Annotated in this window: 8 protein-coding genes; all 8 read right to left on the reverse strand. The window is 72.0% G+C overall.

The features are described from left to right. Positions 1 to 135 precede the first annotated feature (135 nt). Positions 136 to 1005: a metallophosphoesterase gene (locus tag ABZ441_RS30265; RefSeq protein ID WP_358979987.1), complete on the reverse strand. Its 870-nt coding sequence runs from the start codon at positions 1003 to 1005 to the stop codon at positions 136 to 138. Then, a complete protein-coding gene (locus tag ABZ441_RS30270) occupies positions 998 to 4024 on the reverse strand; it encodes a non-ribosomal peptide synthetase (protein WP_358979989.1) in 3027 nt (1008 codons plus the stop codon). Before ABZ441_RS30270 ends, ABZ441_RS30265 begins: the two co-directional genes overlap by 8 nt. Before the next feature lie 48 nt (positions 4025 to 4072). Then, complete coding sequence (locus tag ABZ441_RS30275) at positions 4073 to 5077, reverse strand: TauD/TfdA family dioxygenase (protein WP_358979991.1); 1005 nt, start codon at positions 5075 to 5077, stop codon at positions 4073 to 4075. A gap of 155 nt (positions 5078 to 5232) precedes the next feature. Continuing rightward, a complete protein-coding gene (locus ABZ441_RS30280; protein ID WP_358979993.1) occupies positions 5233 to 9198 on the reverse strand; it encodes a beta-ketoacyl synthase N-terminal-like domain-containing protein in 3966 nt (1321 codons plus the stop codon). A gap of 22 nt (positions 9199 to 9220) precedes the next feature. Continuing rightward, a complete protein-coding gene (locus ABZ441_RS30285) occupies positions 9221 to 18751 on the reverse strand; it encodes a type I polyketide synthase (RefSeq protein WP_358979995.1) in 9531 nt (3176 codons plus the stop codon). A gap of 60 nt (positions 18752 to 18811) precedes the next feature. After that, on the reverse strand, positions 18812 to 23782 hold the full coding sequence (locus tag ABZ441_RS30290; RefSeq protein ID WP_358979997.1) for a type I polyketide synthase: 4971 nt from the start codon (positions 23780 to 23782) through the stop codon (positions 18812 to 18814). A gap of 47 nt (positions 23783 to 23829) precedes the next feature. After that, positions 23830 to 34704, reverse strand: coding sequence for an SDR family NAD(P)-dependent oxidoreductase (locus ABZ441_RS30295; RefSeq protein WP_358980001.1), 10875 nt, complete (start codon positions 34702 to 34704; stop codon positions 23830 to 23832). A 48-nt stretch (positions 34705 to 34752) separates the two neighbouring features. Beyond that, a partial coding sequence (locus tag ABZ441_RS30300; protein WP_358979999.1) for a type I polyketide synthase occupies positions 34753 to 52008 on the reverse strand: 17256 nt, incomplete at its 5' end.

Below are 52008 nucleotides of genomic sequence, written 5' to 3' on the forward strand. Positions count from 1 at the left end.
TCCCCTTGGCGTGCTGCGCCTCGGTCGCCCGGTCGCTCGGTCCACGCCGGGCCTGCTCACGCAGCGCCAGCAGCTCGGCCACCCGGCCACGCGTGGCCGGGTCGATCACTCCGGCGGAACGTTCGTGCGGAACGGTCATCGCACCGGCTCTCTGTGAGGGGAGGTGACGGCGGGCAGGATCTGGACCAGCCGGCCCGGGGTGCCCTGACGCCGCTGCCATTCGCGGGGGTATCCCAGGGAGACCTCCTGGTGCGGCACGCCGTCACATCGGATCACCCTGGGGATGTGGAGGTGCCCGTAGACCACCGACCGGGCACGGAACCTCGTGTGCCAGTCGGCCGTCGCCGTGGTTCCGCACCACAGCGCGAACTCCCGCCGCCAGAGCACCCGTGTCGGTTCGCGCACGAGCGGCCAGTGGTTGACCAGGACGGTGGGCAGGCCGTCGGGAAGAGCCGAGAGACGCGCCTCGGTCATCCGCACACGGGCGCGGCACCAGGCCTCGCGGCTCGGATAGGGGTCCGGGTGCAGCAGGAACTCGTCGCTGCAGACCACCCCGGCCTCCTCGGCCACCTGGAGTGCCGCCGCCTTCGAGTACGTCCCCGGCGGCCGGAAGGAGTAGTCGTACAGGAGGAAGAGCGGTGCCACGGCGACAGGACCGCCCTCTCCCTCCCAGACCGGGTACGGGTCCTCGGGGCTGGACACGCCGAGCTTGCGGCAGATGTCCACCAGGTGCTGGTAGCGGTACTCACCCCGCAGTTTCACGGGGTCGTCGGGGGCGGTCCACAGTTCGTGGTTGCCCGGCGCCCAGATGACCCGGGCGAACCGGTCGCGCAGCGTACGCAGCGCCCACTCGATGTCCGAGACGATCTCACCGACGTCACCGGCGACGATCAGCCAGTCCTTGTCGCTGTCCGGCCTGATCCGGTCGACGATCTTCCTGTTCTCGTCGTAGCGGACGTGGACGTCGCTGATCGCCACGATGCGTCCCGGCCCCTGGTCAGCCATCCGTGGCCCCCTGCCCGTCACGCGTGTGCTCGGCGATCTCCGAGACCTTCGCGAGCGTGGGCTGCCGGAGGATCGCCGGCAGGGACGCCATGAACTCCCGCTCCCGTCGGGAGCCCACGACCTCGTCGCTGACCGCGGCGAGCATCGCGAGGAGGGTGGCGGAGTCGCCGCCGTGCCGGTGGAAGTCCGCGCCGGCACCGAGCCGGTTGACGTCCACCGCCAGGACGCGGGCCCAGATCTTGGCCACCGCCTCCTCCACCTCGCCACGGGACTTCGCCTCCGCGGCCGCGGCATCGGCCTGCGGCCCGGTGAACGGCACCGGCAGCGCGGCGACGTCGACCTTCTCGTTGACCGTGCGGGGGAGCTCGGCCACGACCGTCGTCGTGGCCGGCACCATGTAGCGGGGCAGACGGCCCGCGACGTGGTCGGTGAGCTGGTCGACGGTGGCCTCCTCGCGCAGGACGACGAAGGCGCACAGCACCTTGCCGGTGGTGCCGGGCCTGACCAGGCCGGTGACGAAGGCCGTCGCCACGGCCGGGTGTTCCTCCAGTGCCTTGGCGACCTCGGCGGGCTCGACACGGTAGCCGAGTACCTTGACCTGCTCGTCGTTACGGCCCACGGACTCCAGTTCGCCCGAGTCCAGCATCCTGGCCAGGTCACCGCTGCGGTAGACGCGGGTGCCGTCGGCGAGTGCGGTGAACCGTTCACGGACGAGATCGGGCCGGCCGCGGTAGCCCCGGGCCAGCTGATCACCGGCAAGGTACATCTCACCCACCTCGCCCGGGGCCACATGGCGGCCGTCACCACCGATCAGATGGATCCGGGTGTTGTCCGTCGGCACGCCGATGGGCACCGAAGGCAGGTCCGCGTCGTGTGCCGGATCGAAGCGCCGCGTCATGCAGCCGATGGTCGTCTCGGTGGGACCGTACTCGTTGAAGATGCCGCACCGGGGTCCGAAGAGCTGCTGGGCCCGGTCGGCGACGGCACCACGCAGGAGTTCCCCGCCGGCGATGACCGCCCGGAAACCGGTCGGTGCGAGCCCCAGCCTGCCGATGAGATCGAGGTGGGTGGGGGTGAGTTTGAGCGCGTTGGCACCCGAACTCTCCAGCATGTCGCGCAGCACCACGTGGTTGGGCTCGTCAGGTACCAGCGCGATCGAACCGCCGGCCAGCAGGGGCAGGAAGATCGCGGTGTTGGAGAGGTCGAAGGCGAGCGAGGTGAACAGCGGGAACCTGGTGGTGGAATCCACCCCGTAGACACGGGTGGCCCAGCTGATGAACGTGGCGAGCTGGCGGTGCTCGATCTCAACACCCTTGGGGCGCCCCGTCGATCCCGAGGTGTAGATGACGTACGCGAGGTCCTCCGGCCGCACCTCGACGCCCTCGGGGCGGCGCTCCGAGGGCTCCAGTGTCTCGAGCACCACCACGTCGCAGCCGGAGTCCGGGGTGAGCCGGCGCTCGGCGTGGACGCGCTCGGCCAGGCACACCGTGGCACCGGCGTCCGCCACCAGTCCGGCGAGCCGGTCGTCGGGCTGCTGCGGGTCGAGCGGCAGGTAGGCGGCACCCGCTTTCAGTACCCCCCAGATGGCGGCCATCGCCGCGACCGTACGGCCTGCCAGCAGACCCACGACGTCGTCGCGTCCGATGCCCCGGTCGAGCAGCGCGACGGCGACGGCGTCCGCCCGCCGGTCCAGCTCACGGAAGGTCACCTCGCCCTCGGGCCCGGTCAGGGCGATCGCGCCGGGCGTGAGGGAGACCTGCCTGCGGAACTGGTCGACAGCCGTTCCCGGACGGGCGAGCGCCCGCTCGGTCCGGTTGCCGTCCCATTCGCGGTGGGCCTTCGGGGAGAGAGCCTCCTCGATGCGGTCGAGCAGCGCCTCCGCGCGGTCCGGGGTCTGCGCGCCGTCGTACCAGCCGATGGTGATCTCGGTGCGGTCGCCGAACTCGACCGCGTTGATCTCCGGCGGTCCCAGGGGCCCGGAGTTGGGCAGCGAGTAGACGGTGGTGGGGTGGAACGAACCCGTGCTGAACGCGGCGGGGGCGACACGGCCCATGTGGGAGAGCGTGGCCAGGCTGCTGTAACAGCCCTTCTGCGCGGAGTAGGCGTCCAGCCCCATGATCTGCTGGTGCAGTTCCGTCAGGTTCTGGCCGGGCAGCGAGGGGTCGACACGGGCAGCCAGGTCCTGGCCGGTGGACAGGATGGACAGCAGTCGTTCCTGGGCCTGCTCCCAGCCGGCGTCCCCTCGCACCTCGTACAGCGGATTGTTCGTGAGGTTGCCGGTCGAGCGGATTCCGGGCAGGTACCTGCGCAGGTCGACCGGGACGAGGAACCTGCCGGTGCGCAGACCGCACGCCTGGGTGACGGCGCAGGCGATCTTGGCGACCAGCGCGGGGTGCGTACCGTCGACGGTGCGCCTGCGCCAGAAGAAGTCGTGCTGGCCCTGCGGGCGGGAGCCGAGCGCGGACGGCCAGTCGAGGTCGGGGGTGACATCCCGCTCCTGCGGGGCACCGGCCTGCTCGATCAGTTCGTTCTCCGTGATGCGTGACGGTGCGCCCACGGGGTCCTCGCCGCGCAGGACCCGGAAGATGTCCTCCGCCCAGGCGCGTACGCCCTGGCCGTCCATGACCCCGTGGAACGCGCGCACGATCAGGGTGTCGGACTCAGCGTCCGTGAGGAGCAGGAGTTCGCAGGTGGGGCCGCCGTCCTTGCCCATGAGCGGGCTGTGCAGTTCGGCCGCGTCGGCGAAGGTGCGCCGGTCGACCCGGTCACCGGGCAGGACCCGCACGACCGGCGCCACGCCGCTGTCCACCCAGGTCATGTCCTGTCGGGTGAGCCGGGCACCGGGGCAGGCCGCGGACGCCCTCTCCACGGCGCGGACCAGCTCGTCGTGACCGATGTGGCCGGTTCCCTCGATGACGATCTGGATCACACCGGGAACCGACTCGGGGTACACCAGGAACCATGTCTCGGTGGGCGACACGGGCCGGCTGTAGACGTTGTCGTCCTCACCCGCGGACATGGGGATACCTCTTTCGATTCGGGTCGGTCGGTGGTGCGTCACGTCCGGTCAGCGAACCGGTTCGCCGGCTCCGAGTACCTGGCCGTCGGCCCTGCGCATGACGCGGGACCTACGGAAGTCCAGGTGGACGAAGACGCGTTGGAGCCAGCGGTCCCGGCCGTCGTAGCGCGGCTGGAAGGAGTTACGGCCGTGCAGGGCCAGCCGGTTGTCGACGAAGGCCAGGTCACCCGGGCCGAGGATCAGCGTGTGGGCCACCCGCTCGATGACGGCTTCCAGCTCGGCCATCGCCTGCGCGGCTTCGTCGTCGGACGGGATGGTGCTGCTGAAGTCCACTTTGAGGTCGGGGTCCTCGAAGCTGCCGGCGAGGATCCCGTGCGGTTCCTCCAAGCCGTCGGCGATCTCGAAGGAGGCCGGCGCCATGGTCACGAATCGCGGCTGGTGGAGTATCTCCCTGGCCCGGGTGGAAAGCAGCGGAACCGCGTTGCGCACGGACGCCACACGCAGACCGGCGACGTTCTCGTGGTCGTTTCGCAAGCACATCAGGCCCACGAGGTCGGGCTTGTGCTCATGGAATGCGTTCTCTGTGTGCATATTGAGTTTGATGGATCCGGCATTTCCCTGGAATTGTTCCATTCCGGGGACAGGGACCACGTCCTGCACAAGCGCGCCGGTCTTCTCCTTCTCGAACGCGATCACCTCGCCCATGGCCATCGCGATGAGCATCAGCGCGGACGCCGGCGTGCTGGTCCCGCGCTGGACGGAGCCGCGGACCGTCGGCGTGTCGGGGACGGTCTCCGTTTCGACCGGCAGGTTGCGCACCAGGAGCATGGCCTCACGGCCGGAGTTCCAGGTGAAGCGGCGCAGCGTCTCGCGCAGCCGAAGGGGCAGCCGACAGGAGAGCTCCCGCGCGGCGGACGTCCAGCGGGGGTCGTCGTTCAGGCGTGGAGCGACGTCACGCAGTTGCTCGGCCAGAAGGGTCAGTTCGCCCTTCTCCTGACCGTCGAGCGATATCTGGGCATCGTCGCCGATCTTCGGCTTCACTTCGGCAGGCATAATTCAACCATTCATGGGCAGAGTTGATGCGAAGGAACGGGCTCGCCAAGTCGACTCCAGTCCGCAGACTATGGATTCGGCCGAATTGACGGCAACCCCTATCTACCGTCCGCCGACCCCTGTACGACGGCGGTGCGGATTCTGTGCGTTTGCTCTCAGCACCCCTGCTCCGTCAGCCATTCACGCATCCGCCGGGCCAGGGGCCCCGCGTGTTCGCCGAGCATGGTGAAGTGGTTCCCCTCGGTCTCGGCGACCGAGTGGGGCAGCGGCCATACGGCGTGCCAGTCGCCTTCTCCCGACCACGCCCGCAGGGGCTCCCCCGCGCGGACGAGGAGTGTGGGGACGTCGACGGGCTGCGCCCGGCACGCGTACAGGAAGGGCAGGTAGGCGGCCCACGCCGTGGCGCGGTAGTCGTCCATGGGCGTGTACGCGTCGTCGCGTTCGACCATGCCGTCGAGCAGTTCGGGCATCCAGGTGGCCATCACGTCGCTGTCGGCGGGATAGCTGTCGAGCAGGATCACGGCGGCCGGCGGACGCCCTTGCCCCTCCAGAGCGTGGGAGAGCGCGTTGGCCAGCAGTGCGCCGCCGGAGTGGCCGGTGACGACGAAGGGCTTGTCCCCCACCGTGCGCAGCACCGACTCGGCGTGCGTGCGCATCAGGACGTCGAAGTTCTCGGGAAGCTCCTCGCCCTCGGCGAAGCCGGGGTGCGGGAGCGCGTACACGTCGCGTTCCCCGCGGAAGCCTGCGGCCAGGCGCGCGTACTCGTGCGCTCCGGAGAGCATCGACATCGTGCAGAGGCAGATGAGCGGTGGGCCGTCGCCCGTCGCCAGGCGGACCACGGGCGCGGCCTGGGCGGGTGGTGTCTCGCTGTTGAAGACGGTGCGGAATTCCGCCAGTTGCATCAGGACCTTCGCGTACTCCACGGCTTGGCCGGTGGAACGGGTGTGCTGGAGGAGGGATCCCAGAATGCCGCCGCCCGGCCCGGCCGCGGGTGCTGCGGCTCCGGTGCCGTCGCCGTCGCCGTCCAGCAGTGCGGAGAGGTGCCGGGCCAGGCGGGTCGGCGTGGGGTGGTCGAAGAGCAGAGTGGCCGACAACTCCTCGGTACCGAGCACCGCCCGCAGACTGTTCCGCAACTCCAGGGCGGTCAGGGAGTCGAAGCCCTGCTCCAGGAAGTCCCGCCCGGTGTCCAGCTCTTCGGCCGAGGGGAGCCCCAGTGCCGCGGCGGCCCACGTGGTGACGACGTCCAGGAGCAGCGTGTGCCGCCCGGCAGGGGTGGCGTCGGCCAGCCGCGCGGCCAGCGCCGTCGACGCCTCGGCCGGCGGGATGTCCTCGGGCACGTCGACGACCGCGGGACCGGGGGCTGTCCGGCCGGGGGCGTACGCGGGAGGTGCCGGCCAGTACCGGCGGCGCTGGAAGGCGTAGGTCGGCAGTTCGGTCAGACGGGCGCCCCGTCCGGCGAAGACCGCCGCCCAGTCGACGGGGAGGCCGTGCACGTGGAGCTCGGCCAGCGCGGTGAACAGGGCGCGCACCGGCGAGCGGTCGCGGTGCTGGGTCGCGACGAGGAGGGGCGGCTCGAGCTCGCCGCCGCCGGCCGCGAGGCAGTCCTGGGCGAGGGCGGTGAGCACCCCGTCGGGGCCGATCTCCAGGAAGGTGCCGACCCGGTCGTCGCGCAGTCGCCGAACGGCGTCGGCGAACCGGACGGGCTCCCGGACGTGTCGCGTCCAGTGGTCGGGGCTCAGCGCCTGGTCCGCGGTGAGGGGCAGGCCGGTCGTGGCGCTGACGAGATCGGTCCGTGCCGGCCGGAAGGCCAGGTTCGAGGCGACCGCGCGGAGGTCGTCGAGCATGGCGTCCATGTGCGCCGAGTGGAAGGCGTGGCTGGTCCGCAGTTCCTTGTGTCTGCGTCCCTGCTTCGTCCAGAGGGTCACGATGTCATGGACCTCGTCCCGGTCTCCGGACAGGACCACGGACCTCGGTCCGTTGACGGCGGCGATCGACAGACCGGTGCCGGCACCCAGGAGGTCCGCCACCTCCTGCTCGGAGGCCTCGACGGCCACCATGAGTCCGCCGTCCGGCATGGCCTGCATCAGGCGGCCGCGGGCCGCGACGAACGTGCAGGCGTCCTCCAGCGACAGGACTCCGGCGACGTGTGCCGCGGTCAGCTCGCCGAGTGAGTGGCCGGCCACCGCGTCGGGACGCACACTCCAGCTCACCAGCAGCCGGTACAGGGCGACTTCGAACGCGAAGAGCGCGGGCTGCGCGAACTCGGTCCGGTCGAGCTTCTCGGGGGCCGCGCCCGACATCGCCGCGCGCAGGGGTGTGTCCAGGTGCGGGTCGAACGCGTCACAGACGGCGTCCAGGGCCGCGGCGAAGACGGGGAACGTCGCGGAGAGCTCGTCCGCCATGCCCGGCCGCTGGCTGCCCTGCCCGGTGAAGAGGAAGGCGGTGCCCTCCCCTGCCCGGCGCACGCTTCGGATCAGGCCGGGGGCCGCCTCCCCGGCGGCCAGGGACGTGAGCCCGCGTACGAGGCCGTCGCGGTCGTCGGCCAGTATCACCGCCCGGCGGTCGAGTGCCGCGCGGGAGACGGCCAGTGAGTGGCCGAGGTCTGTCGCCGACCCACCGGGATCGTCGCGCAGCCGGTCCAGGAGGCGGCCCGCCTGGCCCCTCAAGGCCTCCTCGGTGCGTGCGGACACCAGGATCGGGACGACGGGCAGCTCGGTGGTTGAGCCGCTGGGGGGCTCGCTCGCGGGTGCCTGTTCAAGGATCAGGTGCCCGTTGGTGCCGCTGAGCCCGAAGGCCGAGACGCCCGCGCGGCGGGGCCGTCCTGTGGCCGGCCAGGGTGTGGCACCGGTCAGCAGGGACACCTCGCCGCCCGACCAGTCGACGTGGGGGGTGGGCGCGTCGACGTGGAGGGTCGGGGGCAGCGTCCCGCGGCCGAGCGCCAGGACGGTCTTGATGACGCCGACGGCACCGGCTGCGGCCTGGGTGTGCCCGACGTTCGACTTGACGGTGCCCAGGAGCAGGGGCCGGCCCTCGGGTCGGTCCTGGCCGTATGCGGCGATCAGGGCCCGGGCTTCGATCGGGTCGCCGAGCACTGTGCCGGTGCCGTGCGCCTCCACGGCGTCGACGTCGTGGGGGCTCAGTCCCGCGTCGGCGAGCGCCTGGGCGATGACGCGGCGCTGGGCCGGCCCGCTGGGAGCCGTGAGTCCGTTGCTCGCACCGTCCTGGTTGACGGCGCTGCCGCGCAGCACTGCCAGTACCTTCCGGCCGTTCCGGCGGGCGTCGGACAGCCGCTCCAGGAGGATGACGCCCGCTCCTTCGCCCCAGCCCGTCCCGTCGGCGCCGGCCGCGAACGACTTGCAGCGGCCGTCCCCCGCCAGTCCGCGCTGCTTGCTGAACTCCACGAACGCGCCGGGGGTGGCCATGACGGTCACCCCGCCCGCCAGCGCCAGCGAGCACTCCTTGTCGCGCAACGACCTGGCGGCCAGGTGGATGGCCACCAGGGACGACGAGCAGGCGGTGTCGACCGTGATCGCGGGGCCCTGGAGGCCCAGGAGGTAGGACACCCGGCCTGAGATGACGCTGCCCGCCCCGCCGGTGAGCAGGTAGCTGTCGCTCCCCTGGGCGTCGCCGTACATCCCGGCGCTGTATCCCGAGGAGGAGGCGCCGACGAACACGCCGGTGCCGGTGCCGCGCAGGGACGACGGGTCGATCCCGGCCCGCTCGAACAGCTCCCACGACGACTCGAGCAGCAACCGCTGCTGCGGGTCCATCGCCAGTGCCTCGCGCGGGCCGATGCCGAAGAGGGCCGCGTCGAACGCATCGGCGTCGTCGACGAATCCGCCCTCGGGGGTGATGCCCGTGTCGCCGAGCCCGCGCAGCCAGTCCACGTCCCAGCCACGGCCGTCGGGGACGGCGGACATGGCGTCCCTACCATCCATGACGAGGCGCCACAGGTCCTCCGGCGACCGCACACCGCCGGGCAGGCGGCAGCTCATCGCCACGACCGCGATCGGCTCCGCCCGCTCGTCGACGAGGCTCTGGTGCTGCCGGCGCAGCCGTTCGTTCTCCACGAGAGACGCCCGTAGCGCCTCGACGATCTCTTCGACCTGCGTCCCCATCATGTGCTCCACGCTGCTCGTCGCATCAGGCTTCCTTCGTACGTGTCGCCATGCGGACGAGGGCGCTGACGTCCATGGCGTTGATCTCGTCCACCCGGTCCTCGGACTCGGACGCCTGCCGCTCCTGCGGGGGCCCGGCATCCTCCGTGCGCGGCAGCGCGTCCAGGAGACCCGACTCGAGGATCCGGGCCATGGGGATGGTGGCGAGGAGCGAACGCACCCGCGCCTCGTCGTCGTCCTGGGCGGAGCGTTCCGCGTCCGGCGGCAGCAGTTCGCGCATCAGCCGGTCGCGGAGGCCGGTGGGCGAGGGTTCGTCGAAGACCACGGTGGTCTCCAGGCGCAGCCCCGTGGCGGTGTTCAGGCGGTTGCGCAGCTCGACGGCCATGACCGAGTCGAATCCCAGTTCCCGGAAGGCCCGTTGGGGGTCGACGGCATCGGCCGCGGGATGTCCGAGCACGGCTGCCGCCTCTGCACGTACGAGATCCAGGAGCATCCGCTTCCGCTCGGACTCCGAGGCTCCGGCCAGTCGGTCCGCGAGCGCGGTGGCCCCGGCGTCCGGCGCGTCGTGGTCGTCCCCGGGCGGCTGGAGTGCGGCGGCGGCCTCGGGAACGTCCTCGATCAGCGGGCGGGGCCCGCCCATCGCGAACGCGGGGGCGAACCGGGCCCAGTCGATGTCGGCGACCGTCAGGCAGGTCTCCTGCCGTTCCACCGCCTGGACGAGAGCCCGGACGGCGGCCTCGGGTTCCATGGGGCGCAGTCCGATGCGGGTGAGTGTGGACCCGGCTGCGGTGTCGACCATGCCTCCGCCGGCCCAGCCGCCCCAGGCGACCGAGGTGGCGGCAAGACCACGGGCGCGGCGGCGCTCGGCGAGGGCGTCGAGGTGACAGTTGCTGACGGCGTAGGCGCCCTGCGCCGATCCGCCCCAGACGCCGGCGCCGGAGGCGAACAGCACGAAGGCGTCCAGCGAGTCGGCCGGGAAGAGCGCGTCGAGGGAGGTCGCGCCCGCCGCCTTGGCGGACATGACCCGGGCGAACTCGGCGGGGTCGCTCTCCTCCAGGCCGGAGACCAGGCTCTCCCCCGCGGCGTGCACCACGGTGCGTACGGGCGCCGTGTCGTCCTGTGCCAGTTCCTTCACCAGGGCGGCCAGTGCCTCGGGGTCGGCGACGTCACAGGCAGCGAGCGTCACGCGGGCGCCGAGTGCGCAGAGTTCGTCCTTCAGTGCGAGGGCCCCGGGGGTGGCCTCGCCCCTGCGTCCGGTCAGCACCAGGTGCTCGGCGCCGTGGCTCGCGAGCCAGCGTGCCACGTGGGACCCCAGCGCTCCCATGCCTCCGGTGATCAGGGCCGTACCGCGCGGCTCCCAGCGCGGCTGCGCGGCAGGCCGGGGACCGGCGGGCGCGCGTCCGAGGCGGCGGGCGAAGACGCCCTGTGGCCGGACGGCCAGCTGGTCCTCGTCCCCGGCGCCCGCCAGCAGCCGGCACACCTGGGCGGCGGTCCGTTCGTCCGGTTCCGCGGGCAGGTCGATGAGGCCGCCCCAGCGGTCGGGGTGCTCGAGGCCGATGACGCGGCCCAGTCCCCAGACCTGCGCCTGGGCCGGCCCGGTGAGCGGGCCCGAGCCGTCGACGGAGACGGCTCCCCGGGTCAGGCACCACAGGGGTGCCGTCAGGTCCAGATCGGTCATCGCCTGGATCAGGGAGGTGGTCGCCGCGACGCCGGCCGGTACGACCGGGTGGAACGGGTCGGGGCGGTCGTCCTCGGCGAGGAAGGACAGGACGCCTTCGATCCTGCCTCCGTCGGGCAGGGCCTCCCCGAGCCGCTGGAGCGCCATGGCCCGTCCGGTGTCGTCGGCCTCGAAGAGCACCTGGACGGTGCGGGCCCCGTTGCGTACCAGCTCACGTGTGACGGCCTCGCCCGCCTGGTCCGGCACCCCGGACGGGCTGACGATCAGCCAGGTGCCGGAGGGTGCCGGGGCCGTGGCCGGAGTGACCGGCTTCCAGCTGATCCGGTAGCGCCAGCCGTCCACGACGGTCTGCTCGCGGCGTTCGCGCCTCCAGGACGTCAGGGAGGGCAGGACGCTCTCCCACGAGCGGCGCATGTCGTCGTCGGCGGCTCCCAGCATTCCGGCCAGCGCGGTGGGATCCTCGGTGTCCACGGCGGCCCAGAACGCGTCGTCGACGGGGTCCCGGTGTTCGGCCGGGGCGGGGAGCGCGGCGGGCCTGGGCCAGTACCGGCTGCGCTGGAAGGCGTACGTGGGCAGGTCGGCGTGGCCCGTACGTTCGCCGAGGACGGCGCGCCAGTCGGGGGACACACCGGCGACGTGGGCTTCGGCCAGGGACGTCAGGAAGCGGTGGGGTCCGCCCTCACCACGGCGCAGCGTGCCCAGTGCGGTCGCTTCGGTCTCCGCAGCGTCGAACGTCTCCTGGAGCCCGAGGCCCATCACCGGATGGGGGCCGACCTCGAGGAACGTGCGGTGGCCGTCGGCGAGCGCCGCGCGGGTGGCGGCCTCGAACTCCACGGTGGAACGCAGGTTGCGGAACCAGTATCCGGCGTCCAGCGCCGCGGTGTCGGTCAGTGCGCCCGTGAGGGTCGAGTAGAAGGGCACGGTGGACGAGCGGGGCGTGATCCCGGTGAGCAGCTGCTCCAGTTCCCCGCGGATGGCCTCGACCTGGGCGGAGTGCGAGGCGTAGTCGACCGCGATGCGTCTGCCGCGTACGCCGTCGGCCTCGCAGGAGCTCAGGAGGTCGTCCAGCGCCTCCGGTTCACCCGCGACGACGGCGGACGAAGGACCGTTGACGGCGGCCACCGACAGCCGGTCACCCCATGCGGTGAGCCGCTCGCGCAGCAGCCCGGCCGACTCCCCGACCGAGGCCATACCGCCCTTGCCGGACAGGGAGAGGAGAGCCCGGCTGCGCAGCGCCACGACGCGCGCGGCGTCCTCGATGGACAGTGCGCCGGCCACGGTCGCGGCCGCGATCTCGCCCTGGGAGTGGCCGATCACCGCGGCCGGACGGACGCCGCAGGCACCCCAGAGCCCGGCCAGCGACACCATGACCGCCCACAGCACGGGCTGCACCACGTCGACCCTGTCGAGTCCGGGGGCGCCCGGGGCCTCCCGTACGACGTCCTCCAGCGACCAGTCCGTGTGGGGGGCCAGGGCCTCCGCGCATTCGGCGATGCGCGCGGCGAACACGCCGGAGGTGTCGAGGAGTTCCTTCGCCATGCCGGGCCACTGGGCGCCCTGCCCGGGGAAGACGAGGACCGGGCTCGTGTCGCCGGCGGCGCTCCCCCGCACGATCCCCGCGGCGGAGCCGTCCGCGGCCAGGACCCGCAGGCCCGCCTCGAAGTCGGCGGGCTCCCGGGCGACGAGGGCCGCACGGTGCTCGAAGCGGGACCTGGTCGTCGCCAGGGCGTGGGCGAGGGCGGCGGGGTCCGCGGTGCCGACGGCGGCCAGCAGCCTCGACGCCTGGTCCCGCAGGGCTTCACGCGTCCTGCCGGACAGCACCCACGCGGTGGTGGCGCCGGTGTCGAGCGGGACGTCCGGCCCGGGAGCGGACGGGGCGGGAACGGCGGCGGGGGCCTGCTCGATGATGGTGTGGGCGTTCGTGCCGCTGACGCCGAAGGACGACACGCCCGCGCGGCGCGGCCGGTCCGTCTCCGGCCAGCCGACCGGTTCCGTCAGCAGCGCAACGGCGCCCGCCGACCAGTCGACGTGGGACGAGGGCTCGTCCACGTGCAGTGTGGGGGGCAGTACCCCGTGCCGCATCGCCATCACCATCTTGATCACCCCGGCGACACCTGCGGCGGCCTGCGTGTGACCGATGTTCGACTTGACCGATCCCAGCCACAGCGGCCTGTCCGCCGGGCGGCCCTGCCCGTACGCGGCCAGCAGCGCCTGCGCCTCGATCGGGTCGCCGAGGGTCGTACCGGTGCCGTGCGCCTCCACTGCGTCGACCTGGTCGGCGGTCAGGCCGGCTCCGGCCAGCGCCTGCCGGATGACCCGTTGCTGCGAGGGGCCGTTGGGCGCGGTCAGCCCGTTGCTCGCACCGTCCTGGTTCACCGCGGAGCCCCGTACGACCGCGAGCACCTCACGGCCGTTGCGGCGGGCGTCCGAGAGCCGTTCGACCAGGAGGACTCCGACGCCCTCTCCCCAGCCGGTGCCGTCGGCGGACTCGGCGAAGGCCTTGCACCTGCCGTCGGAGGACAGTCCGCGCTGGCGGCTGAACTCGATGAACGCGGACGGCGTCGACATCACGGTCACGCCGCCGGCCAGGGCCAGGGTGCACTCACCCGCGCGCAGGGCCTGGACGGCCAGGTGCAGGGCGACCAGCGACGACGAGCACGCCGTGTCGACGGTGACCGCGGGTCCTTCCAGACCCAGTGCGTACGAGATGCGTCCGGAGACCACGCTGGCGGCGTTGCCGGTGGCCACGAAGCCTTCGGCGCTCTCGGCCGAGCCCATCAGAAGCCCGGTGTAGTCCTGGCTGTTGGTGCCGGCGAAGACGCCGACCCGTCCCCCACGCACCGAATCGGGATCGATTCCGGCCCGCTCGAACGCCTCCCACGACGTCTCGAGGAGCAGCCGCTGCTGCGGGTCCATGGCCAGCGCCTCGCGCGGCGCGATACCGAAGAAGCCCGCGTCGAAGTCGGCGACGTCGTGCAGGAACCCGCCCTCGCGCACGTACGACGTGCCCTGCTGGTCGGGGTCCGCGCTGTAGAGCCGTTCGATGTCCCAGCCGCGGTCGTCGGGCAGCGGGGAGACCGCGTCCGTCCCCGACTCCAGGAGGTCCCAGAACTGTTCCGGGGACCGGACCCCGCCGGGGAAACGGCAGCTCATGCCGACGATGACGATCGGGTCGTCGTCCAGGGCGGCGACGGGGCCGTCCTGGACCGGCCCGGGCCGGGACCCGGCGAGTTCGTCACGCAGGTGCCGGGAGAGGACCAGCGGCGTCGGATAGTCGAAGACGAGTGTGGCGGGCAGGGCGAGTCCGGTGCTCGCGCCGAGGAGGTTGCGCAGCTCCACGGCGGTCAGCGAGTCGAAGCCCAGGTCCCGGAAGGCCCTGCCGGGCTGCACTCCGTCCGCCGAGGCGTGTCCGAGCACTGCGGCGGCCTGGCCACGGACCACGGCGAGCAGGATGCGCTCGGCCTCCTGCGGAGAGGCACCCGCCAGCTGCTCGTGCAGGGCGTTCTCGGCCGCCTTCTCCGGCGCGGGTGTGCCGGCCGCAGCCGACAGGCGCTGCACTTCGGGGAGTTCGCCGATGAACGCGGACCTGCCGGGCGGCAGAGCGGGGGCGAACCTCTCCCAGTCCACGTCGGCGACGATCGTGTGGGGCGCGCCGCCCTCGACCGCCTGTCGCAGGGCGCGCATCGCCAGTTCCGGCGGCAACGGAGGCACTCCGCCGCGGCGTACGCGTTCGGCCACCAGCGGGTCGGCGGCCATGCCCGCGCCGTCCCAGGCGCCCCATCCGATGGACGTGGCGGGCAGTGCCTGGGCGCGGCGCACGGCGGCGATCGCGTCGAGGAAGGCGTTGCCGGCCGCGTACGCGGCCTGTCCGGCGTTGCCGAACGTCGCGGCCAGCGAGGAGAAGAGGACGAACGCCGACAGGTCGAGGTGGCGGGTGAGTTCGTGCAGGTTCAGGACGGCGTCGGTCTTGGGACGCAGGACCCGCTCGACCCGCTCGGGTGTCAGTGAGCCGAGCATGCCGTCGTCCAGCACACCGGCCGTGTGGACGACCGCGGTGAGCGGGTGCCCGGCGGGTACGGAGTCGATCAGGGCGGCCAGCGCCTCCCGGTCGGTGACGTCACAGGCGGCCACGGTGACGCGTGTTCCGAGCTGCGTGAGCTCGGCCTCCAGATCCCGGGCGCCGGGGGCGTCGAGGCCGCTGCGGCTCGTGAGCAGCAGGTGGGAGGCCCCGTTGCGGGCCAGCCAGCGGGCGGCGACGGCACCCAGGGCGCCGGTGCCGCCGGTGACCAGGACGGTGCCGGAGGGCTGCCACGGCGTGGAGGTGTCCGGCGGCAGGGGGGCGGACCTGACGAGGCGGCGTACGTGGACGCCGGACGACCGGATCGCCAGTTGGTCCTCCGGCTTCGCCGGGTCTGCGAGCACTCCGCACAGGCGGCGGGCGGCACGGGTGTCGAAAGCCTCGGGCAGATCGATCAAGCCGCCCCACAGACCGGGTTCCTCGACGGCCACGACCTGGCCGAGGCCCCAGACCATGGCCTGTTCCGGGGCGGCCGGCCGGTCGGACTCGCCGACGGCGACTCCACCGCGGGTGGCGAGCCAGAGCGGTGCGCGCAGCCGGGCGTCCGCCAGGGCCTGTATGAGCGCGAGGGTGTCCTGCAGCCCCTGGGTGCCCTCACCGGACAGGGCGGTCAGGGCCAATACACCTGCGACTCCGCCGTCGTCCAGGGCCTCCCGCAGCCGGGCGCTGTCGCCGGACGCCGGGACGCGGAGGACACGGACTCCTCGGGCGCCCATGGCGGCCGCGATGTCGTGCGTGGCGTCCTCGGGGCCCGCGACGAGCCACGTACCGGAGGGCACGGCCGAGTCGGGTTCCGGTGCGTGGCGCCACTGCACCTCGTACCGCCAGGAGTCGATGGCGGACTGGTCACGCCGTCCGCGCCGCCAGTCGGCGAGTGCCGGGAGCACGGTGCTGAGCGGCTGGTCGCCGTCGAGGGCGAGCACACCGGTCACGGCGTCGAGGTCCTGGCGCTCGACCGCGGACCAGAATCCCGCCTCCGCGGGGTCCTCGCCGCCCCGCGCGTCCGCCGCCGCTGTCCACACGAGCGACTCCGGCCAGTACCGGGTGCGCTGGAACGCGTAGGTGGGCAGGGCCACCGCCGCGGTGGCGGCGGGAAGCAGGGCCGTCCAGTCGCAGTCGACGCCGCGTACGTGCAGACGGGCCAGCGCGGTGATCGCCGACCCGGCCTCGGGGCGTCCGGCCCGCAGGACCGGGAAGGCGTCCGCCCCCTCGTCCAGGCAGTCGGCGACCATCGCGCTGAGCACGCCGTCCGGGCCGAGTTCGACGTACGTCGTCACGCCCTGGCCGGCCAGGGTCCGTACGCAGTCGTGGAACCGGACGGCCTGACGGACGTGGGAGACCCAGTAGTCGGCCGAACCGGCCTCCTCGGCCGTCAGGATCCGGCCGGTCAGGTTCGAGACGACCGGGACGGCCGGAGCGGCGAAGGTGAGGCCCCTCAGGACCCTGCCGAACTCGTCGAGCATGGGATCCATGTGCGGGGAGTGGAAGGCGTGGCTGACCTCGAGTCGCTTGGTCCTGCGGCCCCGGGCCTCGAAGTGTGCGGCCACCGCCAGTACTTCGGCTTCGTCCCCGGAGACGACGACGGAGCGGGGGCCGTTCACCGCGGCGACCGAGACACGGTCCGTCCGGTCGGCCAGCGCCTGGACGACCTCGTCCTCGTGTGCCTCGACGGCCACCATCGCGCCGCCTCCGGGCAGCGCCTGCATCAGCCGTCCCCGCGCCGCCACCAGTGTGCACGCGTCGTCCAGGGAGAGGATCCCGGCGACGTGCACGGCGGACACCTCGCCGATGGAGTGACCCGCGAGGATGCCGGGGCGGATGCCCCAGTCGGCGAGGAGGCGGAACAGTGCCACCTCGACCGCGAACAGAGCGGCCTGCGTGTAGGCGGTGCGGTGCAGCAGGGCCGCCCGCTCGGTGCCCTTCTCGGCGAACAGTACGCTTTTCAGGGGGTGTTGGAGGTGGGGGTCCAGGTGGGTGCACACCTCGTCCAGCGCGTCACGGAAGACGGGGAAACGCGCGGCGAGTTCCCGCCCCGTACCCGGCCGCTGGCTGCCCTGGCCACTGAACAGGAAGGCGACCCGGCCTTCGGTCACGGCGCCGCGCACCGGTCCGGCCGTGCCGTCCGCGAGGGCCTCCAGCTGGAGCAGGGCGTCGTCGCGGTCCTCCGCGACCACCACGGCCCGGTCCTCGAAGGCGGTGCGCGTGGTCGCGAGCGCGTGGGCCACGTCCGCCAGGGCGTACTCGGGACGGGTGGCCAGCAGGACGCGCAGCCGGGCGGCCTGCGCGGCCAGCGCGGTCCCGCCGCGCGCGGAGACGGTCAGGGCGACGGGCCCGGTCTGCGCATCGGTGCCGGGCGACGGGGCGGGTGCGGGTGTCGTCCCGAGCGGCGTCTCGGCCTGCATCTCGGCCTGCATCTCGGCCTGCGTCTCGGCCTGCTCGATGATGACGTGGGCGTTGGTGCCGCTGATGCCGAACGACGAGACGCCTGCACGCCTGGGCTGCCCGGTCTCCGGCCACGGCACCGCTTCCGTCAGCAGCCGCACCTCGCCCATGGTCCAGTCCACCTGGGGTGTGGGCGCGTCGACGTGCAGCGTCGCCGGAAGCGCGTCCCGCTGCATCGCCATGACCATCTTGATCACCCCGGCCACGCCTGCTGCGGCCTGCGTGTGACCGATGTTCGACTTGACGGAGCCCAGCCACAGCGGCCTGTCCGCCGGGCGGTCCTGCCCGTAGGTGGCCAGCAGCGCCTGCGCCTCGATCGGGTCGCCGAGCACCGTACCGGTGCCGTGCGCCTCGACCACGTCGATCTGGGACGGCGTCACGGAGGCGTCGGCGAGCGCCTGCTCGATGACGCGCTGCTGGGACGGGCCGTTCGGGGCGGTCAGCCCGTTGCTCGCACCGTCCTGGTTCACCGCGGAGCCGCGGAGCACGGCGAGCACCCGGTGCCCGTTCCGACGGGCGTCGGAGAGCCGCTCCACGAGCAGGACCCCGACCCCCTCGGCGAATCCCGTGCCGTCCGCCGCGGCGGCGAACGCCTTGCACCGGCCGTCCTGCGCCAGCCCGCCCTGCGCGCTGAAACTGCTGAACATACCGGGGGTCGACATGACCGTGACGCCGCCCGCGAGCGCCAGGGTGCACTCGCCCCGGCGCAGGGCCTGTGCCGCCAGGTGCAGAGCCACCAGCGACGACGAGCAGGCGGTGTCGACGGTGACGGCGGGACCTTCGAGGCCGAGCGTGTAGGAGACGCGCCCGGAGACCACCGCGGCGGCACTTCCCGTGCCCGTGAACCCCTCCAGTCCCGTCGATCCCATCAGCAGGTAGGGGTAGTCCTGACCGTTGGTCCCGGCGAAGACACCGGTGCGGGTCCCCCGCAGCGTCTCCGGATCGATCCCGGCCCGCTCGACCGCCTCCCAGGACGTCTCGAGGAGGAGACGCTGCTGGGGGTCGGTGGCCAGCGCCTCGCGTGGACTGATGCCGAAGAACGCCGCGTCGAACTCCCCCGCGTCCTGGACGAACCCGCCCTCACCGGCGTATCCCTGTCCCCCGGCACCGGGCTGGAACACGGAGTCCGTGTTCCAGCCGCGGTCCGACGGGAAGGAGGTCATGCCGTCGGCACCGGAGGCGACCAGGTCCCACAGCTCCTCCGGGGAGCGCACCCCGCCGGGGAACCTGCAGCTCATGCCGATGATGGCGATCGGCTCGGTGTCGCGCTCCTCCATCTCGCGGATCCGGTCGTGCGCCGCTTCGAGATCGGTGCTGACCCGCTTCAGGAAGTACCGGAGCTTCTCTTCGTTCGCCATCGGGCGACCCCTCTGTCAGGAACTGTGTGGTGCGATGTGCGTGCCGCCGGAGACGACCTGTCAGGAAATGCCGAACTTCTTGCCGAGCAGCTCGAACATCTCGTCGTCGGAGGCAGCCTCGATCTGCTCACCGACCGGCGCGGCCGGTGTCTCCTGCAGCTGTGCGAGCAGTGCCTGCATGCGCCGCACCACCCTGGCCCGTCCTTCGTCGTGCGGCGCGACCGTCACCAGTGCGGCTTCCATCCGGTCGAGCTCCTCGAGCACGGACTCGGCCACGGTCTCCCCGTCGGGTACGAGCTGCTCCCGCAGGAACGCGGCAAGTCGCACCGGAGTCGGGTAGTCGAACGCGAGGGTCACCGGCAGTCGCAGACCGGTCTTGGCCCCGATCCGGTTGCGCAGTTCCACAGCGGTGACGGAGTCGAACCCGACCTCCCTGAAGGCACGTTTGACGCTGACGGCCTCCGGCCCGGGGAAACCGAGCACGGCGGCGACCTGCTCGCGCACCGATTCCAGCAGGACGGCGTCCTGCTCGGCGTCGTCGAGCCCGGCGAGGCGCTGTGCCAGGGCGGACGGTTCCTCGGCAGCGGTGCCGGACGAGCCGTTGCCGTCCTGCGCGATCCGGCGTACCTCCGGCACGTCGGCGAGCAGCGGGCTGGGCCGGGTCGCGGTGAAGGCGACGAAGAAGCGTTCCCAGTCGATGTCGGCGATCAGGACGCAGGTTGCGTCGTGCTCCACTGCCTGCCGCATCGCGCCGGCCGCGGCCTCGGGGGCCATCTCACGCAGGCCGTGCCGGTTCAGTACGTCTCCGAAGGCGCCTTCGGCCATCCCACCGCCGCCCCAGGCGCCCCAGGCGATGGAGGTGGCCACCAGGCCCTGGGACCTGCGCTGTTGGGCCAGGGCGTCCAGGAAGGCGTTGCCCGGTGCGTAGTTGCCCTGCCCCGGTGTGCCGACGATGCCACCGAACGAGGAGAACAGGACGAACGCCGAGAGCGTGGCGTCCCGGGTCAGCTCGTCCAGATTCTGCGCGGCTCGTGCCTTGGCGTGGAGGGCCCTGCCCAGCTGATCGGGGGTGAGGGCGTCGAGCAGCCCGTCGTCCAGCGCCGCGGCGGTGTGCACGACCGAGGTCAGCGGGTACTCGGCCGGTATTCCGGCGAGCAGGTCCGCGAGGGCGGCGCGGTCGCCGGCGTCGCAGGCCGCGACGGTGACGCGGGTGCCGAGAGCGGTCAGTTCGTCGCACAGCGCGGTCGCACCCGGGGCTTCGGGGCCCCGGCGGCTGACCAGCAGCAGGTGCTCGGCGCCGTCGCCGGCCAGTCGGCGGGCGACGTGACCGCCGAGGGCCCCCGTCCCGCCCGTGATGAGCGTGGTGCCCCTGAGGTCCCAGGTCCGGGAGCCGGTGGCTGCGCCGAGGCGGGCCCGGTTCAGCCGGCGTACGAAGGTTCCTGAGGGCCGGATGGCCAGCTGGTCCTCGTCCCCGGCGCCGCCGAGCGCACCGCTGAGCATCGCTCCCGTACGTGCGTCCAGTGTCGCGGGCAGGTCGATGAGGCCGCCCCACCGGTCGGGGTGTTCCAGCGCGGCGACGCGCCCCATGCCCCAGGCCATCGCCTGCTCCGCGCCGTCCGGCGCTTCGGCGGGCCCCACCTGGACCGCCCCTCGTGTGGCGCACCACAGCGGTGCGGGCACCCCGGCCTCGCCGAGAGCCTGGAGCAGCGCGACGGTGGCGGCGTAACCGCGTGGTACGTCGGGGTGGTCGGCGTGCCAGGCGCGGTCCAGGGTGAGCAGCGACAGGACTCCCTCGATACCGGAGGGCAGGTCGTGGCCGGCGAACAGGTCGCGGTGCAGCGCGCCCGCGTCGACGGTGACGGTATGGGTCCTGGCGCCGTGGGCGGCCAGGGCCTCGAGGCACGCCAGGACGAGTTCGTCCCCGTCGTGGCCCTCGGGCACGACGACCAGCCAGTGCCCGGAGAGACTGCTCGTCGCGGCTTCGGGCATGGGGCGCCAGGACACCTCGTAGCGCCAGTCGTCGACGGTGGAGAGCTCGCGGCTGCGTCGGCGCCAGGAGGAGAGTGCGGGCAGCATCGCCGTCAGAGCGGAGCGGGCTTCCTCGCCGCCTTCGAGGGCGAGGCTGTCGGCGAAGAAGCTGATGTCCTCCTGCTCGACGGCGCTCCAGAACTGTGCGTCGGCCACGGACAGTTCGTCGGCGGAGCCGGCGGGTGCGTCCATGACCGGGCGCAGGTCATCGATCCAGTACCGCTTCCGCTGGAAGGGGTAGGTGGGCAGGTCGAGGTGGGTGGGGGTGTGGTCCACGTACAGGGTCTTCCAGTCGGGGTCCACCCCGTTGACGTGTGCTTCGGCGAGGGAGGTCATGAAGCGCCGGGCCTCGTCCTCGTCCCGCCGCAACGTCCCCAACGCCACCGCGTCACTGTCGGCCGCCTCGAACGTCTCCTGCAGACCGAGCTGAAGCACCGGATGCGGACTGACCTCCACGAACACACGCTGCCCCGCGTCCAGCAGAGCCCTCGTCGTCTCCTCCAGACGCACCGTCCGGCGCAGGTTGGTGTACCAGTACTCACCGTCCATCCCCGCCGTGTCCAGCAACTCACCCGTCACCGTCGAATACAACGGCACCTTCGACGCACGCGGAGACAGATCCGCCAGCACCTCCAGCAGCCGGTCATGGATCCGCTCCACATGCGCACTGTGCGACGCGTAGTCCACATCGATGCGCTTGCAACGCACCTCGTCCGCCTTGCACGCAAGAAGCAACTCCTCCAGCGCGTCGTCGTCACCACTGACGACCACGGAGGACGGACCGTTCACCGCCGCCACCGAAAGCCGGCCCTCCCACTTGACCAGCCGCTCACGAAGCAGCTCCACCGGCTCCGCGACCGACACCATGCCGCCCAGACCCGACAACTCCACGATCGCCCGGCTCCGCAACGCCACCACCCGCGCACCGTCCTCCAAGGACAGCCCACCCGCCACACACGCAGCAGCGATCTCACCCTGCGAATGCCCCATCACCGCAGCAGGCACCACACCAGCAGCACGCCACACCTCGGCCAACGACACCATCACCGCCCACAACACCGGCTGCACCACATCAACCCGACCGAAACCAGGAGCACCCGACTCACCACGCAACACATCCAACAACGACCAGTCCGTGAACGGCTCCAACGCCGCACCGCACTCCGCCAACCGCTCCCCGAACACAACCGAGGACTCCATCAACCCCGCAGCCATACCCACCCACTGCGACCCCTGCCCCGGAAACACGAACACCGGACGAGTGGTCCGGGTGGCCGCGCCCTGGGTCACGTCCGGCGACTCGCGCCCCTCCGCGAGGGCCATGAGGGCGGACGTGTAATCGCCGGACGCGTCGGCCATGAGAGCGGCACGGTGGCTGAACCTCGCCCGGCGAACGGCGAGCGTGTAGCCGATGTCGGTCGTGGAGGTGTCCGGATGGCGTACCAGGTGGGCCTGAAGCTGCCTGGCCTGTTCCCGCAGGGCCTGTTCCGTACGGGCGGAGACGACCAGCGGCGGCTTCGCACTGTCCAGCGGTGCCCGGAGTGCCGGGGTGCCGGTCCGCTGCTCCTGCTCCTGCTCCTCCGGCGAAGAGGCCTGCTCCTCCACCGGCGGTGCCTGTTCGATGATGGCGTGGGAGTTGGTACCGCTGACGCCGAAGGAGGACACCCCTCCACGGCGTGGCTGCCCGGTCTCCGGCCAGGGTGCCGGCTCGGCGACGAGGGCCATGCCCCCGTCGACCCAGTCGATGAGTGTGGTGGGGTTCTCCACGTGGAGGGTCGGCGGCATCACGCCGCGCTGCACCGCCATCACCATCTTGATCAGTCCGGCGGCACCGGCGGCGGCCTGGGTGTGACCGATGTTCGACTTGACCGACCCGAGCCACACGGGGCGGCCTGCCGGACGGTCCTTCCCGTACGTGGCGGCGAGCGCCTGTACCTCGATGGGGTCGCCCAGGGTGGTTCCGGTGCCGTGCGCCTCGACGAGGTCGACCTGGTTGGCCGACAGCCGCGCGTCGGCGAGCGCCTGGCGGATGACGCGCTGCTGGGCGGGGCCGTTGGGCGCCGTCAGACCGTTGGACGCACCGTCCTGGTTGATGGCGGAACCGCGGACGACGGCGAGGACCGGATGGCCGTTGCGCCGGGCGTCGGACAGGCGCTCCACGAGGAACATGCCGATGCCTTCGCCCCAGCCGGTGCCGTCCGCGTCGGCGGAGAACGCCTTGCATCGGCCGCTGGTCGACAGTCCGCGCTGACGGCTGAACTCGGTGAAGGCACCGGGGCTGGACATCAGGGTGACGCCGCCCACGAGGGCCATCGAGCACTCGTCCCTGCGCAGGGACTGGCAGGCCATGTGCAGGGCCACCAGCGAGGACGAGCACGCGGTGTCCACGGTGACGGCCGGCCCGTTGAAACCGAAGGTGTAGGCGACGCGGCCGGAGGCGACGCTGCTGGTGTTGCCCACACCGAGATAGATCTCGGTTCCCTCCGGCGGGACGAACACCGTGCTGCCGTAGCCCTGGTAGGACGTGCCGACGAAGACCCCGGTCCGGGTGCCTCGCAGGGACGCCATGTCGATGCCCGCCCGCTCGACGGCTTCCCACGAGGCTTCGAGGACCAGACGCTGCTGCGGGTCCATGGCCAGTGCCTCGCGCGGACTGATGCCGAAGAACTCCGGGTCGAAGTCCGGTATGTCGTAGACGAATCCGCCTTCGAGCGTATAGCTGCGGGTCGGCTCGTCGGGGTCGCGGAAGAACAGGCCCTCGAAGTCCCAGCCCCGGTCCTCGGGGAACGGGGACAGGGCGTCGACCTGCGACATCATGATCTGCCACAGGTCCTCGGGGGCACGTACGCCGCCCGGGAAGCGACAGCTCATCGCCGTGATCGCGATGGGGTCGTTGTCCTTCTCCTCGGCAGCGCGCAGCTTGCCCCTGGTCTCCTGGAGGTCGGCGGTCACCCGCCGCAGGAAGTAGCGCAGCTTGTCGGTGTCGGTCGTGGCCTCGGTCATGGCCTGGGTTCCCCCTCGGAACGGTTCGTTCGGATGCGGTCGGCTGGTCACGAGATACCGAACTCCTTGCCGAGGAAGTCGAAGATTTCGTCGTCGCTGGCGGTGTCGAGGTCCTGCGGGGGTGCGGCGGGTGCGGACGCAACCCGGATGTCGCCCCAGTCGGCGAGCATGGCGTTGAGCCGCAGGGTGATCCGCGTGCGCCGGTCGTCGTCCGTGCCCACGGAACGGAGGAGGGCCTCGAGCCGGTCGATGCCGGCGAGCACGGGGGCGTCGGCCGCGCCGGTGTCGGGGACGACCTCGGTACGGAGGTGCGCGGCCAGTTCCGTCGGCGTCGGGTAGTCGAAGACGAGTGTCGCGGGCAGCCGCAGTCCGGTGGCGGCGTTGAGGCGGTTACGCAGATCGACGGCGATGAGCGAGTCGAATCCGAGCTTCTTGAACGCCATGTCCGGTTCCACCGCGTCGGCGGAGGCGTGACCGAGGACCGCCGCCGCATGGGTACGCACCAGGTCCAGGACCACGCGGTCGCGGTCCTCCTCGGACAGCCCTGCCAGTCGCTGTGCCAGCCCGACTCCCCCTGCGCCGGTGCCGTCCGAGTCGGCAGCGCGTGGCGCGGCCACGCGGACCAGCCGTCGCATCAGGGGCGGCAGCGCGCCTGCCGCCGCCTGGGCGCGCAGGGCCGCGAAGTCCAGCCGGACCGGCATCAGCAGAGCGTCGTCGGACGCCGTGGCGCGGTCGAAGAGAGCGAGTCCCTCCTCGGAGGAGAGACCGGTGACACCGCCCCCGCTCATCCGGCGTACCTCGGCGTCGCTGAGGTGCCCGGTCATGCCGCTGGCCTGCGCCCAGAACCCCCAGGCGAGAGTGGTGGCGGGGAGGCCGCTGGCCCTGCGGTGGTGGGCGAGGGCGTCCTGGTAGGCGTTGGCCGCCGCGTAGTTGCCCTGCCCGGAGCTGCCGAGGGTTCCGGCGGCCGAGGAGAACATCACGAATGCCGACAGGCCGCTGTCGCGGGTGAGTTCGTGGAGGTTGACCGCTGCGTCGACCTTGGGCCGCAGCACGGCGTCCACCCGGTCGCCGGTGAGGGACGTGATGACACCGTCGTCCAGGACTCCTGCCGCGTGTACGACGCCGGTCAGCGGGTGGGCTTCCTCGATGGTGCCGAGCGCCCGGGCCAGTTGGTCCCGGTCCGCCGCGTCGCAGGCGACGGCACGCGCGGTGGCGCCGGCGTCCCGCAGTTCGGCCAGCAGTTCGGCGGAGCCCTCGGCCGTCTCGCCCTGCCGGCTCAGCAGGAGCAGGTGGCGTACTCCGTGGTGGGTGACCAGATGACGGGCGAGCAGGCTTCCCAGGGTGCCTGTGCCGCCGGTGACCAGGACCGTTCCTGCGGTGTCGAAGACCTCACCGGTGACGGCTTCCGCCTCCGGTGACGTGCGTACCAGGCGGGGCAGCAGTACCGCCCCGTCCCGCAGCGCGAGCTGTGTCTCCGGCAGGGAGAGGGCCGCGGGCAGTGCGTGCCAGGATGCCTCGCTGTCGTCGGAGTCAACCAGGACGAAGCGGTCGGGGTGCTCGGCCTGCGCCGAGCGGACGAGGCCCCAGACCGGTGCAGTGGCCAGGCCGGCGACACCGTCGCCGGCGGTGGCCGCCACCGCGTCCGAGGTGTGGAACACCAGGCGGGTCGCGGCGAGGCGTTCGTCGCCCAGCCAGCTCTGGAGCAGGGCGAGCGCCGCGCGGGCGGCGGTGTGCGCACCGGCGGCCGCGCCATGGTTCTCGGGTGCCCCGATGCGTGCGATCACGGTGTCCGGCAGTGGACTGCCTGCGTCGACGGCCGCGAGGAGCGCGTCGAGGCCCGCGTGCCCGACTGCCTGGACGCCGGCTGCGGACAGGGCCGCGGGGTCGGTGCCGAGGACGGCCCATGGGCCCGTGGTGACGGGCTCGGCGGGCGTGGAGGGCCCCGGCTCCCAGGAGAGCCGGAAGAGGGAATCGCTCTCCTCGTGCGTGGCCGACCTCAGCTGCTGGGGGTCGACCGGCCGCATGTCGAGGGCGTCGACCGAGGCCACGGGCGCCCCTGTGCCGTCTGCCAGTTGGAACGCTATGCCGTTCGCACCGCTCGGGGAGAGCCGCGCCCGGAGGACGGACGCCCCGGTCGCGTACACGCTCACACCGCGCCAGGCGAACGGGAGCCTGGGCTTGCCGGCGTCCTCGCCGCGGCCCTGGCCGGGACCGAACGATCCGAGTCCCATGGCCTGCAGCGCGGCGTCGAACAAGGCGGGGTGCAGGGAGAAGCCGGCGGCTTCGGCCCGGCCGTCCTCCGGGAGGGCCACCTCCGCGTAGATGTCCTCGCCGGACTGCCAGGCGGCGCGCAGGCCCTGGAACATCGGCCCGTATCCGAAGCCGAGCCCGGCGGCCTGTTCGTAGACGCCCTCGAGCTCGAGTTCCGTGGCCCCGGTGGGAGGCCACGCGGTGAAGTCGAACGACGGTCCGGAGACGGTGCGGGTGGCGAGCACACCGGTGGCGTGTCGCCGCCAGGGGGTCTCGGCGAGGCCGCCGGCCTCGGCCGGACGGTCCGCCGGGCGGGAGTGGACTGTCAGTGGGCGGCGTCCGGTGGCGTCCGGTGCGCCGACGACCAACTGCACGTGCATGGCGCCGCGTTCCTGCAGGACGAGCGGCGCCTCGAGGGTGAGTTCCTCCACGAGGTCGCAGCCGACCTGCTGGGCCGCTCGCAGTGCCATCTCCACGAAGCCGGTTCCCGGGAGCAGGATCGTCTCCATGACGACATGGTCGCCGATCCAGTGCTGGGTCCGGGGAGACAGCCGTCCGGTGAACAGATAGCCGTCGGCGTCGGCGAGGGCCACTCCGGCGGCGAGCATCGGGTGGTCGGCGGTGCCGAGTCCGATCGAGGCCGGGTCTCCGGACGTGCTGTTCCGGATCGGCAGCCAGTACCGCTGGTTCTGGAAGGCGTACGTGGGCAGTTCGGCCAGGTGGACGTCTCGCCCCGCGAAGAGCGCGGTCCAGTCGAGGGGCACCCCGTGTACGTGAGCGGTGGCGAGCGAGGACAGGAACCGGTCGGGACCGCCCTCGTCGCGGCGCAGCGAGCCGAGGACGGCACCGTCGAGGCCCGCCTCGTCGAGGGTCTCCTGGAGTCCGACGGCCAGGACGGGGTGCGGGCTGATCTCGACGAACACCCGGTGACCGGAGCCGAGCAGGGCCTGGGTGGTCTCCTCCAGGCGTACCGTCCGGCGGAGATTGCCGTACCAGTACTCGGCGTCCATGACCGCGGTGTCCAGCAGTTCGCCCGTGACCGTCGAGTACAGGGGCACCTGCGACGTCCGCGGAGACAGGCCGGAGAGCACGGTGAGCAGGCGGTCGTGGATGCGCTCCACATGCGCGCTGTGCGACGCGTAGTCGACGTCGACGCGCTTGGCGCGGACCCCTTCGGCCGTGCAGGCGGCGAGCAGTTCGTCCAGGGCGTCGGCGTCACCGGAAACGACCACGGAGGACGGCCCGTTGACGGCGGCGACGGACAGGCGTCCCTCCCAGGGCGTGAGCCGGGCACGTACCTTCTCCGACGGCTCGGGTACGGAGGCCATTCCGCCCAGGCCCGACAGTTCCAGGATCGCCCTGCTGCGCAGCGCCACCACGCGGGCGGCGTCGTCGAGCGTCAGCGCGCCGGCGACGCAGGCCGCGGCGATCTCGCCCTGCGAGTGGCCGACGACGGCGGCCGGTTCGACACCGGCGGCACGCCATACCTCGGCGAGCGAGACCATGACGGCCCACAGGGCGGGCTGGACCACGTCGACGCGGTCGAGTCCGGGGGCGTCGGGCGTACCGCGCAGCACGTCGAGCAGGGACCAGTCGGTGTGCTCGGACAGGGCGGTGGCACACTCGCGGATCCGCTCGGCGAACACCGGGCTGCTGTCCAGGAGTCCGCGTGCCATGCCCGCCCATTGCGCGCCCTGGCCGGGGAACGCGAAGACGACCTTGGGCTGCTCGGCGGGGGCGACCGCCTGTGCGAGGCCGGGAGCTCCGCTGCCGTCGGCGAGGGCGGCGAGCGCGTGCAGGAGTTCGTCCCTGCCTGCCGCGACGACTGCCGCCCGGTGTCCGAAGCGGGTACGGGTCGTGGCCAGCGACCAGCCGGTGTCGGCCAGGACCGCGTCGTCGTGGGTCAGCAGGTGGCGGTGCAGGCGACCGGCCTGGTCGCTCAGGGCCTCGGCCGAGGTGCCCGAGAGCACGAACGGGACGGCCGCCGCTCCGAGGAACGACTCCTCGACCGTCGAGGGGGCGGCCTCGGTGTTCTGGGGGGCCTGTTCGAGGACGACGTGGGCGTTGGTGCCGCTGATTCCGAAGGAGGAGACGGCGGAGCGGCGCGGCCTGCCGGTGTCGGGCCAGGGCACCGCCTGCTGGAGCAGGGACACCGCTCCCGTGGACCAGTCCACGTGGGTGGTGGGCTCGTCGAGGTGGAGGCTTCGCGGCACCGTTCCCCGCCGCATCGCGAGGACCATCTTGATGATGCCGGAGACGCCGGCGGCGGCCTGCGAGTGGCCGATGTTCGACTTGATGGAGCCGAGCAGCACGGGCAGGGTCCGGTCGCCGCCGTAGGTGGCCAGCACGGCCTGTGCCTCGATGGGGTCGCCCAGTGGCGTTCCGGTGCCGTGCGCCTCGATGACGTCGACGTCCCGTGTGGTGAGCCCGGCGTTCGCCAGGGCCTGTCGGATGACGCGCTGCTGCGAGGGGCCGTTGGGTGCGGTCAGTCCGTTGCTGGCGCCGTCCTGGTTGATCGCCGACCCGCGGACCACTGCCAGGACCGGGTGGCCGTTGGCCCGGGCGTCGGAGAGTCGTTCGACGAGCAGAACGCCGACGCCCTCGCTCCAGCCGGTGCCGTCCGCGGATTCGGAGAAGGCACGGCAGCGGCCGTCGGAGGCGAGGCCGCCCTGCCCGCTGAGACCGGCGAACCCGGCCGGGGTGGCCATGACCATGACGCCGCCCGCCAGTGCCATCGAGCACTCGCCGTTCCGCAGTGCCTGGGCCGCCAGATGCAGTGCCACCAGGGACGAAGAGCAGGCGGTGTCGACCGTGAGGGCGGGTCCCTCGAGGCCGAGCGTGTAGGACACGCGGCCCGAGATGACGCTGGCGGTGGTGCCGGTCAGGATGTAGCCGGCGTTGTTGTCCTCGGCCTGTTGCAGCAGTCCGGTGTAGTCCTGGCCGCTGGAGCCGACGAAGACCCCGGTGCGGGTGCCGCGCAGGCCGGCCGGGTCGATGCCCGCCGCTTCGACGGCTTCCCAGGAGGATTCCAGGAGCAGCCGCTGCTGCGGGTCCATCGCGATGGCCTCGCGGGGCGATATGCCGAAGAACGCGGGGTCGAAGTCGCCCGGATCGGCGAGGAATCCGCCGGTCAGCCCTTCGATCTCCCAGCCCCGTGATTCCGGGACCTCCGTGATCGCGTCGCGGCCCTCGTCCAGCAGGCGCCACAGGTCCTCTGGCGTCTCCACGCCTCCGGGCAGCCGGCAGCTCATCCCGATGATGGCGATGGGTTCACCGCTGTCCGCGGCGTCGGCCCGCGGCGAGTCAGCACGGCCCGCGGGTACGGAACCGGCGACCAGTTCGGTGACGTGGTCGGCGAGCGCGGCGGGCGTCGGATAGTCGAAGACCAGGGTCGAGGGCAAGCGCAGCCCGGTGACCAGGTTCATCCGGTTACGCATCTCGATCGCGGTGAGCGAGTCGAAGCCCAGGTCGTTGAACGCCCGCTGGGCGCCGATCTCGTCGTGCTCCGCGTAGCCGAGGACGGCGGCCGCCTGGGTACGCACCAGGTCGAGGACGGCGGCCGCACGGCCGACGTCGTCGAGCGGTGCGAGCAGTTGCGCGAGTGTCTCCTCGGCGGAGCCCGGGCCGGCGCCGCTGTTCGCGGCGGGGCGCGCGGGGAGACGTACGAGGCCGCGCAGCATGGGCGGGACCGCTTCGACGGAGCCGGCTGCGCGCGCCCCGGACACATCGAGGGGGGCCGGCACGAGCAGGGCGTCGTCCAGCCTGCGGGTGGCGTCGAAGAGGGCCAGGCCCTGCGCGGACTCCATGGAGCCGACGCCGGACCGGCCGATGCGGCTCAGCTGCGTGTCGTCGAGGTTCGCCGCCATGCCGCTGCGGTCGGCCCACAGCCCCCAGGCCAGCGAGGTGGCCGGCAGTCCGCGGGCGCGGCGGTGCTGGGCGAGGGAGTCGAGGAAGACGTTGGCCGCGGCGTAGTTGCCCTGCCCGGCGCCGCCGAGGGTGGCGGCTACCGAGGAGAACAGGACGAAGGCACGGAGGTCCAGGTCCTGGGTGAGCTCGTGCAGTGTGACCGCCGCGTCCACCTTGGGGCGCAGTACGGCGGTGATGCGCTGAGGTGTGAGGGCGGGGAGGACGCCGTCGTCCGTGATGCCCGCGGCGTGCACGACCGCGGTCAGCGGGTGCGGTGCGGGAATCGCGGTCAGCAGGGCTGCGAGCTGTGCGCGGTCGGCCACGTCACAGGCCGCGACGGTGACGGTGGCGCCCAGCGCCGCGAGTTCGGCCTCCAGCTCGGCGGCGCCTTCCGCCGAGGGCCCGCGCCTGCTGACCAGGAGCAGATGGCGGATGCCGTGGGCGGTCACGAGGTGGCGGGCGAACAGCTTGCCCAGGGTGCCGGTGGCACCGGTCACCAGGACGGTGCCCGCAGGGTCGGCGAAGGGGACGACCGCCGTGTCGGCGGCATGCGCCCCGACCCGGGCGAGCCGGGGTACCCGTATCCGGCCGGCCCTGACGGCGAACTGCGGTTCGCCGTCGGCCAGCGCCTGGGGAAGCGTTCGGTGCGACGCGGGCAGCCCGTCGATGTCGGCCAGGGTGAACCTGCCCGGGTTCTCCGACTGTGCCGAGCGGACGAGACCCCACACGGTGGCCTGCGCGACGTCCTCGACCTCGTCCTCGTCGGTGGCGGCGACGGCACCGCGGGTGATGAGGACGATGCGGGTGTACGCGAACCTCTCGTCCTCGAGCAGGATCTGGGCGAGCGCCAGCACGCGGGCGACAGCCCCGTGCGCCGCCTCGACCGTGTCGGTGCCCGGTTCGGTCACACAAGGGACGAGGAGGGTGCCGGGTGCGGCGAGGCCGTCGTCGACCGCTGCGCCGAGTTCGTACAGGTCGGGGAACCGGCCGCCGGACGGGAGACCGAAGTCGCTGTCGCCCAGGACGATCCAGTCGCTGGTGTCGGGTTCCGTGCCGGTGCCCTGGACGACCGGCCAGTCGACCCTGAAGAGCGAGTCGTGGTGGGGGCTGCGGGACGTGTTGAGCTGCTCCGCGGAGACCGGGCGCAGCACGGTCGCCGCGACGGAGGCGACGGGCGCCCCGGTGTCGTCGGCGAGTGCGACGGACACGGTGTCGGTGCCGGTGGGCGAGAGCCGCACGCGGAGCGACGCCGCGCCGGCGGCGTACAGGGACACACCGGTCCAGGAGAACGGCAGCCGTTCCTGGCCGGGGCCGCCCTCGTCGCCGTTGCCCAGCATGGCCCGTGAGTGCATCGCGGCGTCGAACAGGGCCGGGTGCAGGCCGAACCGCTGTGCCTCGGTGGCGGGTTCATCGGGGAGGCGCACTTCGGCGAAGACGTCGTCGCCCTGCCGCCAGACGCCCTTCAGGCCCTGGAATGCGGGCCCGTAACCGTAGTTGGCGGCTTCGAGCTGGGCGTAGAAGTCGTCCATGGGTACCTGGACGGCGTTCCGGGGCGGCCACTCGGTGAAGGCGGACCAGTCCGGGGCAGCGGCCTGGCCGGGGGCCAGGATTCCGCCGGCGTTGCGGGTCCAGGTCTCGTCACCGTCCTGGCCGTCGGGGCGGGAGTACACGTACAGCGGACGGTGCCCGGTGTCATCGGGTGCCCCGACCGTCATCTGGACGGCGACGCCGCCTTCCTCGGGGAGGATGAGCGGCGCTTCGAGGTTGAGCTCGACGAGCTGGCCGCAGCCGACCTGGTCGCCCGCGTGGACGGCCAGTTCCACGAACGCGGTTCCGGGCAGCAGGGCGGTGCCCAGGACGGTGTGGTCGGCCAGCCAGGGGTGGGTGCCCAGCGAGAGCCTGCCGGTGAACAGCATGCCGTCGCCGTCGGCCAGGGTGACCGCGGCGCTCAGCAGCGGGTGTTCGGCCGCGCGCAGGCCCATGGCGGTGGCGTCACCGGCCCAGGCGGCGGACAGCTTCGGCCAGAAGCGCTTGCGCTGGAAGGCGTAGGTGGGCAGCACGGTGTTCCGGGCGCCCGTCCCTTCGTAGAACGCCTGCCAGTCCGGTCCGCTGCCGTGTACGTGCAGTTCGGCGAGGGCGGTGACCAGTGACCGCGCCTCGGGGCGGTCACTGCGCAGGGCGGGGAGGAACACGGGCCGGCCGGCTCCGGCGACGGTCTCCGTCAGGGCTTCCTGGCCCAGGGCGCTCAGTACGCCGCCCGGACCGATCTCGAGGAAGGCGGTGACTCCGTGGTCGAGGAGCGTCCGGACTCCGTCGTGGAAGCGGACGGCCTCGCGGACGTGGCGTACCCAGTAGCCGGGGTCGGCGATCTCCTTGGCACCGATGAGGGCACCGGTCAGGTTGGACACGATCGGCAGCTCGGGGGCCCTGAACTCGATCGTCCTGGCGAAGGCGCGGAACTCGTCGAGCATCGCCTCCATGTGCGCCGAGTGGAACGCGTGGCTGACCCGCAGCCTCTTGGTCTTGCGTCCCTGCGCCTCGAAGTGCGCGGCGATCTCCAGGACGGCGTCCTCGTCGCCGGAGACGACCACGGCGCGGGGGCCGTTGAGGGCGGCGATGGACACGCCCGTGCGCAGCAGGGGCTGCACCTCGTCCTCGGTGGCCTGGAGCGAGACCATCGCCCCGCCTCCGGGGAGCGCCTGCATCAGCCGTCCGCGGGCCGCCACCAGTGCGGCGGCGTCCTCCAGGGACAGCACGCCCGCCGCGTGAGCGGCCGACAGCTCGCCGATGGAGTGGCCCAGCAGGTAGTCGGGGCGGATGCCCCAGGAGGTGAGGAGGCGGAACAGAGCCGTCTCCACCGCGAACAGACCGGCCTGTGTGAAGACGGTCCGGTCGATCAGTCCTGCGGTGGCCTCGTCCGCGGGGTCCGCGGCGAGAACGACGTCCTTGACCGGCCGGTCGAGGTGCCGGTCCAGCTCGGCGCATACGGCATCGAACGCCTTGGCGAACACCGGGAACGCCTCGTACAGTCCACGGCCCATCCCGGGCCGCTGCGAACCCTGCCCGGAGAAGAGGAGGCCGAGCCGGCCGTTCTCCGGGGCAACGCCTTGTGCCTGTCCCTGGGCCGGAGTGCCGGCGACGAGCGCACGGAGGCCGCGCAGCAGGTCCTCGCGGGTCTCTCCGACGACGACGGCCCGGTGGTCGAGGGCCGCGCGGCCGGTGGCGAGCGAGAAGGCCAGGTCCAGAGGCGCCGCTTCGGAGATCTCCGCGTGCGACAGCACGTGGGCCGCCTGGCCCAGCAGTGCCTGCTCCGTCTTCCCGGAGACCGTCCAGACGAGCGTGGACGGCGCGCCGCTCTGCTCGGTCCGCACGGTCGGCTCAGGGCTCGGGGCTTCCTCGATGACCGTGTGCGCGTTCGTACCGCTCATGCCGAACGAGGAGATGCCGAACCGCTTCGGCCGCCCCGTCTGCGGCCAGTCCCTCTGCTCGGTCAGCAACTGGACGGCACCCGCCGACCAGTCGACGTGCGGCGTGGGCTCGTCGATGTGCAGCGTCTTCGGCAGCACGCCGTGACGCATCGCCTCGACCATCTTGATGATGCCGGCGACGCCGGCGGCGGCCTGGGTGTGGCCGAGGTTGGACTTGACCGAGCCGAGCAGCATGGGCTGATCGGTCTGCCGGTTCCGGCCGTAGGTGGCGAGCAGCGCCTGCGCCTCGATCGGGTCACCGAGCGTCGTACCCGTGCCGTGCGCCTCGACCGCGTCGACCTGGTCGGCGGTGAGGCCGGCGTTCGCCAGCGCCTCCTGGATGACGCGCTGCTGGGAGGGCCCGTTGGGGGCCGTGAGGCCGTTGCTCGCACCGTCCTGGTTCACGGCGGAACCGCGGACCACTGCCAGGACCTCGTGGCCGTTGCGGCGGGCGTCCGACAGTTTCTCCAGCAGCAGCAGCCCGGCGCCCTCGGCCCAGCCGGTACCGTCGGCGGCTTTGGCGAAGGCCTTGCAGCGGCCGTCGGTGGACAGCCCGCGCTGCGCGCTGAACTCGATGAAGGCACCCGGGGTCGACATCACCGTCACACCGCCGGCCAGCGCGAGAGAGCACTCCCCCTGACGCAGTGCGTGCGCGGCCAGGTGCAGAGCGACGAGCGACGACGAACACGCGGTGTCCACGGTGACGGCGGGGCCCTCGAGACCGAACGTGTAGGACACGCGTCCCGAGACCACGCTGGCCGCCGTGCCCGTCAGGCCGTAGCCCTCGACGCTGTCCGGGGAGAACTGCAGCAGGGAGGCGTAGTCCTGACCGCTGGAGCCGGCGAACACGCCGACCCGTGCGCCGGACAGCGAGAGCGGGTCGATGCCCGCCCGCTCGAACGCCTCCCACGCCGTTTCGAGGAGCAGCCGCTGCTGCGGGTCCATCGAAAGGGCCTCGCGGGGGCTGATGCCGAACAGGCCGGAGTCGAACTCCGCGACGCCGTCGACGAAACCGCCCGACCGGACGTAGGACGTGCCGGACTGCTCGGGGTCGGCGTCGTAGATCCGCCCGTTGTCCCAGCCGCGGTCGTCCGGGAACGGCGACATCGCGTCCGCGCCGGCGGCGACCAGGTTCCACAGGTCCTCGGGGCTCGCGACCCCTCCGGGGAACCGGCAGCTCATCGCGACGATCGCGATGGGCTCCTGCTCGCCGGCCTCCACCTCACGAAGGCGCTGCCGGGTCTGGTGGAGGTCGGCCGTCACCCGCTTGAGGTACTCGAGGAGCTTGTCGTCAGCCACCATTACCGCTAACCCCTTTGTATAGAACAGAAATACGGTGCCGACCCATCAGGAGGCCCCGAGCTCGTTGTCGATGAATGCCAGGACCTCGTCGGCCGATGCGGCCTGGAGCTTCTCGGCGACCGTGGCGGAGGCTTCGTCGCCCGTCGCGGGCTCCTCGTCCCAGCCGGAGAGGATGTCGCGAAGCCGTGCCCCGATCCGGTGGCGCGCGGTGCGGTCCGCCGAGAGGGACGCCAGGGTCTCCTCCAGCCTGTCCAGCTCGGCCAGTACGGGGACGGCCTGCGGCTCGGCGTTGTCGCCGACCTCGGTCCGCAGGAAGGCGGCCAGCGCCACCGGCGTCGGGTAGTCGAACGCCAGCGTCACCGGAAGACGCAGCCCCGTACGCGTGCTGAGCCGGTTGCGCAGCTCCACGGCCGTCAGGGATTCGAATCCGAGATCCCGGAAGGGCCGCTTCGCACCGACCGCCTCCATCTCGGTGTGACCGAGTGTCCCGGCGGCCTCGGTACGTACCAGCTCCAGGAGCATCTGGCCGAGTTCGACCTCGGACAGTTCGGCCGCCGTCTTCCGGAACACGGCCGCGCTGTCGGCGGCGCTGTCTCCAGCCTCTTCCGCCGCGCGCGCCAGCTCCCGCATCCGTGGGACGTCGGCGATCAGAGGACTGGGGCGCACCGCGGTGAGCGAAGGCCCGAAGAGTGCCCAGTCGATGTCCGCGAGCAGCAGGGACGTGCGGTCCTGCGCCACTGCCCGGCTCAGTGCGGGCAGTGCGGAGGCGGTCGGCAGAGACGCCAGGCCACGGCGGCTCATCCTTTCGACGAACGTGTCGTCGGAGGTGGCCGGGCCGCCGTCCGCCCACGGGCCCCAGGCGATGGCCGTGGCTGCCAGGCCTTGGGACCTGCGGTGCGCGGCGAACGCGTCGAGGTAGGCGCTTGCGGCGGCGAAGGCTCCTTGGCCGGCGCCTCCGACCGTGCCGGCGATGCCGGAGAAGAGCACGAAGGCGGTGAGGTCCAGGCCTTGCGTCACCTCCTGCAGGTTCCGGGCGCCGCCCACGTGCGCGCGCAGCGCGGCGGCCAGCCGCTCGGGCGTGAGTGCGCCCATGACGGCGTCGTCCAACTCTCCGGCGCCGTGGAGCACAGCGGTGATCCGGTCGCCGTCGGCCGTCAGCCGAGCGACCAGTTCGGCCAGTGCGTCACGATCCGCCACATCGCAGGCGGCCGCAGTGATCTCGGTGCCCGATCCGGCCAGCTCCTGGATCAGTTCGGCCGCACCGGGCGCATCCGCTCCCCTGCGTCCGATGAGCACGACGTGCTCTGCTCCGTGGCCGCAGAGCCAGCGGGCCAGCTGCCTGCCGATCGCTCCGGTCCCCCCGGTCACGAGCACGGTGCCTTCCGGCGTCCAGGAACGGCTCGACGCCACCGAGGGCGCGGGCAGCAGGCGGCGGGCGAACACTCCGCCCGGGCGCACCACGAGCTGGTCCTCGTCGCCGGAACCGGCGAGCAGACCGCACAGCCGTGACAGTGCGCGCTCGTCCGGTGCGTCGGTGAGGTCGATCAAACCGCCCCACCGCTCCGGGTGTTCGAGGGCGGCCACTCTGCCCATGCCCCAGACCAGGGCCTGCGCGGGGCTGATGGATCCGTCATGTCCACCTGTCTGGACGGCGCCCTGGGTCAGGCACCACAGGGGCGCTGCGACGGCTGCGTCCCCGAGCGCCTGCACGAGCGTCACGGTCGCGGCCAGACCGGTGGTCAGCTCCGGGGTTCCGGCGACCGGCTCCTCGTCGACGGAGCACAGGGAAAGGACTCCGGCGATTTCGTGGCGGTCGCCGAGTGTGGCGGACAACTGCAGGGACAGCGTCACCCGGTCGAGGACGTCTCCGGCGGCGCATCGCAGGACGTCGGCCCCTTGTGCGCGCATGGCGTCCGCGATGCGGGGGGCGAGTTCACCGCTCGCTCCGGTCGCCGATGCCACGAGCAGCCAGGTTCCGGCGAGGGAGGCTGATCCCTCTGCGAGTGGTGTCCAACTGGACCGGTAGCCCCATGAGTCGGTGGCGGATGCCTCACGGCGCTGCTTCCGCCAGGAGGACAGGGCGGGCAGGACCGCGCCCAGCGACTCCCCTTCGACGTCGAGGGTCCGGGCCAGTGTGTCGAGGTCGCCGTGTTCGACGGCGTCCCAGAACTGGGCGTCGACCGGGTCCACGACACCCGTAGCCGGGGCGGCCAGGGCTTCCGGCCAGTAATGCCGCCGCTGGAAGGCATAGGTCGGCAAATCGACATGGGCGGGAACCTGACCACCGAACAAAGTCTTCCAGTCGAGCTCGACGCCGTTGACGTGTGCCTCGGCCAGCGACGTCATGAGACGCCGGGCCTCGTCCTCGTCCCGCCGCAACGTCCCCAACGCCACCGCGTCACTGCCGGCCGCCTCGAACGTCTCCTGCAGACCGAGCTGAAGCACCGGATGCGGACTGACCTCCACGAACACACGATGCCCCGCGTCCAGCAGAGCCCTCGTCGTCTCCTCCAGACGCACCGTCCGGCGCAGGTTGGTGTACCAGTACTCGCCGTCCATCCCCGCCGTGTCCAGCAACTCACCCGTCACCGTCGAATACAACGGCACCTCCGAAGCACGCGGAGACAGATCCGCCAGCACCTCCAGCAGCCGGTCGTGGATGCGTTCCACGTGCGCACTGTGCGAGGCGTAGTCCACATCGATGCGCTTGCAACGCACCTCATCCGCCTTGCACGCATGGAGCAGCTCGTCCAGCGCGTCACCGTCACCGCTGACGACCACGGAGGACGGACCGTTCACCGCCGCGACCGACAACCGGTCATCCCACGCGACCAGCCGCGCCTCGACCTCCTGCGCAGGCTCCCCGACAGAGACCATGCCGCCCAGACCCGACAGCTCCACGATCGCCCGGCTGCGCAACGCCACCACCCGCGCACCGTCCTCCAAGGACAGCCCACCCGACACACACGCCGCAGCGATCTCACCCTGCGAATGCCCCAACACCGCAGCAGGCACCACACCAGCCGCACGCCACACCTCAGCCAACGACACCATCACCGCCCACAACACCGGCTGCACCACATCAACCCGGCCAAACCCAGGAGCACCCGACTCACCACGCAACACATCCAACAACGACCAGTCCGTATGCACCGACAACGCAGCCGCACACTCCCGCATCCGCTCCCCGAACACATCCGAGGACTCCATCAACCCCGCAGCCATACCCACCCACTGCGACCCCTGCCCCGGAAACACGAACACCGGACGCACCACACCATCAGCAACACCCCGCACCACACCCGGCCCCGACCGCCCCTCCACCAGGGCGCCCAGAGCCGAACCGAGCTCATCGGCACCTGCGGCGACGACCACCGCACGGTGCTCGAAGCGGGACCGGCTCAACGCCAGCGCGTGCGCGAGATCCCGCATAGGAACACCCGGCGTGCCCGCCACCGACTCCGCCAGACGCGCCGCCTGGTCCCGCAACGCCCCCTCCGACTTCCCGGACAGCACGAACGGCAACACGACATCGGCCGGAAGCCCGGCCCCCACGACAACTTCGTCGTCCGGCGCCTGCTCAAGAATGACGTGCGCGTTCGTCCCACTGATCCCGAACGACGACACCGCAGCACGCCTGGCCTCGCCCGACTCCGGCCACGCCACCGAGTCCGTCAGCAGCTCCACCGCACCCGCCGACCAGTCCACCTGCGAGGACGGAGTGTCCACGTGCAGGGTCCGAGGCAGCACGCCGTGGCGGATGGCCTGCACCATCTTGATGATGCCGGCGACGCCCGCGGCGGACTGCGAGTGGCCGATGTTCGACTTGACCGACCCGAGCAACAGCGGCCGGTCGTCCGGCCGCTCGCGTCCGTAGGTGGCGAGCAGGGCCTGTGCCTCGATCGGGTCACCCAGCTTGGTGCCGGTCCCGTGCGCCTCCACCGCGTCCACCTGTGCCGGGGACAACGCTGCGTTCGCCAGTGCCTGCCGGATCACGCTCTGCTGCGACGGACCGTTCGGCGCCGTCAGACCGTTCGACGCACCGTCCTGATTCACCGCCGAGCCACGTACGACCGCGAGCACCCGGTGCCCGTTGCGCCGTGCGTCCGACAGCCGCTCCACGAGCACCATGCCGACGCCCTCGGACCACCCCGTGCCGTCCGCCGCGTCGGCGAAGGCCTTGCACCGGCCGTCGGCCGCCAGACCTCGCTGGCGGGAGAACTCCGCGAAGATGCCGGGGTTCGTCAGCACTGTCACGCCGCCCGCCAGGGCCATCGAGCACTCGCCCGAGCGCAGGGCCTGTGTCGCCAGGTGCAGGGCGACCAGCGAGGACGAGCACGCCGTGTCGACCGTGACGGCGGGGCCTTCGAAGCCGAAGGTGTAGGAGACGCGACCGGAGATGACACTGGTCGCGTTGCCGGTGAGCAGGTGCCCTTCGGTTCCGTCCGGCAGTCTCATCCCGGCCCCGTAGCCGGACGAAGCGGTTCCTGCGAAAACTCCGATGTGGTCGCCCCGCACGGACACGGGGTCGATACCGGCGTGCTCGAAAGCCTCCCAAGAGACTTCGAGCAGCAGCCGCTGCTGCGGGTCCATCGCCACGGCCTCCCGGGGCGAGATCCCGAAGAACGCAGGGTCGAACTCCGCTACCTCGTAGAGGAATCCGCCCTCCAGCGTCGTGGACGCGCCGTCCTCGCCGCCTGCCGCGTAGAGACTGTCCAGGTCCCAGCCACGGTCGGTGGGGAAGCCGGCTATCCCGTCCCCGCCCGTGGTGACCAGTCGCCAGAGGTCGTCGGCGCTCGCCACCCCGCCGGCGTAGCGGCAGCTCATGCCGACGATCGCGATCGGGTCGTCCTCCGCGGCTTGGGCGGTCGGCAGGGCGACGGGGGTCTCGGGCTGTGTGCCCAGGACCTCTCCGAGTACGAAGTCCGACAGGGCCGTCGGAGTGGGGTAGTCGAAGATCAGTGTCGCGGGGAGCCGCAGGCCGGTGACCGCGTCGAGCCGGTTGCGCAGCTCCACGGCGGTCAGCGAGTCGAAGCCCAGCTCCTTGAACGGCCGGTCGACGCCCACCGATTCGGTACCGGTGTGACCGAGGACCGCAGCGACCTGGGCACGGACCAGGTCCAGCAGGACGGCGCCGCGCTCCTCACGGGTGAGCCCCGCGAGCTTCTGCAGCAGCTTGAGCGATCCGGCTACGGATCCCGCCCTGCGGCGCGGGCTCGTACGGACCAGTCCGCGGAAGACTCCCGCGAGCGCACCGACGGCGGCCTGGGCGCGCAGGGCCACGAGGTCCAGGTGTACGGGCACGAGCGCCGCATGGCCGCCGGTGAGCGCCGTGTCGAGGAGCGTCAGCCCTTCCTCGGCTGTCAGGGGCACCACGCCGGACCGGCTCATCCTGCTCGTGTCGCCGTCGTGCAGACGTCCGACCATGCCGTCCGCGAGGTCCCACGGCCCCCAAGCCAGCGACGTGGCGGCCAGCCCGCGGCCCGCGCGGTGCAGGGCCAGTGCGTCGAGGAAGGCGTTCGCCGCCGCGTAGTTGCCCTGCCCCAGAGAGCCGAAGGTTCCGGCGACCGAGGAGAACAGGACGAACATCGACAGGTCCAACTGCTCGGTGAGCTCATGGAGGTGTACTGCCGCGTCGACCTTGGGGCGCAGCACGGTGTCCAGTCGGTCGGCGGTCAGCGAGGAGACGACACCGTCGTCGACGACACCGGCCGCGTGCACCACGCCCGTCAGCGGGCGGTCGGCGGGGATCGCTGCGATGACCTCCGCCAACTGCCGCCGGTCGGCTGCGTCGCAGGCGGCCAGTGTCACTTCGGCGCCGGCCTCCGTCAGCTCGGCGGCGAGCTCGGCGGCGCCGGGTGCGTCGGGGCCTCGCCGACTGGTCAGTACCAGGCTGCGGACACCGTGCCGGGCCACGAGGTGCCGGGCGACCAGGGCGCCGAGGGCGCCTGTCGCCCCGGTCACCAGGACGGTGCCGTGCGGCATCGGGTCCGTTGCTGCCGGGCGTGGCGCCGGCCGGGTCAGCCGGGGCGCGAAGGCCCGGCCCGCACGGATCGCGACCTGGGGTTCGCCGCCCGCCAGCACGGCGGCCAGGGCGTCGGGCGAGTCGGTGTGGTCGTCAAGGTCGACGAGCAGCAGGCGGCCGGGGTTCTCCGACTGGGCGGACCGCACGAGCCCCCAGGCGGTGGCGCCCGCGAGGTCATGTGGTCCGCTGTCGCCGAGGGCGACCGCTCCCCGGGTCACGACGGCCAGGACGGCGTCGCCGAACCGGTCGTCGCTCAGCCACTCCTGAACGGTCGCGAGGACCGCGTGGCTGGTGGTGTGGGTACGGGAGGCGAGGTCGTCGTCGGCGACATCAGGGAAGCAGAGGACGACGTCGGGCGTCCCGTCGACGGAGGCGAGGTCCGCGTAGGCAGGTATGCCGAGCGGGGCGAGTGCGCCCGGCTCTCCCAGTACGGCCCAGGTACCCGGGGTGGCCCGGGACGGGAGCTGCACGGGTGCCCAGTCCAGAGCGAAGAGCGAATCCCTCTCGCCCGAGTCGGTCCGGAGTTGCTCGGGCGTCACCGGAGTCAGCACCACGGACTCCGCCGCGGCGACCGGCTCGCCGGTCTCGTCGGCCATGAGGACGGCTACACCCTGCTTCGCCGGACGAATCAGTACACGCAGCGTCTTCGCGCCCACTGCGGACAACGTCACGCCGGACCACGAGGACGGCAGGCCACCCGCTACCGGGTGGAAGGCGGCGGCCAGCAGGGCGGGGTGCAGTCCGAATCCCTGGGTGTCCGTGTCCTCCTCGAGTGCGACCTCGGCGAACAGCTCATCGCCTCGGCGCCACACCGCACGCAGTCCACGGAAGGCGGGACCGTAGTCGTGACCGGCGTCGGCCAGATCGTCGTACACGCTCTGCACCGACGCCGGGGAGGCGCCGTCCGGCGGCCACACCTCGAACTCGGCTGCCTGGTCACTGCTTTCCCGAGCCGAGGCCAGTACGCCTGCGGCGTGCAGAGTCCAGTCCGTCTCGGGGCCGCCTGCCGTGGAACGCGCGTACACCTCCACCTTGCGCTGTCCCGTGCCGTCGTCGGCCGAGACCAACAGCTGAACGCCGACCGACGTGTGCTCCGGCAGAACCAGCGGCGTGCGTACGGTCATCGAGTCCAGCAGCTCGGCGCCGAACTGTTCGCCCGCGTGGAGCGCGAGCTCGACGAAGGCCGCACTCGGGACGACCACGGAACCCAGCACCATGTGGTCACCGAGCCAGGGGTGGGATTCGACGGACAGTCGCCCGGTGAACAGAAACCCGTCGGTTCCTGCCAGCCTCACGCCGGCTCCCAGCAGCGGGTGGTCGGAACGGCCCATGCCGGCGGCCGCCATGTCCCCGAGGGGAGCCGCGGGCGCGGAGAGCCAGTACCGCTCGTGCTGGAAGGCGTAGGTCGGCAGGTCGATGCGTCGGGCGCCGGTACCGGCGAAGTACGCCGCCCAGTCCACGGCCGATCCGCGTACGTGGAGTTCGGCCAGAGCGGTGACGAGGGTCGTCGCCTCGTCGCGGTCCTTGCGCAAGGCCGGTACGAACACCGACTCCTCGACGCAGTCCTGGCCCACCGCGGACAGCACGCCGACCGGGCCCAACTCCAGGAAGGTAGTAACACCTTGGTCCTGGAGGGCCCGCATCCCGTCGACGAAGCGGACGGCCTCGCGGACGTGACGCACCCAGTAGTCCGCCGAGCACATCTCGTCACCCGACACCACCAGTCCGGACACGTTCGAGACGATGGCGATTCCGGGCGCATGGAAGGTCAGGCCTTCCGCGACCGTGCGGAACTCGTCGAGCATGGCGTCCATACGGGGCGAGTGGAACGCGTGACTGACACGGAGCCGCTTCGCCTTACGACCCCGCGCCTCGAAGTGGGCAGAGATCGCCAGGACGGCGTCCTCGTCCCCCGAAATGACGGTCGAAGAGGGCCCGTTGAGGGCGGCGATGTCGACGCCGTCGGTCAGCAGTGGCAGGACCTCGTCCTCCGATGCCTGGAGCGACACCATCGCCCCACCCGCCGGCAGATCCTGCATCAGACGACCGCGGGCCGCGACCAGCTTCGCCGCGTCCTCGAGTGAGAGCACCCCCGCCACATGCGCGGCCGACAGCTCACCGATGGAGTGCCCCAGCAGATAATCCGGCTTCACACCCCACGCCGACACCAGACGGAACAACGCCACTTCGAGCGCGAACAGACCCGCCTGCGTGAACTGCGTCTGATCCAGAAGCTCACCACCCTCGAACACCACATCCCGCACCGAACGGTCCACGTGCCGGTCCAGTTCCACACACACGGCATCAAAGGCCTCGGCGAACACCGGGTAGGACGTGTACAGCTCACGGCCCATACCCGACCGCTGCGCACCCTGACCCGAGAACAACACCGCCAGACCACCGGTCACGGTCGAACCGCGTACCACCCGGTCGCCGATGACCACGGCACGGTGATTCATCACCGCACGCGTCGTGACCAGCGAGAACCCGACATCCACCGGGTTCTGATCCGCGGCGAATGCCGACAACCGCTCCACCTGCGCCGAAAGACCCGCCTCGGACTTCGCCGACACCACCCACGGCACCACCGGCAACACCGCGTCAGCGGCGTCTTCCGTCGCCTCGGTCGCCGGAGCCTGCTCCAGGATCACATGTGCGTTCGTGCCACTGATCCCGAACGACGACACCGCGGCACGCCGCGCCTCACCCGTCTCCGGCCAATCCACCGACTCCGTCAGCAGCTCGACCGAACCGGCCGACCAGTCGACGTGCGACGTCGGCTCGTCCACGTGGAGGGTACGGGGCAGCAGGCCGTGACGCATGGCCTGCACCATCTTGATGACCCCGGCCACGCCTGCGGCGGCCTGCGTGTGCCCGATGTTCGACTTGATCGAGCCGAGCAGCAGGGGACGGTCGTCCGGCCGTTCCTGCCCGTAGGTCGCCAGCAGCGCCTGCGCCTCGATCGGGTCACCCAGCCGCGTGCCCGTACCGTGCGCGTCGACGGCGTCGATGTCCCCTGCGGCGACTCCCGCGTTCGCCAGTGCCTGCCGGATGACCCGCTGCTGCGAAGGCCCGTTCGGGGCCGTCAGACCGTTGGACGCACCGTCCTGGTTCACCGCGGATCCGCGTACGACGGCGAGCACCTGGTGCCCGTTGCGCCGCGCGTCCGACAGCCGCTCCACCAGCACCATGCCGACGCCCTCGGACCACCCCGTGCCGTCCGCCGCCTCGGCGAACGGCTTGCAGCGGCCGTCCGGCGCCAGCCCGCGCTGACGGCTGAACTCGATGAAGATGCCCGGGTCGGCCATGATCGTGACACCGCCGGCCAGCGCCATGGTGCACTCACCCTGCCGCAGCGCCTGCACGGCGAGGTGCAGGGCCACCAGTGAGGACGAGCAAGCCGTGTCCACCGTGACTGCGGGGCCCTCGAGGCCGAAGGTGTACGACACCCGGCCGGACACCACGCTGGTCGCGCTGCCGGTCAGGGCGTTCCCCTCGAACCCTTCGGGCAGCTGTGCCCCGGCCCCGTACGCGGAGGACGACGCACCGGCGAACACACCCGTCGCGCTGCCGCGTACGTCAGCGGGGTCGATACCCGCGTGTTCGAACGTCTCCCAGGCGGTCTCCAGCAGCAGGCGCTGCTGCGGGTCCATTCCGAGGGCCTCACGCGGTGAGATGCCGAAGAAGCCTGGGTCGAAGGCGCTCGCACCGGTCAGGAAGCCGCCGTCGCGCACGGTGGTCAGCAGGTCGGTGGCGCCCTCCGGCGACGGGCCGTTCAGCCGGTCGGCGTGCCAGCCACGGTCGTCCGGGAAGCCGGTGATCGCGTCACCGCCGTCGAGAAGGAACCGCCACAGGTCGTCGGGCGAGTTCACCTCGCCGGGGAACCGGCAGCTCATGCCCACGATCGCGATCGGATCGTCATCGGCGGCGGTGAGGGGCGCGCCCGTGGTCTCCGGTACGACGACGCCCCGGATCTCCGCCAGCAGGAATCCGGCGAGTGCGGCGGGGGTGGGGTAGTCGAAGACGAGGGTCGCGGGCAGCCGGAGACCCGTCGCGGCGTTCAGCCGGTTGCGCAGCTCCACCGCTGTCAGGGAGTCGACCCCCAGGTCCTTGAACTGCTTGTCGCCGTCGACCGTCTCGGCCCCCGCATGGCCGAGTACGGAGGCAGCCTGGGTGCGTACGAGGTCCAGCAGTTCCTGGTCGCGCTCCTGCGGGGCGAGTCCCGCGATGCGCTGCCCCAGGGTGGGCGCGCCCGTGGTGACGGCCGCCGGAGCCCGGCGCCGGCCCGGGGTACGGACCAGTCCTCGGAAGACTCCCGGCAGTGCACCCGCGACGGCCTGCGCCTGGAGGGCTGCGAGATCCAGGCCGACCGGCACCAGCGCCGCCCGTGGAGAGGCCAGCGCGGCGTCGAGGAGGGCGAGGCCGTGCTCGTCGCCGAGCGGCAGGACGCCGGAGCGGACCATCCGGTCCACGTCGGAGTCGTCGAGTCGTCCCAGCATGCCGTCCGTGGTGGCCCAGGGGCCCCACGCCAGCGAGGTCGCCGCCAGCCCCGCGCTGCGGCGCTGCTGGGCGAGACCGTCGAGGAAGGCGTTGGCCGCCGCGTAGTTGGCCTGCCCGGGTCCGCCGAAGACGCCGGCCACCGAGGAGAACGTGACGAACATCGACAGGTCGAGCCCTGCGGTCAGTTCGTGCAGGTGGACCGCGCCGTCGACCTTGGGTCGCAACACGGTGTCGAGGCTCTCGCTCGTCATCGACGACACCACACCGTCGTCGAGGACACCCGCGGCGTGCACGACACCGGTCAGCGGCCTGTCCTCGGGCACGTCGGCCAGGACTGCCGCCAGCCGGTCGCGGTCGGTGACGTCACAGGCGGCCAGCACGACGTCGGCGCCGGCCTTGGTCAGTTCGGCGGCGAGCGCGGCGGCATCGGCGGCCGTTGCGCCGCGGCGGCCCGTCAGGACGAGGCTGCGCACACCGTGCTCGGCCACGAGGTGGCGTGCCACCAGTCCGCCGAGGGCACCGGTGGCTCCGGTCACCAGGACCGTCCCGTGCCGCTCGACGGGTTCGGGCACGGTCAGGACGACCTTGCCGACATGGCGTGCCTTGGCCAGGAAACGGAACGCCTCGGGCGCCTGCCGGACGTCCCACGTACGGATCGGCAGCGGCTTGAGCGCTCCGCTGTCGAAGAGCGCGAGTACCTCGGCCATCAGCTGGCCGATCCGCTCGGGACCGGCCTCGATCAGATCGAAGGCCTGGTAGGCGACGCCGGGGAAGGTCTCGGCGATCACCTCCGCGTCACGGATGTCGGTCTTGCCCATCTCCATGAACCGGCCGCCGCCCGGCAGCAGGCGCAGCGACGCGTCCACGAACTCCCGGGCGAGGGAGTCCAGGACGACGTCGACACCGCGGCCTTCGGTGGCGTCGAGGAACTGTCGTTCGAAGTCGATTGTGCGTGAGGAGGCGATGTGCGCGTCATCGACTCCGAGCGAGCGCACCACGTCCCACTTCCCGCTGCTCGCGGTGGCGAAGACCTCGGCGCCCAGGTGCTGCGCAAGCTGCACGGCGGCCATGCCGACGCCACCGGCGGCGGCGTGCACGAGGACCGACTCGCCGGGCTGCAGTCGCCCCAGGTCCACGAGTGCGTAATAGGCGGTCATGAAGACCACCGGGGCCGACGCCGCCTCGGTGAAGGACCAGCCGTCCGGGATGCGGGCGAGTGTGCGGCGGTCCGTCACCGCGACCGGTCCGAACGCACCGGAGAACAGACCCATCACGCGGTCGCCGGGCTCCAGCCCGGTGACGCCGGGTCCGGTCTCCAGGACGATGCCGGCACCCTCGATACCCATGGTGGCGTCACCGGGATAGACGCCGAGCGCGATCAGCACGTCGCGGAAGTTCAGGCCCGCGGCACGCATGCCGACCCGTACCGCCCCTGGGGCGAGGGGCTCGACGGCATCGGGGCACGCGGCGAGTGTGAGGTTTTCGAGGGTCCCCTTGTCCGTGATGTCCAGCCGCCACGGACTGCTCCCCGACGGCGGTACGAGGGCTTCCCCGGCCGAGGTACGGCCGAGCCGGGGTACGAACACGTCACCGGCGCGGATGGCCAGCTGCGGCTCACCCGTGGCCAGTGCGGGGAGCAGCGTGGCGTGGGAGTCGTCCAGGTCGACGAGGACCAGTCGGCCGGGGTTCTCGGACTGCGCCGAGCGGATCAGCCCCCAGGCCGCCGCTCCGGCCAGGTCGGACAGCTCGTCCTCACCGCGGGGCACGACCGCACCGCGGGTCGCGATGACCAGCAGGGCGTCGGCGAATCGGGGATCGGCCAGCCACTGCTGGACCAGCTCGAGCAGCTCCCGCACGCTCCGGCGCACGTCGGACGCCAGATCGTCGGAGGCATCGGCGCGGTGGGTGACGAGGACGAGGTCGACGGCCGGGTCCACGGCTGCCAGGTTCTCGTAGGGTTCGGCGCCCAGGGCCACCGGCCAGTCCTCGCCGAGCACCGCCCACCGTCGGGCGGGGCCGTCCGACGGCAGGGGAGGCACGGGGAGGGGCGACCATTCGAGGTGGAACAACGCGTCCTGTCCGGCTCCGGGCGCCGCCAGTTGGGCTGCGGTCACCGGACGCAGTACCAGCGATTCGACGTGGGCGACCGGGGAACCGGAACCGTCGGCGGCCACGAGGCGGATACCCGACCCGGTGGGGGTGATCCGCACCCGCAGCGCGGATGCGCCGACCGCGTACAGGGAGACGCCGGACCATGCGAACGGCAGACCGACCCCCGTTGCGTCGCCCTGGGACGCGCTGCCACCGTTCAGCCCCATCGCGTGCAGGGCGGAGTCGAGCAGGGCTGGATGCAGACCGAATCGTTCGGCCTCGGCGCCGTCGGGCAGCGCGACCTCGGCGAAGATCTCCTCACCACGGCGCCACGCGGCCCGCAGCCCCTGGAACACGGGGCCGTAACCGTAGCCGTGCTCGGCGAGACCCTCGTAGTGCCCGTCGACGGAGACGGCGACGGCGTCCCGGGGCGGCCACTCGGCCAGCTCCGGATCGGTGGCCTCGGAACCCGCGGGGGCCAGCACACCGGCGGCGTGCTGCTGCCACGGAAGGGCGTCGTCCTGGCCTTCGGCGGGCCGGGAGTACAGGGCGACGGGGCGCTTGCCCTCCGCGTCCTGTGCACCCACCGTCAGTTGAACGGCGACTCCGCCCTGCTCGGGGAGTACCAGCGGTGCCTGAAGTGTCAGTTCCTCGAGAAGGCCGCAACCGACGTGTTCGCCGGCTTGCAGGACGAGCTCCACGTGGGCGGTGCCCGGAAGCAGGACCGCACCCAGTACGGCGTGGTCGCCGAGCCACGGATGTGTCTGCAGCGACAGGCGACCCGTCATGATCAGCCCGTCCGCGTCGGCCCGCGTCATCGCAGCACCGAGCATGGGGTGCCCGACCGGGCGCAGTCCGAAGGCGGACACGTCACCGAGCCACCGCGCTGCGGCGGCGGGCCAGTAGTGCTCGCGCTGGAAGGCGTAGGTGGGGAGGTCGATACGGCGGGCGCCGGTGCCTGCGAAGTACGCCGCCCAGTCCACGGCCGATCCGCGTACGTGAAGTTCGGCGAGCGCGGTGACCAGCGTCGTCGCCTCGTCACGGTCCTTGCGCAGGGCCGGTACGAACGCCGAGTCCTCGACGCAGTCCTGGCCCATCGCTGACAACACCCCGTCGGGCCCCAACTCCAGGTAGGTGGTGACACCTTGGTCTTGGAGGGCCCGCATCCCGTCGACGAAGCGGACGGCCTCGCGGACATGACGCACCCAGTAGTCCGCCGAACAGACCTCGTCGTCCGACACCACCAGACCGGACACGTTGGAGACGATCCCGATGCCGGGCGGGTTGAAGGTGAGGCCCTCCGCGACCGTGCGGAAGTCGTCGAGCATGGCGTCCATGCGGGGTGAGTGGAACGCGTGACTGACGCGAAGCCGCTTGGTCTTGCGACCTTCCGAATCGAAGTGCGCGGCGATAGCCAGGACCTCTGACTCATCACCCGAAATCACCGTCGCGGACGGCCCGTTGAGGGCGGCGATCGAGACACCGTCGGTCAGCAGCGGCAGGACTTCGTCCTCCGACGCCTGGAGCGACACCATCGCCCCACCGGTCGGCAACGCCTGCATCAGACGACCCCGGGCCGCGACCAGCTTCGCCGCGTCCTCGAGTGAGAGCACGCCGGCCACATGCGCGGCGGACAGCTCACCGATGGAGTGCCCCAGCAGGTAGTCCGGCTTGACGCCCCAGGCCGACACCAGACGGAACAGGGCCACTTCGAGCGCGAACAGACCCGCCTGCGTGAACTGCGTCTGATCCAGCAGCTCACCACCCTCGAACACCACGTCCCGCACCGTCCGGTCCAGATGCCGGTCCAGCTCCGCACACACCGCGTCGAACGCATCCGCGAACACCGGATACGCCCCGTACAACTCACGGCCCATACCCGAGCGCTGCGCACCCTGACCCGAGAACAACACACCGGTCCGGCCCGACGTCACCGCACCCGTGACCGTCCGGTCCCCGATGACCACCGCACGGTGCTCCAGCACCGCACGCGTTGTGACCAGCGAGAACCCGACGTCCACCGGATTCCGGTCCGCGGCGAACTCCGACACGCGCTCCACCTGCGCGGCAAGCGCATCGGCCGTCTTCGCCGACACCACCCACGGCACCACCGGCACCACCGTGCCCACGGCGCTCTCTGCCGCCTCGGCCGCGGGAGCCTGCTCAAGGATGATGTGCGCGTTGGTCCCGCTGATACCGAAGGACGACACACCTGCCCGCCGCGGCTCAGTCGTCTCCGGCCATTCCACCGACTCGGTCAGCAGCTGCACCGCGCCGGCCGACCAGTCCACGTGCGACGACGGCGCGTCGACGTGCAGGGTCTGCGGCAGCACACCGTGCCGCATCGCCAGCACCATCTTGATGATCCCGGCCACCCCGGCGGCTGCCTGGGTGTGGCCGATGTTCGACTTGATCGAGCCCAGCAGCAGGGGGTGGCCGTCCGACCGCCCCTGCCCGTAGGTCGCCAGCAGCGCCTGCGCCTCGATCGGGTCACCCAGCGTCGTCCCCGTGCCGTGCGCCTCGACCACGTCGACCTGCGCCGGCTCCAGATCGGCGTTGGCCAGAGCCTGGCGGATGACTCGCTGCTGCGAAGGACCGTTCGGCGCCGTCAGACCGTTCGACGCACCGTCCTGGTTCACCGCGGAGCCGCGTACGACGGCGAGCACCTGGTGCCCGTTGCGCCGCGCGTCCGACAGTCGCTCCACCAGGAGCATGCCCACGCCCTCGCCCCAGCCGGTGCCGTCGGCCGCCTCGGCGAACGCCTTGCACCGGCCGTCCACCGCGAGGCCGCCCTGGCGGGAGAACTCCACGAAGGCACCCGGCATCGACATGACGGTCACACCACTGGCCAGGGCCATGGTGCACTCGCCCTCCCTCAGCGCCTGCACCGCAAGATGCAGGGCTACCAGGGACGAGGAGCACGCTGTGTCCACGGTCACCGCCGGGCCTTCGAGACCCAGGGTGTACGCGATGCGTCCGGAGAGAACGCTGGCAGAGCTACCAGTGGCGCCGTACCCGACAACGGAGTCGCCCGCGCCGCCCAGCACGTAGCCGTAGTCCTGGCCGTTGGTTCCGGTGAACACACCCACCCGGTCACCCTTGAGTGAGGTCGGGTCGATGCCCGCTCGCTCGAAGGCCTCCCATGACGCCTCGAGCAACAGTCGCTGCTGGGGATCCATCGCCAGCGCCTCGCGCGGCGAGATCCCGAAGAAGCCGGGGTCGAACTCCGCCGCGTCGTGTAGGAATCCGCCTTCGGAGACGTACGACGTCCCGACGCTCTCGGGGTCCGGGTCGTAGAGCGCGCCCACGTCCCAGTTACGATCCTCCGGGAAGCCGGAGATGCCGTCGCCGCCGGACTCGAGCAGGGCCCACAGCTCCTCGGGCGTCGCGACACCGCCCGGGAACCGGCAGCTCATACCGACGATGACGACGGGGTCCTCGGCATACTCCCTGGTCACAGACGCCGTGACCTGGATGTCCGGAGCCTCGCCGAACACCTCTGTGCGGATGTGGCCGGCGAGCACCGCCGGATTCGGATAGTCGAAGACCAGCGTCGAGGGCAGGGACAGGCCGGTAGCCGCAGTCAGTCTGTTGCGCAGCTCCACAGCGGTGAGCGAGTCGAAGCCGAGCTGCTGGAACGCACGGTCGGCGGGGACCTCTTCAGCGCTTCGGTGTCCCAGTACGGCAGCGGCTTCGCGCCGGACGAGTTCGAGCAGTTCCGCGTCACGCTCAGGCGTGGAAAGCCCTGCCAGGTGCTGCTTGAAGGCTGAGTCCTCCACGGGAGCATCGGCGCGCTCGAGGATCTGCCTCACCTCGGGCAGGCCGTCCAGGAGCGGGCTCGGCCGCACGGCGGTGAAGGCGGGTGCGAAGCGTTCCCAGTCCACATCGGCGACCGCGACGTGCACGTCGCCTTCGGTGAGCGCCCGGTGGAGAGCGGTGATCGCCGTCGCCGGAGCCATGGTGGAGAGTCCGCGCCGCCGCAGTTCGGCTTCGCCGATGTCCTCGATCATGCCGCCCTGGCCCCAGGGGCCCCAGGCGATGGAGGTGGCGGTCAGCCCACGGGCCCGTCGGCTCTCGGCCAGGCCGTCCAGGTGCGCGTTGGCCGCCGCGTAGGCGGCGTGACCGCCGCTGCCCCAGACGGCACTGATCGAGGAGAACAACACGAACGCGTCGAGTGGCCGGTCGCCGAAGACCGCATCCAGGTTGTCCGCGCCCGTCACCTTCGCACGGAGCACCTCCGTGAACTCATCAGCGGTCATGCCCACCAGGCCGGTCATCTGACCGACACCGGCCGCGTGGAACACGGAACGCACCGGACCGCCGGCAGCCTCAACCTCGGCCACCAGCCCAGCCAGAGCATGACGATCACTCACGTCACACGCAGCGACCACCACCTCCGCACCCAGTGCCTCGAGCTCCCCCACCAACTCCACCGGAGCCGAACCACCACGACTCACCAACACCACACGGCCGGCACCCTCACCCACCACCCACCGGGCCACATGCCCACCCAACGCACCCGAACCACCCGTCACCAACACCGTCCCACCCACCACCACACCGGACGACACCCCAGAACCCGTCCCCGGCGCACGCACCACACGACGCCCGAACACACCCGAACCCCGCACCGCAACCTGATCCTCACCACCCCCACCAGCCAGAACCCCACACAACCGGCCCAG

Source organism: Streptomyces sp. NPDC005752 (genome assembly GCF_040630715.1).
Taxonomy (GTDB): domain Bacteria; phylum Actinomycetota; class Actinomycetes; order Streptomycetales; family Streptomycetaceae; genus Streptomyces.

Coding starts and splice junctions, on each gene's coding strand:
- ABZ441_RS30285 (WP_358979995.1), bottom strand. CDS start 18,751: ATGGCGAACGAAGAGAAGCTCCGGTACTTCCTGAAGCGGGTCAGCACC.
- ABZ441_RS30265 (WP_358979987.1), bottom strand. CDS start 1,005: ATGGCTGACCAGGGGCCGGGACGCATCGTGGCGATCAGCGACGTCCAC.
- ABZ441_RS30290 (WP_358979997.1), bottom strand. CDS start 23,782: ATGACCGAGGCCACGACCGACACCGACAAGCTGCGCTACTTCCTGCGG.
- ABZ441_RS30270 (WP_358979989.1), bottom strand. CDS start 4,024: ATGTCCGCGGGTGAGGACGACAACGTCTACAGCCGGCCCGTGTCGCCC.
- ABZ441_RS30275 (WP_358979991.1), bottom strand. CDS start 5,077: ATGCCTGCCGAAGTGAAGCCGAAGATCGGCGACGATGCCCAGATATCG.
- ABZ441_RS30280 (WP_358979993.1), bottom strand. CDS start 9,198: ATGATGGGGACGCAGGTCGAAGAGATCGTCGAGGCGCTACGGGCGTCT.